The following is a 57,671-nucleotide window of genomic DNA, read 5'->3' as shown; positions in this document are numbered from 1 at the left end:
ACAATACTCTCTGCCACTTGTTTTTCAGACAGTCGATCATTGCCAATTTTGATGCCTTTCCCATTGGGAATATCTGATTGCGTCCAGGTTTTCCCATCAAAGTGTTGCAACACCAAACCGCGCCAGTACAACTCATTCTGACCAGGTCGCTTCCCCTCAAATTTAACGCTAAAGGCAAGATCATCAGATTGACTTAGTTCTGCGATATCGCCAGGAGTCATGCTATCAGAGATGCCTGTTTTAGCATGCCCACTTGTTTGTGGCACTTTCCAGAAGGGTTCGAAGCGAGGTGCAAAAAAGAAAAATAAAAGCATCAACGGCAAACACAGCAATAACATCATCGATGACAATCGAAGATTAGGCAATATGGCATAACTTTTAGATTGTTGAATCGCAATCAATGCCCCCGTGAGCACCGTCATTGAAAGCACACCGTAAAGTGCTATCAGCATCGACTGGTTATACAGAAACAACACACCAATCAGAACGAATCCGGTTAAGATCACCACCATACCATCGCGACGCTGTATCACTTCCAGCGCTTTATAGGCAAAGCCAAGCATTAGCAACGAAGCCATCATATCCAGAGACACTACTTTAATGCCACTGGCTGCGAGCGCCCCTAATCCAAGCAAACCGATGATGATCTTAATAAAATTACCGGGTTGCGCGTTATGCCCTTGCATCACCCTGATTCGCCAAACAGCGGAAAATATGAGTATTGGCAATAACCAGATGGGTAAATAGAAAATCAATGGCAGCATCACCACGATTTGTGCGGCGAGCAACCACAACATCCCTGAATAGGTAATTAGTTTGTCTTGAGGAAAACCTTTCTCAAACATTCCGCTTAACTCCCTATCCCATCAGTGCTTACCTGAGTCTGAGCATCAGAATGATCACCCTCACCAAACAGGGCTAATGCTGTTAAGCAGGTATTTCGATGCGCTTCACCGCTGGCTGGCTGAATTGTTCTACCCGGAATATTTAGGCCATACACCTGCTGTTCCTGATGATATTGCAACACCTTTGCGCACAAGTGAGAAAGTTTAATTTCGGTTCCGGAAATTGATAGAGCATCCCAATCTAGCCAAAGATCGTGGCTCGCATAATCGACAAAGGTCTTGGTCTGTACCTTGCCAGTTTTCGCATAAGCTCCCCAATGGATGTGTCGTGGCGAATCTCCCGCCTGATAATCTCGGATACCAGAGAAGTCCGTCGTTCCGCGAGGAATTTCCATTCCCTGATCAGCCTCTTCATCCAGACTATCGCCCTTGTCTTCACTTTCCTGAAGCAAAGGTGCGGGGTAAACAATGCTATTCATATTGAGCAATGCGTATGACCAGCCTTTTATTAACCCAAGAGGATAGCTGGTAAAAATGCTTAATTTTTCTGGCTTAAAGCGGCCGCGATGCTTTGTGCTATGGGACAGTTTGATATGGATAGTATGGTTATCATGTAAATTAACCGTCGCGACATCCTGATTTTTCCAGCCGATACATATTGCTGATTTTTTTTGTTGTTTAGGACAGGATACTTCTAATTCGAAAACAGCCTTTTCACCAGCAAAACAGGGACTTGCCTGAACAGCCCTAAGCGTTAAACCAGAGAGGTTTCGATAGGTAAAAAAGATCGAAATGATAATGAGCGCCAGCAACCAAAAACTCAGAGCGTAAATTAAGGTACTCTGGAAATTCACGCCCATTAAAAATAATAACCCGATAGCTATTAGTAACGCGCCACTGGTTCCGGTGAGAAAGACAAAAATGCGTTTAAGGTCCAGAGTCATTTGACGTGTTTCAGGAAAGCGTTTTTCCATCCACTGCGGCAACTTCTGATTACTTTCTTCTTCAGACTTTGGCTTAGCTTTTTTCTTAGATCCAAAGTTATTAGATCCAAAGTTCTTAGACACAGAATTCTTAGACTCAGAGCCCTTAGACCCAAGCTTAAATTTGGAAATTTTCAAGTTGCCAAGGGAGCTATTCATTATTATTTATGTCAGTAGAGAAATAGACAGATGCCAATTAAGCGACTGCTGCCACTCCACCACCCACACTATCTACCGAATGCAAGATATGACGCGCCAACTGATCACCCTGGGTTTCAGTTTTACCCACAATGCGATGACCTACGACAGAGACAAATACCGCCTGCACATCCTCGGGTAACACATAATCACGGCCTTGCAATAAAGCCCACGCTTGTGAAGATTTCACTAAAGCAATCGCGCCACGTGGCGATAAGCCCAGATGACATAATTCATCCTGACGTGTTTGCGCTATTAAACGCTGAACGTAATCCAGTAAGGTATCTGATACTTTAATTTCAGGAACGAGCTGCTGAATTTGTAATAAGCTCTCTTTGCTTAAAACCTGTTTTACTTGATCCAGCGAAGCTCTACCTTTCTTACCCGTTAAAATTTCTCTTTCAATCGCAGGATCAGGGTATCCCAATGAGATACGCAATAAAAAACGATCCAGTTGAGATTCAGGCAATGGAAACGTACCCGATTGACTTTGCGGGTTTTGAGTAGCAATCACGAAAAAAGGCTTCGGCAAATCATGCGTTTCCCCATCAACACTCACCTGACCTTCTTCCATCGCCTCTAGCAAGGCACTTTGCGCTTTAGGGGTTGCGCGGTTTAATTCATCTGCCAAAAAGATCGAACTAAAAATTGGACCTCGATGAAAACTAAATGATGAGGTCTGCGCATTAAAAACCGACGCGCCAATAAGGTCAGCAGGCAATAAATCACTGGTAAACTGGACACGGTTATAATCAAGCCCCAAGACTTTATATAGCGCATGCGCCAATGTGGTTTTACCCATACCCGGCAAGTCTTCAACCAGCAAATGGCCATTGGCTAAAATAGAAGTAAAAGCGAGCTGTACTTGCTGCTCTTTTCCCAAGATAACCTTATTTAATTCTGTAAGACTGGAACTGATTTCGTGATGTAGTTGTGTATTCAAAGCGCCCACTTTCCCCAACTTATTGTGATTATTTATAGAGTTTCTGATCAAGTGTACGTTGGATTATCAATAATCGCGAAAAAATACGATGAAGTGTAATGTTTGATTTCATACGATATTCATAATCACCCCCCTACTTTGAGGAGTTTTTTATAAAGTGGCTACAAATGATTACATGTCTAGATTTTTAAGCTTATCGAGACGTTTTAATAATCGGGAAACATGACCGTCTTTAATCATAGAACCCAAGTATCCTTCACTCATAAACTTATCTCCGCGTACACAAAAACTAATCATTTGTTTAATTTGCGGAAGATCGGCACATTGCACGACCACATCACTGGTAATCATTTTGCTGACTACATATTGATTAAAATGGTGATCTCGCCAGCACTCCTTATCAGCCACCTTCAAAAATTCTTTAACCACGGGATCATAAATGGGCCAGCGCATAAAATTGACATTATCTTCGATTTTATCTCCCCCCTTCCATTCAATTATAGGGTCAAAATCTCTACGATTGAGTGTCGGATAGAAAGCAATAATTTCTTCGAAGTCTTCAAGTGTTGGGTTTATCGTCTCCATAAAGTCAGAATATAAGCTATTTGCTAATAAAAAAAGTACTCTGTTGAAAAATGCGTGATTGTGATCTAGCAACACATCCAGATAGTTCTCAAACTGAATCTAAAGGCCCCCCCCCTACTTTGGGTTACATTTTATTTCTTTTTAACAGCACTCTTAATCTAAAAGCACGTTAAAATAGCGCCATGACAAATACAGAAGAACATGACGAACTCCCCAACATACTTATTAGCGCTTGCCTTTTGGGCAACCCCGTTCGATACGATGGCACTGACTTATTTATTGATCACCCTTTAATCAAGAAGTGGTTAGATCAGGATCGTTTAATCGCCGTATGCCCTGAGGTTGAAGGCGGAATGCCTGTGCCACGTGCTCCGGCAGAAATTAAAACCGGCGACGGTAAGCTGGTACTAAGCGGAAAGTCCCGTGTAGTTGATGTAGAAGGCGAAGATGTGACCAATTCATTTATCAGAGGCGCTTTGAAAAGTTTAAAAATGGCACTCGATAATGACTGCGTTGCTGCAATTCTGACCGAGCACAGTCCCTCTTGCGGCAGTAACAGAATTTACGATGGGAGTTTTACCAAAACCAAACGCGATGGTGTCGGCGTGACAACGTCGATGCTTGAGCAGAATCATATCCCTGTTTTCAATCAGGAACAGTTAGAAGACTTGCAGGTATATTTAGAAAGCGGGGATTGGCAAGATTAAGGTCACCCCCCTACTTTGAGGGCTTTTTTTATTCATTACTTTTATTCATCGCTTTTAGGCAGATGTTTTAAACACGAGATTACGCCAGAATACAGCTCATCAAGGCTTCTTCAAGATTATCATTCAAGCGCTCAGAAATAATTTCGATGCGGCTTTCATCACACGCAGGCAGCTCAACTTCGGTCAAAGCATCGGTATCAAGATTGAAGCTATAAAAACCTTTATCGGTAATAAACACAGCCTTTACTCTTTCGGCGGTACAACTCCAGACAAACTCAACTAGCTTGTTGTGATCGAAGATTGTCTCACCTGAGAAACGCCAACCGATACTGTGAAAACCTTCACCTTGATTGACCGCTTTAATAAATCCACACTCAGGAATGGGCGTTTCAGGAAGTAATGGCCTATCGTTATGACCATGATGGTGATGATGATCTTCATCTATTTTCAACTTGCTTAAAGAAGGTCCTGCTAAAGCGGCTAGTTCGATATCACCGTGTTGCGCAAATATCACCTGCGCATGTTCTGTACCCTTCTGTTTGACGTAATCTATCAACTTTTGTTTGTCGCCATTATCGCCACCCTCACCTTCGCTGTATAAATCCGACTTGTTACCAACAACCGTATCGGCTATAGCAATTTGTTGATTGAAGATATCGTGACTTGTATAACGCTGATCCGATAATTTTCTAGCATCAACCAGCGTGATGGTCTTTTGTAATGACAGCACTTGTTGATAGTGTTCGGATGAAAGCACTTCCAGAATTTCTTTCGGGTGTCCCAGCCCAGTGGGCTCTATTAACAAACGATCAGGCGTGGCACTTTTCAATAATTGATTCAAAGCAATTTGCATGGGTACACCCGCAGCACAGCACATACAACCACCTGGCACTTCGCGAATGTATACGCCACTTTCTTGAGGTTGTTGACCTTCAAGTAAACTACCATCTACACCAATCTCACCAAATTCATTGACCAGAATCGCCCAACGTTCGTCAGCGGGCTTATTTTTAAGCAAATGTAAAATCATTGATGTTTTACCGACGCCTAAAAAACCCGTAATTATATTGGTAGGGACAGCCCGTATTTCAGAGTTATTGGTATTTATCGAGGTCATAGTTTGTCTTTTTTAACGTGATCGGTACGTGTAAAAATATTGATTGGGATAAGCACCGTAAGCTTTCAAAGATGAACACCTTCTCAAAATGCTTTACCCAAATAATATCTTAGCTATTTCGATTCAAATGCTCGCCAAAAGCGTTTATCCAGTGCTAGTTGCTGTTGCGGCTCTGCGCCGGGCATACATAACCAATCCAATTCCATACTTTTCAATTGTTCGGCATTGTTCAAGGCTTGCAGACCTAAACCAGATTCATTCATCTGCTCTAACTGGAATTTCATTCGTTCCGATTTATCTTCGACTGGGGTTTCAGCACCCTTGGCAATTTCCAGTTTAATACACATCATTCGACGCTCTGCTGTGACTTCGCTACGATCCGTTAGTGTTGCAGCAGATTTACGACGTGCCTCGATTCGCTTGGTAAAGTCTATATCATCTAAGGTAATCGAATCCCATTGGTCTTCAATGCCCTGTAACTGCTTCTCATCAGGCGTTTTACCCTCAGCAGACGCATACAATGTTTCCAGCTGAGTACAAAGTTCTGCTTTTTGTCGCAGTGCATCCAGTTGCCCTTTTCGAATATTATTGATAATTCGGTCATGGCATTCATCAAATTGCGAACAGGCATTTCGGTAATCACGTTGAATGCCTTCTGTTAATTTTTCAGGTAATTGCTCTGGTAAATCAGGTAATTCAGCATAACTCGCCAGCAACCCAGTAAACTGATGATCAGCCTCGCTTAACTCTGTCGCTGTTTTGGCCAGTGTCTGAATAGATTTGATGATGTCTCTGTAAGCATTCAATTGCTCATCAGTTTCTGCTCTTTGTCCTTGGCGCACTTCCTGAATTTTGCCAAAAACCTGGTCCCCTTGCTTCTTGAATTCTTTCCAGGCTTTTTGATCATCCTTGCGCTTGGTAACACCGATCTGTTTCCATCGATGTTGCAGTGTTTTTAATGCGGTCAGATTTTCTTCTTTAGCATCTTCTTCTGCGAGTGCCGCGGCTTGTTTTATAAGCTCGTGCTTCAGTGCAATATTGGCATCGTATTCAATATTCAAATTGTCATAGACCTGATCCTTAAACGTTGAGAATTGCTCCCATTGTTTTTGACCGGCTTTATGTTCGACATCTTTGATGTTTGTATAGTGACTGCTAATACTGCGCACACTGGCTTCTACAGCCTTATAATCAGGGTTATGTTCTGGCTTGCTTTGTTCGGCTAATTCGCGCATTTCTTCAACATGCTTCTGTCGTTGCGCCAGATTGTTTTTGCGTAACTCTCGACGCTCATTAAAGAACACTTCACACGGTTGATAGACCTTATCTGAAGCCTCTTTAAAACGGGGCCAGTACTGTTCTGAAATGTCAGAATTACCCAGTTCTTTCCATTGCTGTTGAAGCGCTTTCATCTCGTTAAACAGCTTATCCGGATGTGTTTTAGAGCTAATCAATTGCTCCATTTTTTCACACAGCTCGACATACTTGGGTTCGGTGGCAAAGCTCTTCCAATCACCCATATCACCGAGTGTTTCGAAGGCTTCTTCATAGCGCGTTTTCAGTGCTGCGGCATCCTTTCCGGTAAAATTATCGAGTGCTTTTTCAACCCTGACACACATCTGTTTCGCCCTTGTCAGATTACCTATTTTGGCAAAATGAAAAATGGAGCTTATATTTTTGTGCACCAGTGTTAGTTGACGTTCATAGCTTTCGGCGGCATCTTTTTTAGCCGCAGTCCATTCCGCCAATTTTTCCTGTAATTCCGTTTCTAACTGCAACACACCGTATGTAGACGACCAGTTTAATTGGTTTAATGCCGAACTCAACGCGCGCACAGGTTTTTGTAGTTGCGCATGCTTAACTTCAATCTCATCCTTTTCAAAACCTGCATTTTCCTGAGTAGAATCTTGAGAAAATAAAGGAACAACCCGCTCCACCAGATGAATCGCGCTTTTTAAAGCAGCGATCATCTGTTGATAATCATTTAGCAATCCAAAATCAGGTGAAGATATTAGTGCTAAGGAATCCCAGTTAAAACGCATGTCCTCGTGCTTTTCTTTGGTCTCAGCTAATAATTCAATCGATGTTTCAAGGTCTCGATCAGCGACATTCTCGAGCAGGCTTTTAAGTTCATCCACGATTTCTTGTTGTGACTCTTGCGTGACTTTAACCGTCAACCGATCCTTATATTGTGCATCGAGGATATTTCTAGCGGCTTGATAACGCTGTTTCGATTCACTTGAGATTTCAAAATCGAGATTATCCCAACGTTTACAATGCGCGACACACCTTGGCATAAACTCTGGTAACCAGTCATCTCGACTAGTGAGGTATTCCACTTCTTCAATCAGCTGATTAACTGTCTCTAGTTTTTCTGCCTGCTGGCGCTCAAGCTCTCTGCACTCATCAATTTTGGTTTTGATAATGCGCTCTGCATTCTTGTCTTTACCACGAATAACCTTGCGCGCAGATTCAAGCGCCTCAATGCCAGTCAGCATTTTCGCAATTTGCTGGCGTGAATCGGTAAATGCCGTCGCAGAAAGCACCTCAATTAGTTGTTGAGAAGGAAGTCCCTGTATCGCCTGCTCACGCACTGCAGGCGTTTCTGCATGCGCTGCAACACGCACACTCAATTCTGGATAGCGTTTCAGCATATCATCGAATTCTTGTGGGTTTAGACTGGCACTCTCGCCCATTAAATCGTCTAACCTTTTTGCTGCCGCGGAACACACCGTTTGTGTTTTTTTGTCATTGCCATGCTGCAAGGATATTTCATGCAATGCTGGTGCTGACTTTAATTGCTGGATGGCTGCAATGCAGACGTTAACATCCACATCGTTAGTCGCCATTTGCACGAGTTTTTCCTGATGATCTTTATTGTCACTATCAAAAGCAGCAATTGCTTTCAGGCGTTTTTCAACAGATTTACTTTTCCAGGCCGGTCTAAAAAGGTCAGCTAACATAGTTTTCCATGTAATTCAGTTTGATTGAAGATTGTTCTCATAAGATATAAGAGATTTCTCTATAGTGAATGGTGAATTGTAAATCAATTTAACTTTGAATAGGTGAGCTAAGTCATTTACAGGTTTTTTATTTATAAGAGAAGATTTGTAGGTCACCCCCCTACTTTTAAGCACATTTTTTCACTGTCTTGATAGACAACAAATACATCTAAAAGTTACGAGTAGCATGATACAAGCACAATAAAGCCCGACTGATTTCGGGCTTTATTGTGCTGAATGTGTAAGTTATCTACTTTTTTAAAAGATAAGTAGCTTACTCATTCATATCTAAATCGAATGAAACACTTCGCCTGCATGCGGATGAATCGCATCGCCGTCCACAACGCCTGCTTCAACCATCTTATCAAACATCATTTTAGCCGTGTCACTGGCTGCATCCGCTGTTGCTTGATCAGGATATTTTGCTAAAACAACGCCTTTACCATTTCCGTATGAAACAAAATCGATAAAATCTGCGCCCGCGCCTTCTAAGTCACCGCGTAAACCTTCCGCTATCTGGCCTGCTTTATCCATGTCTGACGATGCAAAACGTGTGATTGTGTAAACTGCCATTTTATACTCCAATTGTTGTTAAATCCTGAGGGAGTAGGAGTATAAGTCACCCCCCTACTTTGGGGCACTTTTTTTGTGATTATTACAAAACTATCATAAAAAGCTGAGATTAAGACCTATCTTCAAAATTAGTCGTTAAGTCTATTCAGGCAAGAAACCACCCGCTTGCATATTCCATAATTTTGCATAATGCCCAACACCTTCAGCATCGTTGCCATGGGACTTATCGAGCAACTCCTGATGCGTTCCATCTTCAATGATCTCGCCATTATCAAAGACCAAAATGCGGTCCATATCCGAGATGGTTGAAAGCCTGTGCGCAACCACGATTACGGTTTTCTTCTCCATCAATCGTTCCAGCCCAAGCTGAATTTTTCTTTCGGTAATTGAATCTAATGCAGAAGTCGCCTCATCTAAAATCAAAATAGGCGAATCTTTTAAAATCGCACGCGCAATTGCGATTCGTTGGCGTTGTCCGCCGGAGAGTTTTACACCGCGTTCGCCCACTAATGAATCGTAGCCTTCTTCGGTTTGCAGAATAAATTCATGCGCATTGGCTTTCTTTGCTGCTTCGATGACTTCTTCATCGCAGGCGTCCAGTTTGCCGTAACGAATGTTTTCCATTAAGGAGCGATGGAATAACATCGGGTCTTGTGGAATCAGCGAAATACTTTCGCGCAGGCTGTCTTGTGTCACTTTCTGAATATCTTGGCCATCGATAGAAATCACACCACCGCTGGGCTCGAATAAACGTAACATCAAGTTAACAAAGGTCGATTTACCTGAACCTGAAAAACCCACTAAGCCAACTTTTTGATACGGTTTGATATCCACATCCATCTGCTTGAATACCGCCAAACCTTCTGGATAGGTAAAGTCTACTTTGGAAAATTTAATGTGACCCTTGGTAACCTTAATATCCTTTGCACCGGGCTGATCGACAATGTCGTGCGGTTGAATGAATATCGAAACGCCATCCGAAATATTGCCAATGTATTCAAAGAATTCGAGAAAGCTTCGGCTTAGACCACGAGCGGCTTCGATCAACATAATCGAAATACCTGCCACCATCGAAAACTCACCCACGGTCATGCCACCTTCAGACCAGATTTTTAAGGCATAGCTGACCATCGAAACCATCAACACCATTGCGGAGACAAATTGAAACCAACGCATCTTTTCCATAAACCAGAAGTTGCGTTTAGCCGCGACAATTTCCTCATCAATGAATTCGCCGAGGTAGTCCTCTTCAAATTCACCGCGAGCGAACATTTTGGTGTTCATCATATTAGTCACTGAATCGACCACTTTACCCGTTACCTTGGAGCGCGCTGCAGCAAAGGTTTTAGAATAGGTTTGGCATTTTCTGGCTAATAAAATTGAAATCGACACATACACAATCAACCACACCATCAATACCAAGGCGAGCTTTGGCGTTGTGTTAAATAGAATAATCAGAGCTACGGTTGATTGAATGATTAATGGATAGAACGTAAAGCAAATCGTCCATAAAGAATGCATGCAACTGGTGGCAATTTCAGTAATCCGATTGGCCAGTGAGCCTGCAAAATGCGAGACAAAATAACGGTGCGAATGAAACTGTAAATAACGAAACAAAGAGCGCCTGATAATGGATCGTAGACGTGGCCCATTACTCACCAGAATCGCACCACTGGCTCGACTAAACAGCACAATTCCTAAATTGAGCAGCGCAAAAAACACCAGTGAATCATAAGCCGCATCAAACACATCAGCACCGGTTTCATTCGCCATTGTTACCGCATCGATGATCTGTTTCACCGCATACGGCAGCATGATGGTGCAACTCGCCTGAGCCGCTTCAAAACTGAGGATGGCAACAATCGCCAATGACATTTTGCGATAAAAATACAACGCGAAACGCCACGGTGTACGCGGAAGTTTTGGTGCTTTATCGGCAATGGTGAAGGTAGAATCCATGCAATGAGTGTCCTATAGAAAACACTGTAAACCAAATATTATGGGGGCTATGATTTACGATTAAAAGACGTTAATGGAAAGCATCCTTACTTATAATGATAAACTTGTCACATTTTTAGACTGAATTAATTTTTAAAAGACGCTCAACTTTATCTCAGGAAAAAAACAATGAATCGTTTACGTAACTTTTTACCCGCCAAGTTATCAATCCTCTTATTACTGAGTTTTCTCACAGCCTGTTCTGTCAGTCCTCAGAGAACCACTCACGTTAAACCATCGAGCTTGCCCGCTACTTCTGACCTCGTGGGGAAATACAGTTTATTTGCTGGTTCTGAAGTCAGTTTTGATGTCAGTGAGCAAAACGGTAATTTATTCGTATCAATGTTTGGGGTGCAATCACAGCTGCAAAAAATCAGTCCCGTGCGTTACAAGTTTGAAGACGGCAATGAGCTTAAATTCGATTATTCCCGAGAAGGAATCTATGATCGGTTTGCCACGATTAATGAAGGTAGACCTCGGTGGTTTATAAAAGAAGATTCGCTGCAACGCAGTCGATCTAATGTCACAAATCAGGCGGTTTATACCCAACAGCTATACAAGGACTTGAAGCCAGGCGCTTACGCTTTCTCACGTTTTATAAGCCCTTCTCGCGGGCTAGTTGATTACTCCGTTTACCTTCCCCCGGAATGGAAACGAAATAGTAACAAAACCTATCCTTTGGTATTTTTTCTGCATGGTCAGTTAGGTTGGGAGCATAGCTTCCCCGACAGTGTGCCGGCATCGCAGTTAAATCAATGGATAGCACAAGGCGCTATTCCACCGATGGTGATTGTGTCATTACGTACAGGAAGACTAAAAGGCAGAGTAGAAGAGCAATGGTCATCCGCACGCAATGAAACACTGTTAACGAGCGAAAGTAATTATGAATTGCGCCAATATATTCGCCAACAATTCAGGGCTGGCATGTCTGCAAAAACAACCGCGATTCATGGTCACTCGCGTGGTTCACGGGGTGCAATCCATTACGCATTGAAATACCCCACAAGCTTTTCCTCTGCGGTGGCTAACGCATTTGTCAGTGATTACGCTTTGGATGAAACAAAACGAATTGCCCAGCAAAACCAACAACAGATTCGAAGCCGAGGTATTCCATTACGTATTTCAATTGGTGATAGAGATGAGTTCGCCTTAAATATGGGGCGAAAAGCATCACCTGTGATTCATCAATATTTAAATAACTTGAATATCCTACATGATTACGAAGTTTTTCGAGGCGTTGATCATGGGTTTGTCAATATCTGGAATACCAGACAAAGAACGGGCTTACCAAATGGTCTGGGTGAATTACAACTGCATGCCGAGGCCTGGGCCAAGGGTTAATAGCTATTAGCTAAGCTAGCCCTGACCTGTTGTCGTTTTAAACCTGACAGTTGGGCTATCGTCGTCAACGACGTCATTGTTATCAAAACTAGTGTTATCAGAACCAGTGTTATCAGCAGCATCGTTTCCAGTATTAGTGCTTACCCAACTCATGGCTTTTTCTTTCATTTCACGGAATTTCTTTGAGCCTTGTTCTAGCTTGCCTTCCCATTCTGGGTTGGGTTGTTGATCTTGTGTTACTTTAAAGAACACCTGCATCAAGGCTGTCATTGCAAACGGATCTATTAACGCTGCTTTAATACTTATCGAAGCAACAATCGCAATCATCAGTGGCCACATTCCACCGACTTGTCCAGTTAGTTGTAACAAAAGAGCAATTGGCCCGAAGGTTAATAACATCACCAATGCGGTTAAAATCCAACTAATCACAGTGACAAATACCGCATTTTTTAGAAAGACTTTATAGTTTTGGGCATATAGCACCACAGCCTGTTTAGAGCCTTCCCACGGGTTATCTATTTCATTTTTGATGTTATAGGCGAGGATAATTTCATCAACATAGGTCGTTGAATTTTTAACGATAGCGTTGACGAATTTAACTATCGGCTGGGGAATAAACGGCAGAAAACCTAATATGCCTTCAAACAGGCTGGTAATAAACTTAACCACTTTCTTGATCACTTGATCCACCGCAAACAATACCGATGCTTCTTTAAACCGGTCTTTAACGATGGCCTGCGCATAACTGATTTGGCCTTTGCCTGATGGGATTTCTTCCTTATCCAGATATTTCAGGATAACGGCAATATGACCTGCTTTCACCATGTAGAGCAAGTATTCACGCACATAAAACAATATGCCCGTAACCAGTCCAAAGCCACCGATAATGCCATAGAAGGCGCCCGCTTCAGACTCGCCAGCGACTTTACCGATAACAGAACCTACACCAGCACCCGCACCAGTCGCGATCACATACGCGATAGTAATGCCAAAATAAATCAGAAACCTAAATAACATGAATGATTTAGTTTTCCACAGCGCGGAAAAAACGTCTTTTATTTTGAAGTCCAACATTTCATCACTCCCATAATCTATCAAAGCACGTTACAAAACTCTCGGTTCTGCAACACTTGTTGAGTTAATGATTATTTATATAACAAATGATTTTTGGGAGCTGTGATGTATTTCACATTTATAGAAATCGACAGGAATTAGAAAAGATATAAGTCACCCCCCTACTTTAAGGGCTTTTTTATTTTAGCTTCAATCATCAATGATATGGCAAACGTAACTACAAAAAAGAAGGTAAGATTGATAAGCGATAGCGCCATATAGGCTTCGTAGGGTAAACTAAATGTGAAAGCGGTAATCAATTGACTAATAGCTCTGCCTCTCATAGCAAAATTTGTTTAGGCAGGTTCATAAGATATCACTTTAAAATTTATTAATAATAACAATCACCTATAAATAAGAACTAAATAAAAACAATACGAATAAAGAAGAATAAGAAAATGTAAAAGTGCCATTTAAGCAATTATTTGCTGTACTTTTGAGGAGGATATAGACGAATAAATTAACACTTCGTTAGTTTATGCGTAATCATATTCATTGAGGGTAAACGTATGTCAGGCAACTTATTCGAAGATGCTGTTTGCATTTTATTAGCAGGTGGAAAAGGCTCTCGCCTACAACCTTTAACTACTGATCGATCCAAACCGAGTGTTCCATTTGGCGGTAAATACCGCATCATTGATTTCACCCTGAGCAACTGTTTACACTCGGGTATTCGACGCGTTCTGGTGCTCACTCAATACAAATCTCATTCACTGCAATTACACCTTTGTGATGCCTGGTCGATCTTCAATCCTGGACTTGGAGAATATATAACCGCAGTTCCGCCGCAGATGCGCACTGGAGATTCCTGGTATGAAGGTACGGCTGATGCGATTTATCAAAACATCTGTTTACTCGAAAGCAGTGGCGCTAAAAAAGTAGTGATTCTGTCAGGTGATCACATATATCGCATGGATTATGGCGCTATGCTAGAACACCATAATGAATTTGAGGCTGATCTTTCAGTCGCCTGCATGCAAGTCCCTATAGATGAGGCAAGCGCGTTTGGCATTATGACCATTAATGAACAAAGTCAGGTCATTGAGTTTGAAGAAAAACCCGAGAACCCTGCCTGCATGCCTAATCAAACAGAGTTTGCATTGGCCTCGATGGGGATTTACATTTTCAATATTGATACCCTGGTTGATGCTTTAAGCAAAGATAACCTTAACCCTTTATCTTCACATGATTTTGGCAAAGACATTCTGCCTTTATTAATCAAATCACATAATGTGGTTGGCTATGAATTCGGCGGCAGTGAAGGACGGGTAACACCAGATCGCTACTGGCGTGATGTGGGCACGATAGATTCGTATTTCGATGCCAATATGGATTTACTTTCGCCTCAACCGCCGCTAAATCTGTATCAAAAATCATGGCCGATACGCACCTATCACGGTCAACATCCACCCGCTAGAATAATCACGGCTCACGATAACGAACAGGGTAAAATTAAAAACGCCATTATCGGCAGTGGTTCAATGGTTATTGATGCAACGATAATTAAATCTATCCTGTCCGCGAATGTCCGGGTCAATGAAAACGCCCACATCGAATCCAGTATTATTTTTGATCATGTACAGATAGGTGCTGGTGCTAAATTACGCGACTGTATCGTCGACAAACATGTGCAAATACCAGAAGGAATGATAATCGGCTATGACAAAGAGGAAGATGCCAAACGCTTTACCCTCTCGAAAAATGGAATAGTGGTTGTACCAAAAGGCTTTGGCCAATAATCAGTAAACACCTATCAATTAACACCGCTTATTTTGGTCACCCCCCCACTTTAGAGGCTTTTTTCAGTGGATTAAAAGATGCCCGCTCAATCAACATGGCAGCCAACTACTAACGAACCATATTTTCCGGTGCTAGCACGTCATCTAATTGTTCTTTAGAGAGTAACTGTTGTTCCAGAACTAAATCATAAACACTGCGATGATCATCCAGCGCTTCCTTAGCCAAAGCCGTACAAACTTCATAACCCAGATGTGGATTAAGTGCCGTAACAATCCCGATGGAGTTCTTTACATTATCTGAACAGGTTGCTTCATTCGCTGTTATTCCAGCAATACAACGACTACCCAGAATATCCATACCGCGTTTAAGAATTTCGACGGATTCAAACAGGCTTTCAACCATCACAGGTTCCATCACATTGAGTTCAAGTTGCCCTGCTTCTGCCCCTAAGGTTGTCGTCAAATCATTACCAATTACTTTGAAGGCAATTTGATTAACCACTTCGGGAATAACCGGATTGACTTTACCTGGCATAATCGAAGAACCGGGTTGCATTGGCGGTAAGTTGATTTCGTTGAGTCCGGCGCGTGGTCCAGATGAAAGTAAACGAAGATCATTACAGATTTTAGACAGTTTTACCGCGAGTTGTTTAAGCGCTGATGAGTACATCACCAACGAACCCGTATCATGCGTGGCTTCAATCAAGTCATCAGCCAATACGATATCCCGTCCTGTCACTTTACATAAGTGTTGTACGACTCGCTCTCTATAGCGAGGATCTGCATTCAGCCCAGTACCTATCGCTGTTCCCCCCATATTCACCGTTAGAAAAGAATGACTACAGGTTTTCAGGCGTTTAATCTCATTTCGTAGACTGGTAGCATACGCATTAAAGCTTTGACCTAAGGTCATTGGTACTGCATCTTGCAGTTGGGTACGGCCCATTTTCAGGATATCGGAAAACTCAAAACTCTTATCATCGATAATCGCGATCAGCTTATGCACTTCAACCAGTAACTTATCGTTGGTGTCCATGAGTGCAACTTTCATTGCGGTTGGATAAGCATCGTTGGTTGATTGAGAATAGTTGATATGATTATTTGGGTGACAATATTTATATTCACCGCGCTGATGCCCCAGAATCTCTAAAGAACGATTGGCAATCACTTCGTTAGCATTCATATTGGTCGAGGTTCCTGCTCCGCCCTGCAACATATCTACAATAAAATGGTTATGTAACATGCCCATCCCAATCTCATCGCAGGCCTGACAGATCGCGCCGATAATATTATCCGGAATATGACCTAAATCGTGGTTTGCCATCGCCGCAGCTTTCTTCACTTTGGCGAGTCCTTTAATAAAGTCAGGATAAAAGTTTAAGGTGATGCCACTGATGTCAAAGTTTTCCAACGCTCGAAGCGTTTGAATACCATAGTAAGCCGTTGCTGGTACTTCTTTTTCGCCCAATAAATCATGCTCAACACGTCGACCTCGAGCACGGTAAAGTGCGGATATATTTTTATAACGACTGTTTGCGTGCTCCATCCGGCGAATAATAATTTGCGCAATAGTAGCAGAAATTGTCAACGCCAAATCACCACGTTGACTGAGTAAATGATGTAATGCTTCTCGCTCGAATCGGTACAATGTTCCTTCCGATAACAACCGTGCACAAACCCCTTGTTTATGAGGCGGGGCAATCAGAATGGTTTCGCAGATAAATTCATACGTCGAAAATACAGTAAGACTTCTCTCTCGATCGCCTTGATCATCAAATAACTGAACACTACCCGATGCAACCACATACAGTGCGTCGGTATAGTCATTTGTCCGGAACAGAACATCACCAGTTTTAAATTCCTGAGATTGAGCATGTTCTGCAAAAAGCGCTAAATCCTCATCGCTAATACCCTGAAATAATTCAACTTTATTTAACAGTGAAATTACAGATTGTTCTGTGACGGACTTTTTGCTCATTGTGTGCATTTGCCTTTAAAGGTTACGAATAGGTCATCATATTTTTTAACACTAGGGACTAAAAATACGACTATTCCTTTGATACAAAACACAGCAAACAACATGCCAAAAACAATAAAAGTTAATACGAAGAGTTATAAGGGGTTTCGATATAAACAACTTAAGCGGCGCACCAAAAAGGTGTGCTTTTAATGTCACCCCCCTACTTTAAGGCACTTTTTTATTCGATCCATTATTCAAACGCCCTATCCACACCTTTGACTGATTGTTCCAAATACAAGAACAAACTTTTGCTATTTTCGATATTTATCCTTTTTTCTACAACAGTTAATATTCTCCCATCGGCAGGAAATAACTCCTACCAAACTTAATTAATACAAAGGAATTTAAACATGAACACTAAAGTAATCATCGCAGGCACACTTTTAACAGCACTTTTCGCAGGTCAATCTGCTTTGGCTGGACAAGATACAGACGAGACTGTTTACGCAGAATTAACTGCAAACACTACAGTGACTCAATCAGCATCAACTGACAAAGTTAATTACGATGTACCATCAGTGACTAATGAAGTTTTTGTTAGCGGTCGTAAGTAATCACTAACGATTAACACTGAATCAAAACCAAATTATACAAACATATTAAACAAATAAATTTAAAGGAAATTAATCATGAACACTAAAGCAATTATCGCAGGCACACTTTTAACAGCACTTTTCGCAGGCCAGTCTGCATTCGCTGGACAAGATACAGACGAAACTGTTTTCGCAGAATTAACTGCAAACACTGCAGTGACTCAATCTGCATCAACTGACAAAGTTAATTACGATGCACCAACAGTTGACAGTTCTGAGTCTGTAGTAAGCGGTAAAAAATAATCGCTTACTTGAAAGAAGCATGTACATTAAAGCAAAGAATGTACATGCAACACCCGAAAAAGAAATAGCCTGATCGTTTGATCAGGCTATTTTTTTGCCTAGGAAAAATAGTACTGAATAAAAAAGTAAACACCATTCCCACACAGACACGACAGCAATAGTTCTTAATATGTGAACAATCATTTGCTAAATTCGATATTTATCCTTCTTACGACAACAGTTAATATTCTTTTATCGGCAGGAAATAACTCCTACCAAACCAAACTAAACTAAATTAAATTAAATTAACGTAAAGGAAATAAAACTATGAACACTAAAGCAATCATCGCAGGCACACTTTTAACAGCATTTTTCGCAGGTCAATCTGCATACGCAGGACAAGATAACGATCAAGGTGTTTTTGCAACTAACATAGAAGTAACTCAATCAGTTTCGGCTGACAAAGTTAACTACGACGCACCATCAGTGACTAATGAAGTTATTGTCAGCGGTCGCAAATAATTTTTTATAAATCACTAATAATTCATCATTAACTTAAAAATCAATCACACCATTAAAGACAAGGTAAACCCAATGTTAAAATTTCTAGATAAATACCAACCACAGAGCTACGCACTATTAAGAATCACTGCAGGCTTTATGTTTCTTTCTCATGGCGTTCAAAAGTTCTTCAACTTTCCAGTCGATTTTCCATGGCCTCTATCACCATTGACAACGGCTGCCGGTGCTATCGAACTCGTTGCAGGACTCTTGATTATGATCGGCTTGTTTACAAGACCAGCAGCATTCATTGCTAGTGGTATGTCAGCGGTTGGATATTGGATGTCTCATGGCACTCAATCATTATTTCCTATCGCCAATGGCGGAGAGATCATTGCACTTTACTGTTTCATCTTTTTGTTTATTGCAACAAAAGGCGCGGGCATCTGGAGTGTTGATAAAGAGTCATAAGACAGAAAACTTTAGCATCGCAAAATTTTAATTGGGAAATGAAGAATATGAACCAAACAGCACTCAACAAAAACAAGCCATTCCCTACCTTATTTGTCGGGCATGGCAGTCCAATGATTTCGATACAGGATAATCGCTACACCAAAGCGTGGAAATATATCGGTGATCGTTTGCCTAAACCGAGTGCTATCTTGATGGTATCAGCTCACTGGTACGAACCCGAAACGGCCGTAACAGTGAGTACTTCACCAAAAACAATCCATGATTTTTATGGTTTTCCCGATGAGTTATACCAGATTCAATACCCTGCACCTGGCGATCAAGCACTTGCTGAGCGTGTGAAAGAATTATTATCACCCATTACTGTTAATCAAGACGACAACTGGGGATTAGATCATGGTGCATGGTCGGTACTAAAACACATGTACCCAAATGCTGATATTCCCGTGGTGCAAATTAGTATTAATTCTAATCAACCTGCGCAATTTCACTATGAACTTGGGCGAAAGCTTCAACAGCTTCGACATGAAAATTTGATGATCATCGGAAGCGGTAATATTGTGCATAACCTAAGGCATTATACGGGTGATAACGCCACCAAAACTCAGCATGACTGGGCGATTCGATTTGAGGATAAAGTCAAAGATCTATTAGTGTCAAAAGATCATAAAAGCCTGATTGAATATAAAAACCTGGGACCTGATGCGGCATTATCAATCCCAACACCGGAACACTATTTGCCTCTGCTCTATATACTCGGCGCGAGTCTGCCGGATGAGACAATAAACATTCCTATTGACGGTGTCGAAAGTGGTTCTATCTCGATGTTAGCCATCGAAATCGGTAGTTAAAAACCTCGCGGTTAGCGAATCACGATTAAAGCAAACAAAAATTATTGTCACCCCCCTACTTTAGAGTACTTTTTTGAATAGATAAAAAGTGGACAGGAATCTTACAGATATAAAAAAGCCCAATTTAATTCGGGCTTTTTTATTGATCAAATCTAACCAATCAATCTAATTAAAGACATCCTAAATCAGCGATTGATTCTTTTACTGATGATATTCAGGGTAATCAGTCAGACCTTTTTCCGCACCACCAAACAGTGTTTCAGGCACATGCTCTGCTAATGGGTATCCATGTTTCATTCTATTTGGTAAGTCAGGATTAGAAACGAATGGACGACCAAAGCCGATCATATCTGCTAAACCGTCATTGAGTGCTTTTTCTGCTTTCTCTGCATTGTAACGACCGGCAAAAATAAGCACGCCATGGAAAGCATCGCGCAGTGCTTTTTTGAATGATATCGGTGTATCAGGAGCATCGTCCCAATCAACTTCAGCAATATGTAAATAAACAATATGGTATGTGTCCAATAATGCAGCAGCAGCCGTGTATGTTTCAACCGGTGTCGCATCAACCGTACCATTAAGCGAAGTAAGCGGAGCCAAACGAACACCCACACGATCTGCGCCAACTGCATCAACCAATGCAGCAACGACTTCTCCAAGGAAGCGTAAACGGTTTTCGATTGATCCGCCGTATTCATCGGTACGATTATTCGCTTCTGAATCAATAAATTGATTGATCAGATAACCATTTGCAGCGTGTAATTCGACACCATCAAATCCCGCCTCCATCGCATTCAGCGCCGCTTGACGATACTCTTCCACAACCGCTTTAATATCTGCTTTAGTCATTTCGCGTGGCATAACCACGTCGACAAAACCCGGCTCCTGTTTGCCATCATCAACAAACACTTTTACATTTTCTGCTTTCAATGCAGAAGAAGAAATCGGCTGCACCCCACCGGTATTATCAGGGTGAGAAACACGACCCACATGCCAAAGTTGAGAAAACATCACCCCACCTTTATTGTGCACAGCCGTAGTGACTTTTTTCCAGCCCGCAATTTGCTCAGGTGAATAGATACCCGGTGTCCAGGCATAACCCTGACCCAGCGCAGAAATCTGCGTACCTTCACTAATAATTAGCCCCGCTGATGCACGTTGCGAGTAGTACTCTGCCATCAAATCATTAGGCACATTACCCGGCTGAGTCGCGCGAGAACGCGTCATCGGTGGCATTACGATACGGTTTTTAAGTGCAAGATTGCCCAATTTAATGGGTTGAAAAAGTGCGGATGTCATCCTTTTTACCTTCTGATTTATCTTTATAAGTTATGTTCTAAAAACGAACTTACATACTGGAGTCAGTTTAATACTCTTCAAGTCTCACGAGAAAATTTAAAGGGCTAATTGGCTTAAGTAAACCAAGACACACACGAATTAAGTCACCCCCCTACTTGTGGGCTGTTTTTTCCTCTAAGTATTAGATTTACTCTATTTGTCAAAATACAACCAAATCACCTCAGAAATGTTCGGCCCGCGAGAATCGCTGTAAGACCCTGGCAGGCCACCTATCCAGCCATGAGATAACTGGTCGACAGTGAGAAAATCCACTGACTTATCCGTACCAAACTGACCATAGTGCTGGTATTGCCAGTTAATTCCTCTGGTTTTATCGGCTAGCATCGTGACTTCTGCGGGATTTATCTCCTTAAAGGCTAACCAACTATCGCGCAAATTCAGGCCTGTTTGCAAAGGAACTGTTTCATCCGCTTCTGACTGAATCACCAGTAATGGCGCCAATCGACCGTGACCGTTTAGTGTTATTTGATCACCCATACGCTTCAAAATAAGACCCAAGGAACGATAGTGTACCGATAAAAATGAAACCGTCTTCACCGCTCTAGCCGTTTCGTCGTAAGCCACCCCCGCCACACTCGCACCCGAAGCAAATAAACTACCGTGCGCGACCAATGCCGCTACCGTCATACCTGCGCCCGACGACAATCCGGTGATGTGAATCCGTTTTGGATCAACACTAAATTCTTCCTGCACCTGTTTTATAATACGACCGATATCCTCCACTTCTCCCGATCCGGCCTGTATGTGTTGCTTCATCCACCACGCCCAGCAATTCTTATTGCGCAGGCTCAAATAGCACGTCACGAATGGATAAACCACAATAAATCGTTCGCGTTCAGCAATTGCATCGAAACCACTAATTGCACGAATATCATCATCAGTCTGACGACAACCATGCAACACAACGACTACTGGCAAGGGTTCACCTTCAACATAGTCTGCAGGCGTATAAACCAGATAATCTCGACGACGGGAAAACCAGGAGCCAATCATCGGCAGGCAACTACGCGAATGAGTCTGTCCTGATAAGGGCTCGGCAGAATGTTCTAATGCAGCTACTTCTCGCAATTGCGCATCAAACTTACGCGGCGGTTTAAGCTCAAGAGTATCAACTTTGATTGCTGTATCAACAGCTGGAACAGACAAATCTGGCTGATCCCGCAACTTTTGCCATCGGCTTTTCAGATAACTGCCAGCCCGCTGAAAAGCACCGCGTAACTTGTCACGCATTGAGAGAAACATACAAAATCCTTTTTATTAAGCCCTTTTAGTTATTGGTATACTGAGTCATTGTAAAGAGTTCAAATTATGTCTATTGATTAAAGAAAAACACCATACGTATAAAATATGTGCCCCTCTCTACGATGTAATTTAAAACGCTTTTTTATTTCTAATAAGCTACGACTTGTTAATTTATACAGTGCTCGTGTTTTTTAAAATATTATGAATAGTACGCTCTTCGTGTCTCTGTTCGCATTGTGATTGTTGTTGTTTTCTCGTTTTTGGTTTCTCGTTATTAATTTAAACGATCATCCTAAATTCAATTTGGGTTTAATGAAATCTATAAAGGCAGATACTCTTTTAGCCACGTTTGAAGATCGATAATAGACAGCGTTGATTAATTCTCTATCCGTATCTGGTATGCGATAAGAATCTAACAGCGTCAGCAACTTTCCTGAAGCAATATCTTCATTTACCATAAAACCAGATAAACAAGCGATACCATTCCCAGACAATGCTAATTTGCGCATTGTTTCTCCACTACTCGCTGTAATAGTAGGCGTAATAGTGGGCATACCCTTAATCGGCCATTTGTTAAGCGCTTTGAGAGTTGAAAAGCCAATAATCTCATGATTAGACAGATTTTGGGGGGTCACCACGATCTCATTTTTATCGATATATTCTGGGCTTGCAACAATGTACAAGGGGCTTCTTCCTAAAGCTCTGGCGTGTAAGGTTGAATCTTCTAATTTACCGATTCTAATGGCAACATCGGTGCGTTTTTCTATCAAATCAACAAACTCTTCATTAGAGCTAAGCTCAACCTCAATATCGGGAAAAGTCTCTGTAAACTCTCGCATGTGAGGTATTAGCTGATGATAAATAAAGGGGCTTGCGGCATCTATTCGTAGCTTACCTACAGGTAAATTAGTACGTGTGGTGATATTAATTTCAGCATTATGAATTTGCTCTAAACCAAGACTTATCGCATTTACAAATTGTCTGCCTTCATCAGTTAACGTCACTCTTCGGGTCGTCCGCGTGAAAATCGTTGTACCCAGTGCATTTTCTACCTTCGCTACAGCGCGAGAAATACGTGCAACTTGAATATTTAATGCTTCAGCAGCTACAGAGAATCCACCATATTCATTTACCGCGAGTAAAAGTTCCAAATCATCTGATCGTGTTTTTAAATTCACATTAATACCATTTTCTACAAAAGTAATTTGTTAATAGTGCCATTTATTGAAAAAGTCTAACAGATAATAATAGGTACCTCTCAGCTTTTCACAAGATTGTTAGTGTTGTTTAAGAGCTGACAATAAATATTTTTAACTTTACATATTTTTTACAACAAATCAGGAGATTAAAATGCCGTTAGCATTACTCGCATTAGCATTGAGTGCTTTTGCCATAGGAACAACAGAATTTGTTATTGTCGGTTTGCTACCAACAATGGCAATAGATCTTAATGTTTCAATTCCATCGGCGGGGTTACTCGTCAGCTTATATGCAATGGGTGTCGCAGTAGGTGCGCCAATTTTGACTGCACTAACCAGTCGCTGGAATAGAAAACATGTTTTATTATCAGTCATGGCGCTATTCGTGATCGGTAATTTGGTTGCGTGGCAAGCACCAAATTACGAGTCTTTGATCATTGCTCGTGTCTTAACCGGGTTAGCGCATGGTGTGTTTTTCTCAATCGGTTCTACCATCGCTGCAGGTTTAGTCCCAAAAGAAAAAGGCGCCAGCGCCATAGCAATTATGTTTACGGGTTTAACTGTAGCATTAGTCACAGGCGTTCCTTTAGGGACTTATATCGGTCAAATATATGGATGGGAAGCCACTTTTTTAACTGTTTCGGCGTTAGGTTTACTTGCGATGATTGGGAGCGCGATTTTAGTACCGAATAATTTGAAACAATCCAAACCCGCAAAAGTTTCTGCACAATTTAAAGTACTCACGCATCCCAGATTATTATTGGTGTACGCGATTACCGCCATTGGCTACGGTGGAACTTTCATCGCCTTTACTTACTTGGCGCCAATTCTTAGTCAAGTAAGCAATATTCAGGATAACGTGATTAGTTTAATACTACTGGTATACGGATTATCCGTTGCTGTCGGTAATATTCTGGGTGGTAAAATGGCTGATAAATTGGGGCCAATTAAAGCGCTAACCATCATTTTTGGTGGGCTAGCAGCTATCCTGTTAATGTTTAACTTTACTGCACCAAATCCAATAGCTGCTGTTGCCACAATATTAATCTGGGGGGCATTTGCCTTCGGTAACGTTCCCGGTTTACAAATATACGTTGTAAAATTAGCCGAACGATATACACCCGATGCCGTCGATGTAGCATCTGGTTTAAATATAGCTGCATTCAATGTTGGAATAGCATTAGGCGCATGGAGTGGTGGCTTAATCGTTGAAGCATCAGGATTAATGAATACCCCTTGGGTGGGAGCAATCGTAGTATTGGTTGCGCTTGGACTTACCCGATTCAGCGGATCTTTGGATAATAAAATAATGCGAACATCAACCATTTAAGTAATATAAAAAAGCCCGATATGAATCGGGCTTTTTTTACATTCAGATAAGAATGAGGAACTAAAACCAAAACAGTTATCGTGATTTACCGGATTTCCCATAGCCAGATCAACTTATAAATTACAATTAATAATTTATACATGAGTTGAAATTAGTTCTTCAACAACTGCATTAACAGCAATCAGCGGATCTGTTTCGCTGGTTTTTACCAAACGAATATTACGCTCTGCCATCTTACGTTCAAATCCACTTCCACACCCTGCTGTAATTAATACATCAAGTTCATCAATAGGGTGGCTTGCCGATCCGGTTTCATGCAGTGACATTTCTTTGGGTAAATCAATTCGCTCCAGCTCTTTAAGTTGTTGATTTTCGTCTAACTGATAGACAAAAAAGCGTCGAGCTTTTCCTGCGTGTCCCGTAATGGTGCGAAAATTCTGTGAAGTAACGCCGATTTTCATTTTAGACTCCAAAATTTAAGGGTTAAGAAAGCCTGATACGATTAGAAAGGGCTTGTCTCACCAAGATGTAAAGTATCTTGAAGTAATATGATATTAATAGGTCTTGAATATATCCTTGAGAATTCTCAACTGAGTGAAAATAAGCTACTGATATCTAGTACATATGTACTAATACAAATTGACTATATTAAATACACATAGATCAAACTAACATTGCCAGATTATTTGCGTAAAAGATAAAAATAAGTATCAAATAGTAAACCTTAGATTGGAGAAGAGTGCAAAGCACAACCAAAGATAGGGAGTTATTACAATGATTGAATATGAAAAGAATTCAGCAGGTAGTGATCGTGAGATTCGAATTGCGACCACGGGAGATGAATCACTAGGGCCGTTGCAACTATTACCAGGTAAGTGGGCAAATATTAGGCCCGAACACCGAATCGACGATAGTTTATTTAAAGGTGATGGCACTCTAACAGGCGCTGGAGAAAGCCCTTTCGATGGGCGTGGCTGGAATTTGATTGCGCTACCATTCAAAGAAACGGATCAGCGCAGAAATTATCGTATATTGATGAATCAGTACAACGAGGTTCTATCTTTTAACACGATCGATGACAAAATTCCCAATCGGGGTTTAACCCTAACTACGCCTGCAGAACAGGCTGATCAGAGAATCGCCGCACTTGATTATGAACAAATGATTGCCCAAATCTCCGCAAAAGATATTGAAAACAGTGAAGTGGCAGGAAACCCGGAACTTCCAATTCACCATGAACCCGGTTTCTTTTTACATATGCGTGACCAAACAACAGAAGGTATAGACATTGGCCGATTGGCTACTATCCCTCATGGTAATGCAGTTACTGCGCTGGGTAAATCTGAGGTATTAGATGGCCCACCAACTATACCGGATCTTTCGGGTTTTCCAGAAGGTGTAAACAACAATATAGTAACTGCTGTAGACAATGCGACTAATGCAAACAGTTATCTATTTCCCTATAACCAGTTCACCTTAAATCCTTTTCAAGGAGTGCTTAGTGGCACCCCCTTCCCAGGATTTAGCCCCGCAAATGCGAACGCTTTATTGCAATTAGGGCTTCCTGCTAATGTTGTCAAAACAACAGTATTGGAGCTAAATACTAATGTGTTTGAAGCGGGAATCGTAAACATTCCTTTTGTCGTTCGTCAGGCAGATGCAGCTGAAATGCGGTCAACATTCTGGATTATGGAGTTAGATGAAACAGATCAAGCAGGAAGGCCAAAGCTCGTCATGGCGTATTCCCAATTCATTTTTCTTGATTTCTTTAATCGCTTTGATGGCAGGCCCGGGCTTATTCGCTGGCCACATATCTCTATAAATATGTTGGAAAAAATTGAGTGGCCTGAAGATAATTATCCTGCTGAAGCAGAACGCATGATAATGAAATCACACTAAAAAACTACTCACAAAATGTATATATACAACGGGTGATTTAACATTATCAGTTGTATATATTATTTATGTCTCTTGCAACTTGCACATAACTCAACAAGAAACTCAACAAAGGGCTTAACATAGTACTCAATAAATGGTACTCAACAAACAGTATTTAACCAATATGATATCGCCCCGGTTTATGCCCAAAAGCGACCACAATGTTCATGGAAACTGCACCAACAATGGACAGCAATAACAAATCTAAAGGCACGATGAAGAAGCCTAAGGCCACGATACAAACATCGACCGACATCTGAAACTTGCCTGCACTGATGCCAAAACGGTCCTGCATGTATTTAGACAGAACCCCTAGACCGCCAAGACTGGAAACGTGCCTAAACATAATTAAAATTCCCATACCAATCAGCAAGCCGCCAGCAACAGCCGCAAAGTAACGGTTAATGGATTCTAATGAAAAAACGTAATGCAGATTATCGGTACAAAACGAAACGATGGTGACCGAGGTAAAAGTATTAAACGTGAAGCGCTTGCCCATGCGCGTCCATGCAAGGTAGTAAAACGGTAAGTTCACAACAAAGAAAAGCTGGCCAAATGATAACGGCATAATCTGTTGCAACATCAGAGCAATGCCAGCTGTTCCACCAGTAAGGAAGCCGCAGTACTTGAAAAAGTAAATCCCCATGGAGACAAACAAAGATGCCATCGTCAATGCTAACAGGTCTTCCCTGATGGAATGATACGACTTTGGCTGGATCTCATTTTGCTTTGACATATTTTACCTATTTGCCATGACTACAAAAAAGCCGCCATTCTAATGATCGGCCATATAAAGTAAACATGCACAACACATGCCAAAGTTAATTTAATGTTCTTGTTGATTTGTTTGTTTTTTAGTAATTGCCACCCCCCTACTTCGGGGCGTTTTTTTAACCGAGATTACGCTGCTTAATATTCCTTTCTTTTTCTTTTAGTCCCAACGCAAAAGAGACAAAACCCACGATCGTAATGGTGATACAAATAATCAATAGTTTTGAATATTTATGTTCATAGCCAAATAGATCAAACATCCAGGTGGTGTAATTTGAGCTTTCGGTGATATAAGTAATACCACCAAACACGGTCACCGCAAACGTGACTACCACGGGCCATAAAGCAACGTCGCGATTACCCCATATACAAAACACAATAATCGGTAATAAGAACATGGATATCGTCCCGCTTACTGCTACTGCTGCGTAAAGGTCTTTACTATCCCAGAGTAAGAATAATCCACCTACTATCAAAAAGGCGACCATCACAATACGTCCCGACATCATGGTTTCGGGGAGTAATTTCATGTCTTTAACGACAAGTTTTGAGGCGCTAGAAAAAGTAGAATCAAGCGTCGACAAGGCAGAGATAATTAACGCAACGCTAAATACAGCCATGATAGGTTGGCCGAATAAACGCGTAAGTGCGTCCATCATCTCTTCGCTTTCTAGATTATTTAAACCGGCAAACACTCCTAAAAGTGCAAACATTAAAATGCACACTATCGAAATCCATGCGGCATGCAGGAATGATTTTTTTGTCGTTTCCTGATCGGCTAAAAAACCTCTATCCATCATCACTGGGTCATGTAATGGATAGCTCCAAACCTGCAAACCTGCGACGACTAACAACACCCAACCAGGCGATTTAATATCAGGTGATGAGTTAAATACGGCACCCAAATCAAAAGCGGGATTAAATATCATCGCGATAAATAATATGGCGACAAGCGCGATAACCAATACCGACTGTAATACATCCGTGCGTAAAGAGGCGCGTAAGCCACCCATAGATGAATAGCCAACGGTGATCACACCAATTGCCAGCATCGCAGAGAAATATTCGAGGCTGCCTTTTAAGCCAAAGATCTCGCCTACGACAATTAGATTGGCAAACACTTCGCTGAGTAATCGTAAGATCACTACAAAGTTATACATGCCTGCACCTGTTGCGCCGAATTTAGCGCTTAAGAATCCTTGTACATTGTCATAGCCGTGTTTAAAACGCAGGTGGTTAATAATGGCACCACCAGTGACAAAGCTAAAATAATACGCGGCATAGGCTAGTGCGCCTGCAATACCATAATAAAAACCGAGAATGGCTGCCGTCATCAATGAACGGGCGAATATCCAGGTGGTGACTTGAGAGAGGACTAAGGTCCAGAGTGATGGCGCGATGCCTGTTTCTGAGTAACCTCGGTAGAAGCCTTCAATCGTGCGAATACGTGGAGAAATAACGATGCTTGCCATCAAGACAAGGGCAGTTATGCCAATTAAGTAAGGTGTCATTTAAAGGTTAATCCCCATGTCATAAATTGTTGTGGTTGTTATACGTATGAATGAACTGCTTGGATGATGTTAAATAGAAGTTTTATTAAAAAAACTCGAAAGATTACAAAGCTTTGTATTTCTTGTGATTCATATAGTTCACACGTTAATACTTTATACTGAAGTAGAAGTACTCCTGAATGAACCACAAGTGTGTTCAATACTTCATAATAGAGAGCAGTAAAAATAGCTGCGAGCGAATTTCTTTGTATTTTTTTGAATTAACTTCTCAAAAAAACATCTAAAATAAATGTTTCTCCGTAAGAGTACTCTATGTTATTTACGTTGAGGCCTACCTGGTTTAAGACCGAGTTTAAGAATAGTAAAAATGAATAAATTTGAAAATCATCTCACCACAGCAAACAATGAATCACGCGCTTATGTCGATTTAAACAAACTAGATACGCTTTGGTTAAACACCGGTACGCTTTGTAATATTACCTGTGAAAATTGTTATATCGAATCATCACCCAAAAATGATGCCCTGGTTTATATGACCTATCAGGAAGTAAAAACGTATCTGGATGAAATTCGTGATGAAGAAATGGCAACAACGGAGATAGGAATCACCGGTGGCGAGCCATTTATGAATCCCGACATCATGCCAATCATCGAAGAATGTTTAAGCCGTGGGTTTAAGTTAGTTGTTTTAACCAACGCAATGCGCCCGATGATGCGACATAAAGATGCTTTAATTAAAATCAATGAGCAATACAAAGACCAGCTTCTCTTACGAGTATCAATAGATCATTTTAAGCGAAAAATGCATGATGAAGAACGCGGCTTTGGTACATGGGAAATCGCCTTAAACGGGCTAAAATGGCTTTCTGATAATGGCTTTAACATCAATATTGCCGGCAGAACACGTTGGGGAGAAGAGATTGAAGAATTACGGCTCGGCTATGCGGGGCTTTTTGAAACTCAGAATATCAAGATTAATGCTGCTGATCCTGTGGAGTTAGTACTATTCCCTGAAATGGACGAAGCAGCATCTGTTCCAGAAATCACCACAGAGTGCTGGGATATTTTAAACGTAAAACCCGATGAGATTATGTGTTCAAATTCTCGCATGGTGGTTAAACGAAAAGGCGCAGAGAAACCAGCCGTTATCGCCTGTACCTTATTACCCTATTCTGAAGAGTTTGAATTTGACTCGACCTTAAAAGAAAGCTCAAAACGCGTGTACTTAAACCATCAATACTGTTCTAAATTTTGTGTATTGGGTGGTGGTTCTTGTAGCGCAACCGCTGACTAAAGACGCTGAATTCGTCTAAATATTACTTCTACGAGCCTAGAAACAATCAGATACTAGGCTCGTTTTAATCACAGCTCCCCTATCCACTCTTTCAGTTTTATCTGATTCTCATTTAAACTCTGTGGCATTTCAGAAAGCATAATCTTGAGATCAGATTCAGTATCCACATCGGTCAGTGCGTCCAGCTCGTAAGGTTTTGAATCTAATTGAGCCACTAAGATTTCTTTGGTTTTAACATCGCTCCAGGGTGTTGTTGCCCAAACCTGATCAGGAATACTTCTCTTCCCCGCTAATAAATAGTAACCACCATCAGTTGCAGGTCCAATCACGTAATCGTGAGATTTTAACGAATCAATCGCCTCATCTATTTTTTCCACCGATAACTGCGGAGCATCTGCACCAATCAAGATTACCCCATCGTAAGTGTTTAATAGTTCATGGTAAACATGACTTTGACGATCACCTAAATCCCCTTCTCCGGTATGCAATCTATTAAAGTCACTCCACAGTGGATTATCCAGACACTCTTTTTCAGCCACTGCCCAATAAGGGTTAGTCTCTGTTTGCTTAAGTGTACTAACAATACTATTAAGGCTTAATTTATAAAAATGTAATGACTTCTTTTTTCCTAAAGACGCCGCTAAACGCGTTTTTAAAGGAGAGACATTCGGGGTTTTAACAAAGATTGCGATAGCTATTTTCATAATTTTTTAAGCAAAAGTTTAAACATGATATACCAGTGGGTAATAGAGGTTTTCACCCAACCTTGTGAATTGTATTTACGTGCACTGCTAATAAGAAAAGAAGGCACTTCGACTAATTTAACCTGACATTTTTTCGCTAAACGAACGAATAGTAAATCTTCCCCATAGGGCGTGTCTTCAGGGTAATTTCCAATCAAATAAAACTGTTTTTTATCTATACAAAATGCTTGATCGCCATAAGGCAAATCAAACCATGATGATCTTAGATTCGCTCCACCCGCATTTATCGCACTAAGCCCACCTTCGGCAAATTGCAATTTAAAATAATGCAAGGCATCCGGAAATTTTTGCAAAGAACTGATCAGACTTTGAATATTCTCTTTCGTAATTTGGCTATCAGCATGCACAAACCAGAGTATTTTTCGAGTTGCTTTTTTAGCCCCAGCATTCAGGCTTTTAGCACGCGACCCTTCGGATGAGACGATAATCTCCGCACCCGTATCTTCCAGTTTAACTAACAATTCATTTAAGGCAGTTTCCTGATTCCAGCTAGGGATAATAATACTGAAATCTTTCAGAATTTCGTTGTCAGATTTATCTAGCTGGTTTTCCGGTTTATGCGAAGAATAATCAGGCACGTAAAATATTCAACCAATGCATTTGTTCATCACTAATGGCTTCGTCTGGCGTTAAAATAGACGCTGCCAAACTCGTACGAATACTGTCAGGCGTATCTGTCAAAGGTGATTTAAGCAATTCGGCGAGTAAATCCTGCGCTTTATTGAGCGCGCCACCATACACTTCAAAAAACTTTTCGACACTTACATGCTGTGACTCATCTTCCATCCAGCAATCGTAATCCGTTACCAAACACACCGTCGCATAAGCCATTTGAGCTTCACGCGCCAAAAACACTTCAGGCACGTTTGTCATACCCACTAAATCGCATTTCGCCTGATCGCGTAAGAAGAAACTCTCACTCTGTGTACCAAGCCTTGGCCCTTCGACGCAGCCATAACTTTTACCCGTGTGGATATCGAGTTTCAGTCGTTTTGCAGCAGATTCAATATCGCCACTTAACGCAGGACAGACAGGATGAGCTGTCGAAACATGACCCGCGATGCCATTACCAAAAAAAGTATAATCTCGTTTACCACGGGTATGATCAAAATATTGCGACGCCATAGCAATATCACCCGGTTTAATTTCTTCGCGCAAACTACCCGCAGCAGAAACACCAAATACCTTGGTCGCGCCTAATTTTTTTAACGCAAAAATATTGGCGCGATAATTAACCTCATGCGGTAAAAACTGATGTCCTTTTCCATGGCGGGATAAAAACAGAATTTTTTGATCAGAGAATACACCTTCAAGAATCGGCGCAGACGATGAACCAAAGGGTGTTTTAACCTTATGTTCATTGATTATTTCTAGCCCTTTTAAATCGTATAAACCCGACCCACCAATAACACCTAACATAAACCCTATCCTTTAATTTTTATATGACCGTACTATGCAATAAATTTGAATACGAAATCAAAAAAATTACAGTTGTTATTCTCTTTCGATAGATTCAATACGGATTTAATCCGCTGTTAGATCATATTTCGTCCAACTATTCGAACAAAAGGGAATGAGGTGATATGAGATGTAGATTTGAGTGGGCTGTCGAGATTTAGAAAGGGAATTCACACCTACTTATGGGCTGTTTTTAGGTCACCTTTCTACTTTGAACAATATTGCGTTTTTGAGTTTAAAAACGTAAATGTAATTTATGCAGAGCTAAGGCACTTTTTTATTCATCAAAATGTAATTGGTGTTTATTCTTGTGCAATTAGTGTTAGAACCTAGCTAATCAATCTACTTTTATAACTCATATTTTTCTGTTGGATATTCTTATTTTGAATGATCGCTCAATAATTATTGTAGTATTGCTTTTTTAAGTCTAGTATCACCTCACAATCACCTAAACATAACTAATGAGGATATCAATATGACTGTAAATGCATTAATGCCACGCGAAGCTGTACCTGCTTTAAATGTTGCTTTAACCACTGGTGGAGAGTTTGATCTTACGAAATCTGATGCTGAAAACTTTACGCTTGTTGTTTTCTACAGAGGACTTCATTGCCCGATTTGTGCTATGTATCTTGCAGAGCTTGAACGTTTAGCAGCAGATTATGCAGAACGCGGCGTTAACATTATTGCTGTAAGCAGCGATGAAGAAGATCGCGCAAACGATATGGCAGAAAAGATTAAAGCGAATGACGTAAAGGTTGGTTACGGACTCAGTTTGAAAAATGCACGCGAATGGGGTCTTTACATCAGCACATCACGCGGTATGACTTCAATCGGTATTGAAGAGCCTGCGTTATTCAGCGAGCCAGGTGTTTTCTTGGTAAAGCCAGACGGTACTTTGTTCTACGGTTCTACACAAACGATGCCTTTTGCACGTCCTCCGTTTAAAGACCTACTTGGCGCAATCGATTTTTCACTAGCGAATGATTACCCTGCACGTGGCGAATATGCTGGCGAAGTATAAGAACTAGAAAAAAGTCACCCCCCTACCTTGGGGCACTTTTTTCCTAAAAAAATGCAGACCGTTGTCTGCATTTTTTATTTCTGCGTAATTCAGACTTGTTTAAATTCAAATAACAACAATATTAGAAGTAAATTAATACTAAGTAATTTATTAAACAGGTTTAAATCATGAACACAGAAACAAAAACTAATCTACAAAGTAAAAGTACCTGGGTTCGAGTGCTGTATATGCTGTTATTTGTTCTAGCGTATAGTGCAGCTGAATTCGTACTAGGAATCACGGTCGTGATACAAGTAATCATCAAACTGGTAACCGGTGAGTTGAACGAGCGTTTAAAAACATTTGGTAATCAAATATCACTGTATATCTTCGATGTATTGAAGTTTCTAACCTTCAATTCCGAAAATAAGCCATTCCCATTTGATGAATGGCCAACAGGCGAAAAATAGTCGATTTTGCACTATATATCCTTATAGAAAATGCAGGCCTAGGTCTGCATTTTCACCGTAGTTGACTAATTTTATAAGGTAAACTGTTCTTATTGAGTTTTAGGTCACCCCCCCACTTTGGAGGATATTTTCTCATTTTGCTTAGACAAGCATAACTACAGAAACATTAACCTTTCCGATGGAACATAAAACGCCCCTTAGCTATCACTTTAAAGATAAACATATATGGCTTGATATGGCCTTGCTGGCTTTGCTGTATGTCGTTGCAGCCTATTTTCCCATACTGAAAATCGTGCCATTGGTAGCCAGCCTTGAATTATTCAGTTTTTTTAGTTTTCACTTACTGGCGAAACGAAGTCGTTTCCAAGTTCAGGGTTTTCTGGGTGGGTTTATTTCCAGTACCGCAGTATTTGTACAAATGCTTTTCGAGAATAAGTTTGCTTCGATCAGTGAGCGTGACATGTTACTCACACTATTTTTTGCTTTGTGTGCGATGTTACTGGAATGCCTGTTTATTATATTTTTTCTCTCTGAAAACTTAGCTTTCATTTATTATCTGCCGTTTATTACGCAGTTAATTATTATTCTCGCAGCAATTACCTATTTAAATGTAAGTTCCAGTTCGCGCATTAGCAGTAAAGGTACGACTGATTCCACAGTTGAGATTGAGTTACTGAATGATCACCCGATAATCTGGAAAAATGTTGCCAAATTATCCAGTCTAATTTTCATATTTGTTTATGCCATGCACTTTGTTGGCAGTGAGTTTGGTCTTTCACGTGGCATCAGCACATTATTAATTTCACTGTTTGAAGCGCACGCCATTCTTGCATCGGTGATGACAGAATGGAATTTACAATCACAAAGTTTTGACCTGATGAAGTTGTTCTTTTTAATTATACTTGGCAACACAATCAGTAAATCATACCTTGCCATTAAAGGCTCAAACCTTACTCAAAAATGGTTTTTTGTAGCAGTGATGTCAGGTAGTTTAATAGCGAGTATGGGTGTTACGTATATCTGGTCTCAGACATTCCCCTACCATTAAGATTCTTCTTTATCACTCCAATGTCATTAGAAATTTGCACTACCTCTACTGGGTTTTCCGTTTCTAATAAAAGGGAAAATTGGAGCTAATCTGGATTCTCAGTTTGGTTTATTTTTAAACAATAGTGTTTAATTTGCCTTTACCTTATAGGCAAGTATCAATGGAGGTCTATCGTAGGTACCTACTTGTCCTGCGTTTGAGAGTGACATGTAAAGCGTACTTGTCGCATCATCATAGCTTGCACCGAGTATATTGTGCTTTCCCGCTTTATCGTATGGATGACTCCATTTGCCATAACTGATCGGTTGAACTAACCAAGGGTCTTCAGCGGTCAGCATATCGTTCACATCGAATAGCCAAAAATAATTATAATTATCGTCGGCTTCGTAAGTACAGGGTCCACCACACAAATTCCCGTTATCCTGAGTTATTTTATAGCCAATACCACTATGTATGCCGCCGTGAGAACCAACTGCCATGAATAGCGATGTTCCAGGGATTATAAATCCATATTTAGCTTTCGAAACTGGGCCCCAAATGGGAGATATATCTAATTTGTAGCTGTTTGAGTCAGCTACAATTTGCTTACCATCTTCGAAAGGAAACACCATTTTAGCTTCGACGGCTACGGTGTTATCGACAGTAATATCGGCATCAACGGCATCTTGTGGGTTAAATAAATTCAGGCTTGGGCCTTGGGAATATCTGGAAGTTATTGAGTGATTAGATGCCCAGCCAACCAGATATTCACTGCCTAATGTTGATACTAGATTAGCAGGAATTTTTGACATATAGCCAGCCGATCTAGCGCCGCCCTGGATTTGCAACATACCTTTAAAAGAGGATGAAGCTAAGTCATTCGGATTTGAAAAAACCTGTAAATTATCTTTATTTGTACCAGCAGCGTCGTACCAGATTTCTGACGTTACCAGTAAGTTTTGTTTATAAAATAAAATTCCATCTATTCTATTTGTTTGCTGCCCAATATCCCTCTTATCCAGAATACTCACGAATTCTTGCAAGACGTCAGCTTTAAGGATGTCTGATGCTTCTTCTGCTAAAGAAAACTCATCAGGAATAGCGAATTCCGCTATCGAATTATGATGGCTATGGCCCACCATAAAAAGACTATTATTGTCTGGGTTATGCCCAAGAATACCTACAGCATAGTCAGATGAAGAATCACCGCCTGCTAATGCCCTAAACGCACCCAAATACTCGATATCTAATGTTGCTTGCAACCCGAGCGGTAAATTGATTTCAGTAGGAGTCGATTGAGCAATATCTTGCGCGATATCTTGTTCAAATAAAATTTGGCCTGCTACCGTTGGCGCTGTGGGTTCAACTGGATCCATTACAGTGTCTTCAACTACCGGAGTAATTGGCTCAACTTCAGCTAAATCTTCAGCTAAATCTTCAGTACTATCACTAGACCCACAAGCCATCAGGAAACCACTAAAACCTAATACAAAGACTAATTTTAATAGTTTGATAAACATACTCATAATCTCAAGTCCTGATTTTATACGTTAAAAATACGTCGATTGGATAATAAACAAGGAACTCATAAAATGGGGTATTGCCTAGATATAGTGGTCTTTTGAAAAATTTAAACCGATTTATAGTAAACGTTACAAGTCATAGTAGATGAGTGTAGTTGAAAAGATAAATTCATCTGTTTAACTATTTAAAAGCTTTTAGGTCGTTTTGGCAATTTTCGCTTGATAAATCCGACCTATGGTTTTTTTCCTTTATTTATTTCTTTCTTAGTCTCTTCCTCTCTTTTCAATAACTAATCATTAGGCTAAAAACCACCAATATAGGCATAACCATCATTCTGCAGCTTGATAAGGCGCGTGTAACCATCGTGAACGATCATTACATCGGGAAGAATATCTTCTTCTTTCCATCCTTTGCTTTTCATTGCGCTGTTACATATCTCTACACTAACGCCTTTGCTGATTAAATCAGCAACAATTTCTGCATTGGGATTAACAGCAAAAGGATCATCACTGGCCATCTGAAAAGTATCATCAATCAACAGTGATTTAGCCGCGCTACTATGCAAAACAAGGTGAATATCAAGCTGTTCCGGCTTAACACCTTGTTTGCGGAAGGCTTCAAGTAACCCTCTAATATAATAAAGACCATGATTAATACCAGCCGATACTTCATTTGACCGGATATCGTAGACTACGCGATATTTCCCATCTGCTGGCACCTTTATTAACTCACGAGCGCCAGCTTGTTGTTCCGCCTGAGCGGTAAACGTTAATCCAAAACAAATAATAAAAAGAGCTAAAAAATGAATTTTCTTAAAATATTTATACATAATTTATCCTTTGGAAAAAGTTATTTACCTTAATGATTATAGATCACTATCCTATTTATAAATCTATTTTCAGTTGTAAAAACCCAAGTGTGAAGTGTCTTGCCAAATGGTTTGAACCATTACAGTTTCATGCGGAGTCTTGGGTAAGGTTATAACTACATTAGAAATAGATTAATTTAGGTCACCCCCATACTTTTAGAGGGTTTTTGCTCATTCTTGGTTAGGAAAAATGAATTTGAAAATTCTGGACAGAAAAAAGCCTCATTTAAATATGAGGCTTTTACTTGAGAAATAATGGGTTTCCTACATCATTTAATTTTACTTTAACCCCATTTATTCTTAAAAGGCTGCCGCCCTCTTTCTCTTGTACACTTAAATTAGCATTCAGCTTATTTATTCTTTTGCTCATCTACTAACTTTTGTTGTTCTGCATTAAATCATCTTACAGTTTCACTGCCTTTTCCACCCGACAATGAATCTCATTCTGGTGGTATTGATGAGTCTATAATTTTGCCATCATCTGTAATTTTCATATTACTAATGAGTGCTTCAGCCCCTTCTTCGTCCAAGTTATAGCGTTGCTGAACCTTGCCAAGTAACTTTTCGTGATCTGCTTCAATCTCTAGCATGTCATCGTCGGTGAAGTTTGCAAAATATTCTTTGATAGAGCCTTTAATCTCGTGCCATTTACCAGCGAGTTCGTTCATATGCATGCTTGTTCTCCTGTAGTAAAATTAACGTAAGAACGGCTTAAATAGTAGATTCTGCTCTTTTTAGAAACCTTTATCTAAGCATTCGTTAGAGTCACTAAAACATATAAATAATGCACTTTGCAATGAAATGACTCTGTTTTTAAACTGCATTAAACAGATTAGTTTTGATTATTACGTCGGCTTAACCGTTTTGAATCACTACTTTCAGATTTATCAGTATTTGTTTGGAGTCACATTTACAGAATGATAAAAAATGGATGATTAAAAAATCATTCCCCTTCTTTTGGGCTTGGATTAACCGAGCCCAACCCTTTTAGTTTTCTCCACAAAGTCTAATGACACGATATAGCCTACCCCAAATTTCTTAACAACAAAGCAGGCTTTACACTCATCCGCCGATGCAAATATTGCGCCCCCACGACCAGTGTAGAGACACTCACAACCAATGCCGTCAACAAGCCCACCCAGATCAAATCCGTTGAAGGTAGTTTCATCCTCCATTCCAGTAGCGGTATGGCAATCGCAGAACCCAGTAACACCGCAAATAACGCAGTCACCAGCGCGATCAGTAGGAATTCCAAATATAAGCTTTTACGAATCTCCGATAGGCGCACACCCAGCGCATTTAACACTGAGGCTTCATAAACCTGACGCACGCGACTGGCCGCAATCACGCTGAATAGCACCAGCAGGCTGGCAAGGAAGCTAATTACCGCAACCACCAACAAACCACTTGTGGCCTGGCCGAGTAAGTCACGCGCACTGGCCAAAATACGAGCGGTTCGAACGGTCACTACATTTGGTGCAACATCGGCAATGCTTTTTTGTACTAATAAGGCTTGGCCATCATCCATCCATGCCGCGCCGACATAACGCTCCGGTGTGTCGCCAAATACACCATCTGCTACGATGCCTTCAAACCAAAAGCGCGTCTGTAACCCTTTCTGTCGGTGAATTGCAGCAATATTAAATTCCAGAGTTTTGCCTGCGACTGCATAGCTAATACGGTCACCCACATTAATGCCAATGCGACGTGCTTCGCGGTCTTCTAATGACATGTTAGGAATTGGAACCGTCTGGTCTTGGTCATCACTCCACCAGCTACCTTCAACCAGCTCAATGCCATCGATATTGCCGCCGCGATAACTCAATTTGTGATCATCGTTTAAGGCATCGCGTAAGTCATCTTCCCGTTCAGAGCCTGCCACTGCATCCGCTAACAAACTGGCAACCGTTTCCCCATTGACCGAGACGATACGCCCTTGGACTAACGGAGTGAGTTCTGCTTTTGCTTGGGGAGAGGTTATTTGTATGGCATTTTTGACGTCTTCGACCTGATCAGGACTAATGTCATATAGCACCAAGGCAGGAGCTTCTTCAGGAATGGTTGCCTGAATCGTGCGTTGCAACGACACTACCACCAAGGTACAAATTACCAGCAACGTGAGCGCTGACCCCAATGATAATAAAGAGCTACGAAGTGGTGCAGTGGGTCGATGCAGATTAGCCAACGCTAAACGAAATGCTATACCTGTTCGTAAACCTGGCGTGTTTTCAAGCCGCTGTGCGCCACGTCTGATGAGTCGCAGTGTGATTTCTAAAAGCCCCAACATCAGCGCAACCACCAGAATAAAACCAGCACCAAACAGCAACGAAGGCACGCTGATAAGTACCAAGGTGATAATCCCAATCGCACAAACAGCCGTTGCTAGCGCCCAATTGCGAGGAACGCGTAAAGCACTGTTTCCAGTGTCACGAAACAGACTCGCTGGTGATACTGATAAAGCCGTCCCAATCGCGGGTAATGCAAAACAAAATGCAGTTAACAAACCAAAGATAATGGCGCTAATAAATGGCCCGGGTAAAGCAGCAAAGGTGGTACTGATCGGTAGCTCAGCGGCAACCGCAGCGCTGCCCAGTAACGCGAGTGACACGCCTAGTAATCCACCTAACAAGCTCGCACCGCCACCCATGATCCCAACTTGTAACAAGTAAACGGTTGCAATACGTCTATTGCGCAACCCCAGGGAACGAAAGGTAGCAATAGTTTTTAGCTTACTCTGCAAATAAGATTGAATACTACTGAATACCCCCAAACCGCCAATAAACAACGTGCTAAAACCAATAATCAACAGGCCAGAAGCTATCTGCCCGATTCGCTCAGAAATACGCTGGCTGCGGTCTTCAAAAGTACGTACTTCCCAACCGCGATCAGGAAATTTCTCATAGAATTGTGTTTTCCAGGTGGCTGTAGGTATGTCGGTCGCCACGCGGTAATCGTACTCGACACGTGAGCCGGGTCTGAGTAACTTTGCATCGCTGATCGCTTGCGGAGAAATCAATACGGGTGAGCCACGCCAATCAGCGGTGAGATTGCGGTCGGGCTGCTTCATAATCAACGCACGTACATCCATTTGCAAACTGCCGATGTTGACGGTATCACCGACCTTTAAGTCATAACGTACTGCCAATGAGTGATCAATGGCTAGGCCCCAGCGCTCATTCTGTTTGCTGATAAGCTCGCTCAAAGGCTTCTCAGGATCGAGTTGTAGACTGCCGTATAACGGATAGAAATCATCAACGCTCTGCAATTCGACGAGGACAAATTCATCCTGTGGCGTTCCGAGCATGGTGCGCAATTCGATCAACTGCGAGACTTTGCCACGTTCTGATATCCACGCTACAGCTTCATCGGGTAACGGCTGTGGACGGTTAGAACTCACTTGCAGATCACCCCCCAGTAATTGGCGAGTGTCAGCTAACAAACCATCACCGACTAGACGATACATGCTGCCACTGGCTGAAACTAAGGTGACTCCCAGTACCAGACAGGCACAGAAAATCCATAGTGAGCGACCACTGGCGCGTAGGTCACGCCACGCCAGACTAAGAAGAAACCGCATGCGGCGCGTCCTCCACTAATTTACCTTGTTGCAAGCGGAATACACGCTGACACTGTGCAGCGATGGATTCATCATGCGTTACCAAGATCATGGTCGAACCACTTTCGCGGTTTAAACCGAACAGTATTTCGATAATGCGCTCACCTGTTTTAGCATCCAGGTTACCCGTTGGCTCATCCGCTAATAACAAGCGTGGCGTGTGAACTAAAGCACGAGCAATGGCAACTCGCTGTTGTTCACCACCGGATAATTGTGTCGGGTAATGTCCCCCACGCTCTGCCAAGCCCACTCGTTCCAGCATGGTCGTCGCGACTTCGCGGGCATTCTTTCCTTCGACATTATCTTTCTCAGCAATTTCCAGTGGTAACATCACATTCCCTAACGCCGTTAAGCTTGGCACTAAGTGGAATGACTGAAACACGATACCCAAACTATCGCGACGAAGATCAGCCAAAGCGTCTGCGTCAAGTTTCGCTAAGTCTTTATCATCAATCAGAATAGCACCGCTAGTGGGTTGTTCCAGACCAGCAAGCAATAATAACAAAGAGGTTTTGCCTGAACCTGACGGACCTAAAATGGCAACGGTTTCACCCTGATTAAGTGTTAGATCAACATCAACCAGCACATCCAGCTTAGCCTCTTGCAAGTCATAGGAAAAACTTAACTGCCTTAAATCTACAACCGTCTTTGAAGTTGCGTCGTGTGGGTTTTTTGCAGGTTTTGAAGTCATCGTTTTTATGTCTCTGGCAGTAGTCAGGGCTGTGTTCATTGCATAGCTTGATTGCTTTTTTTGGAATGTTACATCAAAGGCCAGAGGCAACAATAAAAGCCTTTAGTTGTAAGGGAAACAATCATTACAATACTTTACATCGAATAGAATTCTTATAAGGCAATCGAAGCTCCCTGTACGGATGACGTTAAATTAGGATATTTATATTTACTAGATAAATTGAAAAGTCAGAAGCATACGCTGGGTCATGCTTAAGCATGCCGCAGTGCTGGTTGAAACAGGGAAATATCTCAATATTAGTCACCCCCCTACTTTTAAGTGACTTTTATGCGGCTTGGCCTTCCCTACGGGTAAGCATCAAACAGCAATGCTTTTGTCTCGATAAATCTCGGCTCATTTTGTTGCTTAAAATGACCAAAGGAACTTATGCTTTGCGGAATGATATTTATGCAGCTACGCCTTTCCTTCGAGTAAGCATTAAAAAGCAATGCTTTTGTCTCGCTGAAGCTGGGCTCGTTTTTGTTGTTTAAAAATGTAAATAGAATTTATGCTTTGCTATGAGGTTTTTTGAGTCACCCCTATACTTGTTAAAGTTTTTACAATGCACCAGATTTAGATCTTAATGTTTTCGAATTCAATCACCTTATCTAAGGCATTTTCAATCATGTGGCGTGCCTTCGATGTAGTATTACTTAAATACGCATGCAACTCAGAATCCTCAACATTTAAACTCTCACATTCACTGCTATATTTTTCAAAAGCAGTCAAAGAAAACAGTAATTCAGCAAGATGATGAGGACATTCACATTTCACTGCTGGAGACATTTCGGCGATTTTAACCAGGGTTTCATCATCATAGCGTCGTGCTGGGACTATACCGGTATCACTTTCGTCATTAATATCGAAAAACGATTTGGTAGCAGTATTACTAGTGTAAAAGGATTTGCAATGGTCAATGATCGTGTTCACATCAACTGGCTCACGCAAAGCGCTACATTTGGATTTTGGCAATCTGTTTAGAGTATCTTGTGCAGCAAATCGGTAAATTATGACTGTATGGCTGGCATTAAAACGATGCGTTAAATCCAGGATTTGTTGAAGATTATCTTCCTGTAATGCTGGCCTTTCAAATATCAATATATCCACTTTGGGGATATTAATTTCACTACCTAACGAAGCAATATTATTATAAGAAGCCACAACTTCAATATCATCTTTACTTTCATTGACTGATGAGAACTTTGTAGATAGCGATTCACCAATGACCGCAATACATAAAGACTCATCCGAAAAACTATGCATGCCAACCTGAGTTTCTTCTGCAACACGGGACTGTAATTCTTCTAGGTCAAGGGTTGCAACATGGCTGATTGTATCGCCACCATCGATGAGTTTTTTTATTAATTTCAGACGTAAAATATCATCATATGCATACAGCCTGCCACCCGCATCAGAGCGAACTGGAGTAACTGCCGCATAGCGGCGTTCCCAGACTCTTAATTTGTCTGTAGAAATTCCGGTCATTTTTGCTGCTTTACCTATTTTATAGCCGGCGGCAGATGTGGTCATAGTTTCTCCTAAATGAATTTCATAACTGTACTATATAAAACGTACTATACAAATAATAGACAAGTAACAATAGTATGACTAAGTATTGGACAAAAACTAAATATTATAAAATAAAAACGCCAAATGAATGACAAAAAGATAACTGACTTAAAATTTAGCTAGACCAAGATGCCAGCTATAAAAATATGAAACCCCGCTTCAAGCGGGGTCATATTTGAAATTTTTTAAAGTAGTTATCGCTTGATCTGATTACCAACCAAATCACGATATGCATGCCAGCTTGCGAAAGAGATGAGTGGCATAAGTACTATCAAACCGATGAAATTAGTTGCGATTCCCACACCGATAATTACAGCAATAGTGATTGCCCAGACGGCCATAACTGAAGGGTTTTTCTTAACAACTCTAATGCTAGTGCTGACGGCTGTAACTATATCTACCTTATTGTTCATTAGCATTGGCAAGGTGACCACACCTGTTATAAATGCAATTGTTGCGAATATTAATCCAACACCAAATAATCCCAGAATCAGCGGAAAACCTTGATCCATGGTCAATAGACTCTTAAATAAAGCAATATTTCCAGCTCCTGTAAGTGTTACATCATTAACCGATAGGCTAGCAACCAGGGTTGAAATGCGTACCCATACAGACATTACGAATCCCAGAGTAATAGCATAAATTCCTATACATCTCATATTTTCACTAATTGCACCTAAAGACCGACTTAATGATACCTGCTCGCCTTTATCAATTTTACTACTCACAAAGTAAAGACCTAGTGCTAGAAATGGTCCAGCCAATAAAAACCCTGTAGTTGTTGATCCCACAAAAACAGGATTTGCATCTGCAATCATGCTTAGCACAAAGCCAAGCACAGCAAATGCCAAACCATATGTAGCACTGATCAATGGGTTAGTTTTTAAATCTGTATATCCTTTTGATAACCATCTCTTGATCTCGGACATTTCTACTTTATTCACTTCATAACTTTGAAATAAATCCCTGATAGCAGGAACAGAATCTTGTTCTACATGTTTTGCAACGAATGCGTTCATTTATAATTACTCCTTCTTATACTTTTATATCAATATCAGTTTCGTTTGTTATCAATTAAGCCTTTGGGGCCCAAACAGAACACCAACCTTTCGCATTTACCTGCTTACCGGCAAATATTGTACATTTACCCCATTCAGCGTCCTTTTCTCCTGTATAGAGAGCACAATTTTCACATAATTGCTTCGCACCCTCCTCACCAGCACGTTTAGGGTATTTGACTATATCTATTTGAGTAGCATCGTTTTTATAACCAACTCCAATAGCCATCGGATCATCTTCTACAAGCTTGGGTAATCCATCCTCTGCAAATACTTGCTTAGGACTAACAATTGCAGCAGCTGCAACAGCGCTCAACCCAAAAAGACTTTGTTTAAGAATGTTTCTACGTTTTAAGTCAATAATTTGTGTTTTCATTAAATGCTTCCTTATTCTGCTGAATTAAAGTTTTCGAATTAACGGATTAGAGGAAGTAGCAATTCACTCAACGAGTATCAAACGAATTTAGCTCTCAATCCTTAAAGTTAAAGACAGCTGAAAAATCCCTACCTGTCTTTTTTCTTCCTGTCTGTTTTTGTCCATTATTTGTCCAATAATTGACTTCAATTCAATTTTCACGAAACAATTGATAGAGAAGTAACTATTGAGAAAACAATCACAAGAGGCGTGAACATTACACCAAGAAGAACTTTCCTAGCCGCAGTCTCCTGTTGTTCATTATAAAATTTTGAGTTAATTGATTTCATTTTAGAGCTCCTTTGTGTTTATTTGACCTAAATTAACCAGGTCTTGTCCTATACAATAGTTATACTTTTAATTATTGTCAAGCTTTTGTATAATACAAATATTATTTTCATATAATCAGAATAGCTATGATTTGATCCTATTTGTTGGGATGAATTTGAACAATTGAATGAAATGAAACTGCCGAGCAGCTGTGAAATACAAGGGTGTACTTCATAGATAAGGTTAGAACACAATGACACGACCCGAAGAGTGAGGCGATAGCCGAATATTTAAGCCAAAGCTAAGGACTAGCTCATCTGCAAGACGACACTAGACCTTAGAGTGTATTTGGAGAATATTTGATTTACCCTTCTGGTAAGTCCAGAAGGGTACGCAGGGTCATGCGAAAGCATGGCGCTGTGGAGGTTGAAACAGGAGAATATTTCAGTATTAGTCACCCCCCTACTTCAGGGCACTTTTTTGGGTTAAATACCGATAGATACTTTTAGCCCGGCTTGGCACTTTCTCTTATCAATGACTGTAGAATCCGTTTAGTTTTTCCCATCTGATGAAGAACGACCTAGTAGATGCACTCCCCACGCAGTAGAGATAACCACCAGCGCGCCGACTGCCTGATGCAGTACCGCAAACACTATATTTACGCTAGTCATAATAGTCGCAATGCCAAGCAAGATCTGAATACCGTAAGCACTGTGAATGGCTATCGATGCTTTTCTACACTGTGAGCGTATTCTCATAGCTAACACAATCAGAAAACCCACCGTAACCCAGGCCCAGGAGCGATGGATAAAGTGGATAACAATAGGATCATTATTGAGCGTATGCCAAAGATTGCTTGTCCAATCTATCCCTAAAGGTATTAAAGAACCATTCATTAACGGCCAGGTTTTAGACACATATCCTGCATTCAGTCCCGCTGTATATGCACCAAACAACAATTGCAAAAATAATACAATCAACACCAAAAGGCCAAAACCGGTCAGTTTTGACTTACTGCTATTACCACGAGCCAACTGCCGAAGATCCAGCGCTGTCCAAACCAATGCTCCTATGATAAATAAAGCCATCAACAAATGGACTGCCAGACGAAAATGGCTAACATCGGTACGCTCAGATAAACCAGAAGTAACCATCCACCAGCCGATCACTCCCTGCATTCCACCTAATACCAACAGCACAGAAAGACGAACACCATAACCTTTTGGTATAGCGCGTTTGATCAAGAACCAGAAAAATGGTAAAGCAAAAACAAGTCCGATCAGTCGACCCCAAAAGCGATGGATCCATTCCCAAAAATAGATCGACTTGAAATCTTCCAAAGCCATTCCCGCTGGGCCATTTATCTCAATATATTCAGGGATTAGTTTATATTTTTCAAACTCAGCTAACCAAGCTGCTTCATTCAACGGCGGCAATGTGCCAGTTATTAGCTTCCATTCGGTGATTGAAAGACCAGATTCGGTCAGACGCGTAATGCCACCAATAACGACCATAATAAATACGGTAAACGCAACGAAAAAAAGCCAATTGGCAATGGCAATTGGTTGCTTTAAGTGGTGCATATCATGGTCTATTTTGTAAGTCATTGTAGATCTGCTAGTTCTATAAATGGCGGAGTATAACAAGTTAATCTGCGGGTAAAAATAACACTGGAATAATTTAAGGAGAGACTGATCAAGAAGTCGCTTGAATAATGGTTTGGGTAAGTTACCCTTTTTGGCTAAGCAAAAGCCAGAAGAGCAGGCCATGGGTAAGCATGGCGCAGTGTAGGTTGAAATAGGGGTATATCTCAATATTGGTCACCCCCTACTTTTCAGTGATTATTCATTTTTATTTTTTTAAAATGACTATAAGAACTTATGCAGAGCTAGGCACTTTTTTTAAGTTTCAGCCATAAAAAAGTAGACCAAACGGACTAAATATTAGATGTCCAATTTATTTCTATTTAACATTCCTCTAACCCCAGTTATTTTGTATTTTGAATCTTATTAATTAGCTCAAGTATACGTGCTGTATATGCTTTATCCCAATCCTTAGGGAATTCTTCTAGGGTTTTATTAAGAGCTGGTATCGCAGCCTTGCCTATCTTTACGATTCCTCGTTGAGCTGCTTGTACGATTTCTGGGTCTTCAGCTCCTTGCAATGCTTCTATCAATGTATCTATTGATTTGACAGATGCGATTCTGGCTAGGCCTTCAATAACAGCAAGCCGCACAGGAGTTATATATGCCTTGCTCGTTAGAAACGCTATTTCTTTTTCATCGCCAATTTCTGCTAAGGCTTCAATAGCCATGTGATCCATACCCGCTAAATGTTCTTCTCTTTGGTTGGCAGTACGTATTAAAAGAGGAACTGCTTTTCTGTCTTTTAGCTCAGCAAGTGCGGGGATCACGCACGCCCACAAACCACGATGCTGGTGCAACTCACTTTCCAGAATATCTAGAAGTATAGGGAGGCTTTTTTGATTAGCCATGCTTCCTAAAGAGCAAATAGCCTGCATTCGAACCTCCCCTGCTTCTTTAGAATCTAGTGCAATAATTTCCAATGATTTTCGCGTGCTTTCTGATACTTTCTTTTCAATAGAAAGTATCAGATCGACACGACTTTCAGGATCTTTTGTACGACGTAGTTTCTGCAAAAAATCTGAATCAGCAACTGTATTGTTTTCTGGAGGGTCATAGCTTGCAGAAACAGTTGGCATTGCTAATACAATGAAAAAAGCGACCAATATATTTGCATACATGACTAATGCTTCTCTTGGTATTTATTGAGAGCAAGGGCTTTTATATTGAATGGTAGCACTATTATCCTTTTTACCATTGATGTAAAAGTAATCTGATGATTTGTAACGTATACTCTTGCCTCCTTTCATACAAAATGCAGTATAAGACTGAATTCCGTGTTGTTTCCCATTTCGATAATTCCTTAGAGTCTGACGTAGATGTTCTCCATTTGTAATAACCTCATCATAAGTTATAAACTTTCCATGTTTTTTTCCATTTAAATAGGAAGATTGATACTTTAAGGCGCCGTCCTTAAAATAGAAGCAAGAGATATATGTGTTGTCTTTAGGATTATTGTTAGTATCTAATTTATAAGTAGGTTTACTTCCTGGATTCCTTTTAGGGCACTCTGAAAATATTTGATTTTCTATATTGTTACCGTAATTCTCTTGTTGCTTATTATCTAATCTATAAACATCCACGCGCAAACCTCCAGAGTTATCTCTGTAGTCTGTATCAAATATCGAAAATCTTAGTGGTCCATTAGGAATAAAGGGTTTTGATCTATATTGATGTTGGGGATTGTAACCAGAATTACAGACATTCACGTTCTGATTGCTTTTAAAAATACCCAACGGATTTGGCCAAGGCGAGGCATTGAACTCATAGCACGCATCATTAATCAATCGCCCACCCTGTCGATTATATCTACTAAAGTTTACGGAATTACTGACTACAAGATAATAGTTTGTATTAATTTTTCTCACTGCACGTGCTTCTGTGGGCCGTCCATTCGATGGAACATAAACTGTAAATTCAAGAATGCCTTTTTCTGTAATTGGTGATCCGACACCGCTATCTGTTATCGGTCGTGTATCAGCGCTAATCGAGAAAACTGATACAAGGAAAATCAGTGATGTAATAGTTTGTGTGATTGCTCTCATTGTCTTGACCTTTATTAATAAATTATAAATAACTTCAAACCATCCTACTTCCATGCATAGCTATATCTTAGCCACATAAATTTTAAGATTTACTGGTGGATAAAAAATGACAATAGTTAATTTTCATAGAAATACTTATGATTTTTTTAGTGCATTCTATTTGTATGATGATTTATTTTATGGATAGTATTTGAGTTGCCGTTCTAGGCTAAGAAAAGCCAGAAGGGTTAGCATGGCACAGTTTTGGTTTAAACAGAGGAATAACTCAATATTAGTCACCCCCCCCCCCCCACTTACCATGCGATTACCATTTCGTTTTTTGAAATGGATAACGCAGCCGAGGCATAGCCGACAAATTCATCTGGAATGAATTTGAACAGTTGAGTGAAACGAAACTGCCGCGTAGCGGTGAAATACATGGACGTACTTCATAGACAACGTTGGAACGCAGTGACGACGACCCAACGGGTGAGGCGCTAGCCGAATATTTATGCCAGAGCTTAGGACTAGCTCGTCTGCAAGACGACACTAGACCTTAGCGTATATTTGGAAGGCTTTTGCTCATCCCTAATCTAATTAAGCTTCAATTTAACAGGCTATTTACCTGCTCCCTGACTTATCAAAAAGTCCCTTATTTTTAGCTTCTTTTTGCGTTTTGTATAATCTAAAGGAGTCTTACCTGATTTGGTTTTGGCGTTAACATCTGCACCCAGTTTTACCAATATAACAACGGCTTTTAGATCGGTTTTATCCACGGCATAGTGAAGCGCTGTAACACCATTTTTATCCGGTGTATTGATATTTTCACCTAAACTGATTAGATGCTGGAGGATTTTAATATGTCCTCTTTCACCGGCATAGTGAATCAGCTTTTTCCCTGCATTTTCATAGGTTGTATTCTTGTCAGCGCCTTTACTCAATAGAAACTTAAATAGGTCTGTATTTCCACTTATGGTAGCGAGGTACAAAAGACTCAGTCCCCTCTCATTCTTGTGATTAATATCCGCACCCTGCGCTAATAAATACTCAACAACATCTTGTCTCTTTTCTTGTACAGCATTAAATATTGGCGTACTTCCAAAAGAATCTGTTTGATGAATATCCGCTCCCTTTTCAACCATCTGTTTAATTTTTTTAAGAGTCCTACGTTGCGTTGCGAATGACAAAGTGACCTTGTGTGGCTTTAAGCCAAAATCAGCCATGGTAGCCAGCAAATTATCCTCACTCGCAAAGATTTTACATTCAGGAGAAAACCTCTTAATGTATTTACTCTTATTACGCGCGTTATTACACAGGCTCAATGCAGATTCTTTAGGATTTACATCACTATAAGCAGCATTACACTGATCATAATATCCACGTGGATCAACCGTATAAGCAAATGCCTTGGGCAATGGTATGACTAGATACGCACGAAACTTATTACGACATTCAGCACTACCCAGTATATCCATCGCTCTATCATAATTGGCAAACGATTCACTATCAGACAGTTTTGCCTTTGCATTTACAGTTACAAAACTCAGACTGAGCCAAACACACAACGTTAATAATATTTTCATATAAGACCTTTCATTGCAGAGCAATAAATGTAGAGCGATAAATGTAGAGCGATAATTTCAAAAATACCAAAGAATAGCTGTTTTCCAAAGATTAGAATAAAACAAGCGTGTTTGTATGAAAATAAAATCGGGCAGCTTTTACAAACCTTTTACAATATCAACAATCACCGGATCTTTGAGTTGCCCTTCCAGGCTTAGCAAAAGCCAGAAGGGTACGCAGGGCCATGCTTAAACATGGCGCAGTGCTGTTTGAAACAGCGGAATATCTTAATATGAGTCACCCCCCTACTTTTAGGCATATTTTCAGAAAAAGTGCCAAAAAGTAGGGGGTGTCCATTAGTTAATTCGTGTCTTCACAAAGCTGCCGGGTGCCGGCTCCAGTATCGGATAGTCTTTATTACCGACTGCTTTGGGTGCGGCAACCTGCTTGCCGGCACGCTTTTTAACCCAGGGAGCCCAATGGTTCCACCAGGTGCCCTGGACGTTTTTGGCGGTTTCCAGCCAGTGATCGGTGCCTTTGCCTGTTTCTCCTTTAATCCAGTGATTGCGGCGATTCTTGGAGGCTGGGTTAATGACGCCGGCCACATGGCCGCTGCCGCCCAACACGAATTCGACATTGGGGATAATTTCGGTGGCGGCGAAGGTGCTTTTCCACGGTGCGATGTGGTCGTCAATGGTGGATAGAAAGTAGCAGGGAGCTGTAATTTTTCCAAGATTAATTTTTTCACCGCAGATGGTAAGGCAGTCGGGCTTGATCAGGTTATTCTGCTGGTACATATTGGTTAGGTAATATGTGTACATGTCCGCCGGCAAGCTGGTGGGATCACTGTTCCAGTACAGGATATCGAAGGGTGCAGGGGATTTTCCCTTTAGGTAGCTATTGACCACATTAGACCAGATCAGGTCATTGGAGCGCAGCATGTTGAAGACAGTGGCGAGGTTTTTACCGTCCAGTACGCCGGCGGCCTCGACGTCACCCAGGACTGTATCCGGGTCGTCCAGGAATACCTCAATTTCGCCAGGATCTTCAAAGTCAGTGAGCGTAGTAAGAAAAGTAGCGGAGCTGACTGTATTGTCTTTGCGCGCGGCCAAAACTGCCAAGGCACTAGCGGTGATGGTGCCGCCCACGCACCAGGACACGCAGTTGACGCGCTTGCTGCTGCTAACCGCTTTGACAACTTCCAGGGCCTTCAATACACCGCTTTCCACGTAGTTATCCCAGGACAGGTGGCGCTGCTCTGGGGTGGCGTTAACCCAGGATATCAGGAATACCGTGTTACCCTGGTCGACGGCGTATTTGACGAAGGAGTTATGGGGCTGCAGATCGAGAATATAAAACTTGTTGATGCACGGCGGAATAATCAGTATCGGCCGTTCGGCGACGGTGTCCGTAGCCGGGCTGTACTGGATCAATTGCATCAGTTCGTTCTGGAAGATCACAGAGCCTTCGGTGGTGGCTATGTTTTCGCCGAGAGTGAAAGCCGTTTCATCGGTCATGCTGATGCGGCCCTTATCCATATCTTTCTTTAGGTTCTGCATCCCGTCCATCAGGCTCTGACCCTTGGTGTCGATAGCATTCTGGATTGCTTCTGGGTTAGTGGCGAAGAAGTTACTGGGGGAAAGGGCATCAATGTACTGCTGGGTGTAAAACTCCAGCTTCTTCTGCTTCTGCGGATCCAGATTGGCGTTCTGGGCGGTTTTCTGAATCATCTGCGAGGTCATCAAATAGGACTCTTTGATGTAGTTGAAAACTGGATTTTTACTCCACTCCTCGGATTGAAAACGGCGGTCTCCTCGGGCGGGCTTGGTGTCTTCCTCAGTGGAAATACCCATTAATCCCGACCAGAATTCTAACTGGTTTTTCTGGTAGTCGCTGATGGTCTTCATCACTTCATCTGGGGTCTGCGGGAGTTTAAACATCTGGGCCCAGGTCTCGTTGAGTTTACCCCAGTCATCGTCACCGGAGCTGACCTTGCCACCGAACATCTCCATTAATTTTTGGGTTTCTGTGGTCATGGCAGTCAGAAAATTCTGGGTTACTTTGTCAAGGTTGTTATTGTCCATGCGCTGATCTCAATTTTTGTATGAAAGAGCCGACCGGCCAGTACCTGCGCCAGATGTACAATATAATATAGCAGATAATTATCACAGTCGTGAAAGGGAACAAAAGTTGCCCTTCCAGGCTTACCAAAAGCCGGAAGGGTACGCAGGGCAATGCGTAAGCATGGCACAGTGCTGGTTGAAACAGGGGAATACCTCAATATTACTTACTGAGTCACCCCCCCACTTTTGGAGGGTTTTTGCTCATTTTTGGTTAGGCAAAAATGAGCATTGATCTCTCAGGTAGAAAAATATGAGTATCCAATATTATGCGGGATAAATGGTTTGTTTTTACGGACTAAAAGTTGGATGTCCTAATTATTCTTATTTCGCTGTCGTCTCAAACCAACAAATCCGAGTAGTCCAGTAAGTAAAAACAAGCCCCAGAAGGAAAGTGTAGGGATAGAAGCTGACGAAACAGACTCGAAGTATGTCAAGCAAATACTTCCGTCACCAGTATTTATTGCTGGGGTATTTGTCTGATTGGTGCCAATATTGAACGACCCACCACCACCACCACCAGCACGAGAGGCTGCGCCACAATTAAGTAAGTGAGATCCACCAGCACCACCAGAATATCCCCCACCACCACCTCCACCAACGGTATTACATGTCGCACTACCCCCTCCACCGAAACCACCTGCAGGGTCTGCAACACAGGCATTATCCAAACGTCCACCTAATACAATTGTTCCTCCATTTATAAAGGCTATTCCGCCGAAACCACCATTTGTTATTCCATTGGTTGCGTTAGTACCATTAGTGTTAAAACCACCACCACCACCACCATTGTTCTCACCTGTACCACAAACATTAGCACCATTACCTGAAGTTCCACCGGGTATGATGCCTAAACTGTCAGCTGTGCCAGCTTCTGTTATAACGCCGCCGACACCATCTTGATCCGATGAAGCACCGCCGCCGCCACCTGCAACTATAAGAGGGCTATCACCACTGGTAGAAATAAAACTTCCACCACCACCACCTCCTACAGCAAGACTTTCCCCCTGACCACCGACTAGTATTTTCAAGTCTGTACCTGGAGTAACTGAAATATCCCCCACTACATAGGCACCCAGGCCACCATTTCGTAGTAAGCCCCAAGTACTGTTACCTCCTTGAGCACCATATGCTTCTGCAGTAATCGTGTTCACACCCGGGGGGACAGTCCAGTTTTCTATAGCACCAGTGTTAACAAAGCAAGTCTGAGCGGCGTAAGTAGTTGATGAGAGACCTGCCAAACAGACAATAATACCCAAACCCAACCATCTTCTCAGATACTGCCCAATGTATTTCTTACTCGAATCATGCTCAGAAAGCCCGGCAACTTTGCTATCTCGACGTGACACGCTTTCCGTAGAAGGATGAACCGTGGTGGTTAATTCTTCATTACTCAGCAGAAGCCTTGTGCTAAATCCTAAAAAACCAAAGCCGTTTTTAACATTGCCTAGCTTTTTATTGCTGATCGTTTTATCGGGGTGAACTTCAACATGTAGCGATTTCATAATAGTAAATTCCTTTTAATGGTTGTGCATAGATTTTGACAGAAAGCGAAACATAAAATCGTAATTATCTATAAAGATTTGATATGAAAGGTATTATTAGAAAACACAATAAATGTAACGACTGCTTAAACGAACTCGTTAGATTTATGAGGCTAAAATGATTGTTTCCCCAATTTGTAGCTCCCTTTTCACGCTTCATAGTGCTCTCCAACACTGTTATATGGATGAATAACCAGATATATCTGAAGGAAAAATTTGGGGTGTGTTAAATGTTGTTGATACACATTCTTGTAATAAAAATGGCAAAAATCTCTCGATAGACGCAGTGAGCATAGCTTAATTCTACATTAGTTTAAAAAATTAAAAGACATCCACAAAAAATGCAGACCAAAGTCTGCATTTTCACCTCTTTAAAGATTTAGTTTTTTACTCGTTTATTCTCTTCAATAAAACCTCCTTTCTTCCTTCTATAAACCGCAAATACTACAAACGGCAATAACATCAATGGATTAAAAGCTCCTCCTCCACCGCCACCATGAGATGAACGATTTGATGTAAACGCTGGCTGCGAAGTATCTGCTCGACGCGATTGCACTGGCGCTTGTGCGCGTTGTGTTTTCGCTTTCTGCTCTTTTGCTACACGTGCTTTGTTTTTACGTTCGATGCCGTGTGCTTCGAATTGCTCGTCACGCATTACAATCATTGAGGTGTAATCGGTGACTAAACTGTTTTCAACTGCGATATCAATCACAGCGCTTTTGAAGTCTGCATCTGATCCCAGGTAATCGATCTGCTTCTTTAGGCCCTGGATTTTGGCGTAGGCCCAAAGACGTTCGATCTCTGGATTGCTGGTTTCGTTTTCTGGGAAAGCGAATCGTGTTTTGTACGATTTATTTTCACCGGATACTTTGGCTTTTAGCTCGACATTTGCATCGCCAGAACCCCAGTAGTGACCGAATACGACTAACTGTTGACCTCGGTATAGACTGGTGATTTTCTCAGGAGTCATGTCGGCTGTTTTGATTCCACTAATGTCTAACTCAACATCGTGCATTGCCTGATGCGTTACTTTGCTGGTGAACTCTCTGATCTTACCTGAGATATCATCGCTATTCGATACGCTTACAGCGAAGCCGTTTGAGACTTCTGTCATTGCGTTTAGTAGTGGACGATTCGCACCGTTACCCATGACTGCGGTAAATAAACGTACATCGTGACCTGCCATTAGCTTGAGGAATTCCTTCTTTTCGGTAACGCCGACATTTGCTTCACCATCGGTTACCAGTACGATTGCACCGGTGCGATCAGCATCGAGATTGTTCAGTGCTTTACTTAAACCTGCATAAATATTGGTGCCACCACGCGGGCCTGTTGCGGCGAGTGCGTTGCTCCAATGAATCACGTTTTCTGGCGTTGCGTTTATCCATGTTGATTGCGTTAAGTCTTCGACCGCATTATCAAACAGGATGATCTGAAAACGATCTTGTGCGTTTAAACCACCGATTGCACGCTGCACACCATCGACCATGGTTTGGTATTTGCCACTCATTGAGCCTGACATATCGAGTACAAATGCCCAGTCACGACCTTCTTCGATTTTCGCAAGGTCATCACCTGGTGTCAGTGTCATCATAAATGTACCGCGCTTTGCACCTTGTTCACGATGTGTGACCAGATCAATCGAACCCGGTAGGTTCGGTGCTAAACGCCAGTACATAACGATGTCTTTATCAAGTGTCGCGGCAGCTGTGCTTGTTGGATTATTTGCTGAAGTCGTTTCACCACTTTCTAGCGCGGCGATTTCATTGTTGCTGATTGGCTTATTCTTTATTGCCTTGATGAGATCTTCAGCTAATGTGCCTGTTGATTCCTGGGTAGGCGTAGCCACTTCTTCAACGTGTGTCTGTTTTAATGTATCTACAGTGTTGTTACTACCTAAGCTAACTGACCATTCTTGGGGATTAGATTGTGTCACGACCGCTTGCGCATGCTGTGGTAAACGCACGCCATTCACTGGGTAGCCAGAACGTAAATTCACATTGAATGAAAAATCTTCTTTAACCACTGGGTCATAAGACCAAAACGCATTGGCTTGATCGTCAGTCTCGCCCTCTTCTAGCGGATACACATAACGGCCCATGCTGTTATCAATATCAGCGGCCTGCATATACACCAAACGAATTCGTGCATCCTGTTGCGCACGCACTGGACTTACTTTTACCTCAAAGCGGTAATGCTTAACCTTGGCGGTTAAACCTGCATCGCGACCTGCGGCTTTTTCTTCTTCATAAAGCTGTTGGGCTTTTTGTTTTTCCAACACTTCACCAATCACTGGCTTGCCGTCAATCCAGATGGTGAATTCTGATACCACTCCTTTTTCAGGGACGGGGAAACTATAAGTAGCTTCCAGATCCTGTTGATGTGGATTGCTAAAGGTTTGATCAACCTCGGTAACCGCGTAGCCATCTTCTATCGTGACATTCACGTGATGCGATTTGATCGATAATGCGGGTTTGCTGGAATCGACAGGTGTCATTAAACCTGCCGCCATAACGGATGTGGTTGCGCCGAGTAGCACGATTGCAGCCATCACTAATCCCGCTAAGGGTTTAGCTATTTTATTAGCTGTATTTGTAAATAAGTTTTTTATAAACGCTTTCATTTTATTTCTCCTGAAAGTCAAAGTAGATCGCCGCTGTGTAAATGCTTGCGATGTGCAGGAGATTAACGGAGAGAGCGTTTTTAACAACTTTAATGAGAATAGTTGGTTTTATTCAGACTTTGAGTATTATTTATTAATACTTTAATAGATGAAAAGTCACCCCCCACCTTTTAAGTGATTTTTCATTTCGTCGTTTGAAATGACTAAAAGAACTTATGCTTTGCGAGACCACTTTTTTTATTAATCATCGTTAGCCATCGTTGTTAGCGATCGTTAACTATCTGGTGTACCAATAAAGTTTATAAGAACTTAATTTCAGTTAGTATGTCGATAAATAATCTACCAAGAAAAATAAGGTCTATTTATGCGATTTTTACTGCTGTTATTTGTAAGCTCTTTAATGACAGCTTGCGGCGGTGGAGGTAGCTCCGTTAATGATAGTGGAAGTGCTAATCCGCCAGATCCCACAGATACAACCGAAATTAATACGCCAAGTGATTCGACAAATTCAGATTCGACTGACTCAACAGAAAATACGGATAATACCGATAATACCGATAATACCGATTCGTCTGATCCCACAGACACGACGAATACAAACGATGATCCTGATTATTCCGCTTCAGCAATTACTGTCACTGCTGAAAAAGCAGCCAAGTTTTTGACTCAAGCGACTTTTGGTCCTTCGGAAGCCGCTATTGATAGCCTCGTTTCACAAAACAATCTGGAAGCCTGGATTGATCAGCAAATTGCCTTACCTATGTCGCGCACGCTTCCGTATGTTGAAGAAAACTCAAATGGAAGCCTGCGTTCTACGCGTCATGATAACTGGTGGAAGAATGCGATAGAGGGTGATGATCAGCTCAGGCAACGCATGGCATTTGCCTTGAGTGAGATTTTTGTTATTTCTGATCTTGATTATGCCTTGGGTAATGC

General features: G+C 41.3%; 49 protein-coding genes and 1 pseudogene (2 of these 50 cut by a window edge). 15 read left to right on the top strand and 35 right to left on the bottom strand.

Annotated elements, in window-relative coordinates; translation table 11 throughout:
• From Q1A31_RS09330 to Q1A31_RS09315, 4 genes are all read right to left on the bottom strand, one after another.
• On the bottom strand, positions 1–845 hold the 5' end (the start) of the coding sequence (locus tag Q1A31_RS09330) for a DUF3488 and transglutaminase-like domain-containing protein (protein WP_299875648.1). Its footprint begins 1,180 nt before the window's first position; the window shows 845 of its 2,025 coding nt (coding positions 1–845); its start codon is at positions 843–845; its stop codon lies beyond the left edge, outside the window.
• 5 nt (positions 846–850) lie between these two features.
• Positions 851–1,912, bottom strand: a complete 1,062-nt coding sequence (locus tag Q1A31_RS09325) for a DUF58 domain-containing protein (RefSeq protein ID WP_299875645.1) — start codon at positions 1,910–1,912, stop codon at positions 851–853.
• A 112-nt stretch (positions 1,913–2,024) separates the two neighbouring features.
• The gene (locus Q1A31_RS09320; RefSeq protein WP_299875642.1) at positions 2,025–2,969 is read right to left on the bottom strand and encodes a MoxR family ATPase; all 945 of its coding nucleotides are present in this window, start codon (positions 2,967–2,969) and stop codon (positions 2,025–2,027) included.
• Between the two features lie 171 nt (positions 2,970–3,140).
• Positions 3,141–3,554, bottom strand: a complete 414-nt coding sequence (locus tag Q1A31_RS09315; RefSeq protein WP_299875639.1) for a DUF6508 domain-containing protein — start codon at positions 3,552–3,554, stop codon at positions 3,141–3,143.
• A 182-nt stretch (positions 3,555–3,736) separates the two neighbouring features.
• On the opposite strand from Q1A31_RS09315, the gene Q1A31_RS09310 reads away from it, so the two are divergent.
• The gene (locus Q1A31_RS09310; protein WP_299875636.1) at positions 3,737–4,261 is read left to right on the top strand and encodes a DUF523 domain-containing protein; all 525 of its coding nucleotides are present in this window, start codon (positions 3,737–3,739) and stop codon (positions 4,259–4,261) included.
• Between the two features lie 79 nt (positions 4,262–4,340).
• Here Q1A31_RS09310 and Q1A31_RS09305 read toward each other — a convergent pair whose 3' ends face one another.
• The 4 genes from Q1A31_RS09305 to Q1A31_RS09290 all read right to left on the bottom strand — a co-directional run bounded on the left by Q1A31_RS09305 (position 4,341) and on the right by Q1A31_RS09290 (position 10,912).
• The gene (locus Q1A31_RS09305) at positions 4,341–5,378 is read right to left on the bottom strand and encodes a GTP-binding protein (protein ID WP_299875633.1); all 1,038 of its coding nucleotides are present in this window, start codon (positions 5,376–5,378) and stop codon (positions 4,341–4,343) included.
• Positions 5,379–5,491: 113 nt separating this feature from the next.
• Positions 5,492–8,341, bottom strand: a complete 2,850-nt coding sequence (locus tag Q1A31_RS09300; RefSeq protein ID WP_299875630.1) for a DUF349 domain-containing protein — start codon at positions 8,339–8,341, stop codon at positions 5,492–5,494.
• 327 nt (positions 8,342–8,668) lie between these two features.
• A complete protein-coding gene (locus Q1A31_RS09295; RefSeq protein WP_131907197.1) occupies positions 8,669–8,953 on the bottom strand; it encodes a hypothetical protein in 285 nt (94 codons plus the stop codon).
• 141 nt (positions 8,954–9,094) lie between these two features.
• The gene (locus Q1A31_RS09290) at positions 9,095–10,912 is read right to left on the bottom strand and encodes an ABC transporter ATP-binding protein (protein WP_299875625.1); all 1,818 of its coding nucleotides are present in this window, start codon (positions 10,910–10,912) and stop codon (positions 9,095–9,097) included.
• A 168-nt stretch (positions 10,913–11,080) separates the two neighbouring features.
• On the opposite strand from Q1A31_RS09290, the gene Q1A31_RS09285 reads away from it, so the two are divergent.
• A complete protein-coding gene (locus Q1A31_RS09285) occupies positions 11,081–12,292 on the top strand; it encodes an esterase family protein (protein ID WP_299875622.1) in 1,212 nt (403 codons plus the stop codon).
• A gap of 15 nt (positions 12,293–12,307) precedes the next feature.
• Here Q1A31_RS09285 and Q1A31_RS09280 read toward each other — a convergent pair whose 3' ends face one another.
• Complete coding sequence (locus Q1A31_RS09280; protein ID WP_299875619.1) at positions 12,308–13,366, bottom strand: hypothetical protein; 1,059 nt, start codon at positions 13,364–13,366, stop codon at positions 12,308–12,310.
• A 548-nt stretch (positions 13,367–13,914) separates the two neighbouring features.
• Here Q1A31_RS09280 and glgC point away from each other — a divergent pair.
• The gene (glgC, locus tag Q1A31_RS09275) at positions 13,915–15,144 is read left to right on the top strand and encodes a glucose-1-phosphate adenylyltransferase (protein WP_299875616.1); all 1,230 of its coding nucleotides are present in this window, start codon (positions 13,915–13,917) and stop codon (positions 15,142–15,144) included.
• Between the two features lie 109 nt (positions 15,145–15,253).
• Here glgC and aspA read toward each other — a convergent pair whose 3' ends face one another.
• Complete coding sequence (gene aspA / locus Q1A31_RS09270) at positions 15,254–16,690, bottom strand: aspartate ammonia-lyase (protein WP_243651733.1); 1,437 nt, start codon at positions 16,688–16,690, stop codon at positions 15,254–15,256.
• 69 nt (positions 16,691–16,759) lie between these two features.
• A pseudogene (locus Q1A31_RS09265) lies at positions 16,760–17,122 on the bottom strand (Crp/Fnr family transcriptional regulator); the annotation flags it as partial.
• A gap of 392 nt (positions 17,123–17,514) precedes the next feature.
• Here Q1A31_RS09265 and Q1A31_RS09260 point away from each other — a divergent pair.
• From Q1A31_RS09260 to ygiD, 5 genes are all read left to right on the top strand, one after another.
• A complete protein-coding gene (locus Q1A31_RS09260; protein ID WP_299875613.1) occupies positions 17,515–17,718 on the top strand; it encodes a hypothetical protein in 204 nt (67 codons plus the stop codon).
• A gap of 75 nt (positions 17,719–17,793) precedes the next feature.
• Entirely contained in the window at positions 17,794–18,000 is a 207-nt protein-coding gene (locus Q1A31_RS09255; protein WP_299875610.1) for a hypothetical protein, read from the top strand.
• A 306-nt stretch (positions 18,001–18,306) separates the two neighbouring features.
• Positions 18,307–18,501: a hypothetical protein gene (locus Q1A31_RS09250; RefSeq protein ID WP_299875607.1), complete on the top strand. Its 195-nt coding sequence runs from the start codon at positions 18,307–18,309 to the stop codon at positions 18,499–18,501.
• 72 nt (positions 18,502–18,573) lie between these two features.
• A complete protein-coding gene (locus Q1A31_RS09245; RefSeq protein ID WP_299875604.1) occupies positions 18,574–18,951 on the top strand; it encodes a DoxX family protein in 378 nt (125 codons plus the stop codon).
• 47 nt (positions 18,952–18,998) lie between these two features.
• Positions 18,999–19,802, top strand: a complete 804-nt coding sequence (gene ygiD / locus Q1A31_RS09240; RefSeq protein WP_299875601.1) for a 4,5-DOPA dioxygenase extradiol — start codon at positions 18,999–19,001, stop codon at positions 19,800–19,802.
• Positions 19,803–20,003: 201 nt separating this feature from the next.
• Here ygiD and Q1A31_RS09235 read toward each other — a convergent pair whose 3' ends face one another.
• The 3 genes from Q1A31_RS09235 to Q1A31_RS09225 form a co-directional block, all read right to left on the bottom strand.
• Positions 20,004–21,101, bottom strand: a complete 1,098-nt coding sequence (locus tag Q1A31_RS09235; protein WP_299875598.1) for an alkene reductase — start codon at positions 21,099–21,101, stop codon at positions 20,004–20,006.
• A 192-nt stretch (positions 21,102–21,293) separates the two neighbouring features.
• Positions 21,294–22,403 (bottom strand): PHB depolymerase family esterase, encoded by a 1,110-nt coding sequence (locus Q1A31_RS09230; protein ID WP_299875595.1) that lies wholly within the window; start codon positions 22,401–22,403, stop codon positions 21,294–21,296.
• Positions 22,404–22,690: 287 nt separating this feature from the next.
• Positions 22,691–23,581, bottom strand: a complete 891-nt coding sequence (locus tag Q1A31_RS09225) for a LysR family transcriptional regulator (protein ID WP_299875592.1) — start codon at positions 23,579–23,581, stop codon at positions 22,691–22,693.
• Positions 23,582–23,753: 172 nt separating this feature from the next.
• Between Q1A31_RS09225 and Q1A31_RS09220 the strand changes: the two genes are divergently transcribed.
• Positions 23,754–24,932, top strand: a complete 1,179-nt coding sequence (locus Q1A31_RS09220) for an MFS transporter (RefSeq protein WP_299875587.1) — start codon at positions 23,754–23,756, stop codon at positions 24,930–24,932.
• A 134-nt stretch (positions 24,933–25,066) separates the two neighbouring features.
• On the opposite strand, the gene Q1A31_RS09215 is transcribed toward Q1A31_RS09220, so the two are convergent.
• Positions 25,067–25,393 carry a NifB/NifX family molybdenum-iron cluster-binding protein gene (locus Q1A31_RS09215; RefSeq protein WP_299875584.1) on the bottom strand — a complete coding sequence of 109 codons (327 nt, stop codon included), beginning with the start codon at positions 25,391–25,393 and terminating at the stop codon, positions 25,067–25,069.
• Between the two features lie 313 nt (positions 25,394–25,706).
• On the opposite strand from Q1A31_RS09215, the gene Q1A31_RS09210 reads away from it, so the two are divergent.
• Complete coding sequence (locus tag Q1A31_RS09210) at positions 25,707–26,831, top strand: heme-binding protein (protein ID WP_299875581.1); 1,125 nt, start codon at positions 25,707–25,709, stop codon at positions 26,829–26,831.
• Positions 26,832–26,985: 154 nt separating this feature from the next.
• On the opposite strand, the gene Q1A31_RS09205 is transcribed toward Q1A31_RS09210, so the two are convergent.
• Complete coding sequence (locus Q1A31_RS09205; protein WP_131907216.1) at positions 26,986–27,606, bottom strand: YitT family protein; 621 nt, start codon at positions 27,604–27,606, stop codon at positions 26,986–26,988.
• Positions 27,607–27,760: 154 nt separating this feature from the next.
• The gene (locus Q1A31_RS09200) at positions 27,761–29,152 is read right to left on the bottom strand and encodes a hypothetical protein (RefSeq protein ID WP_299875576.1); all 1,392 of its coding nucleotides are present in this window, start codon (positions 29,150–29,152) and stop codon (positions 27,761–27,763) included.
• Between the two features lie 367 nt (positions 29,153–29,519).
• Here Q1A31_RS09200 and Q1A31_RS09195 point away from each other — a divergent pair, with 367 nt between their 5' ends.
• The gene (locus tag Q1A31_RS09195; protein WP_299875573.1) at positions 29,520–30,446 is read left to right on the top strand and encodes a radical SAM protein; all 927 of its coding nucleotides are present in this window, start codon (positions 29,520–29,522) and stop codon (positions 30,444–30,446) included.
• Between the two features lie 68 nt (positions 30,447–30,514).
• Here Q1A31_RS09195 and Q1A31_RS09190 read toward each other — a convergent pair whose 3' ends face one another.
• The 3 genes from Q1A31_RS09190 to Q1A31_RS09180 are packed head-to-tail and all read right to left on the bottom strand — an operon-like array spanning position 30,515 to position 32,629.
• Complete coding sequence (locus Q1A31_RS09190; protein WP_299875570.1) at positions 30,515–31,150, bottom strand: TIGR04282 family arsenosugar biosynthesis glycosyltransferase; 636 nt, start codon at positions 31,148–31,150, stop codon at positions 30,515–30,517.
• The gene (locus Q1A31_RS09185; protein ID WP_299875567.1) at positions 31,147–31,788 is read right to left on the bottom strand and encodes a glycosyltransferase; all 642 of its coding nucleotides are present in this window, start codon (positions 31,786–31,788) and stop codon (positions 31,147–31,149) included. Before Q1A31_RS09185 ends, Q1A31_RS09190 begins: the two co-directional genes overlap by 4 nt.
• Complete coding sequence (locus Q1A31_RS09180; protein ID WP_299875564.1) at positions 31,781–32,629, bottom strand: MTAP family purine nucleoside phosphorylase; 849 nt, start codon at positions 32,627–32,629, stop codon at positions 31,781–31,783. Before Q1A31_RS09180 ends, Q1A31_RS09185 begins: the two co-directional genes overlap by 8 nt.
• Positions 32,630–33,143: 514 nt before the next feature.
• On the opposite strand from Q1A31_RS09180, the gene Q1A31_RS09175 reads away from it, so the two are divergent.
• The 3 genes from Q1A31_RS09175 (at position 33,144) to Q1A31_RS09165 (ending at position 35,189) form a co-directional block, all read left to right on the top strand.
• A complete protein-coding gene (locus tag Q1A31_RS09175) occupies positions 33,144–33,692 on the top strand; it encodes a peroxiredoxin-like family protein (RefSeq protein WP_299875562.1) in 549 nt (182 codons plus the stop codon).
• Between the two features lie 167 nt (positions 33,693–33,859).
• Positions 33,860–34,141, top strand: coding sequence for a DUF4389 domain-containing protein (locus Q1A31_RS09170; RefSeq protein WP_299875559.1), 282 nt, complete (start codon positions 33,860–33,862; stop codon positions 34,139–34,141).
• 178 nt (positions 34,142–34,319) lie between these two features.
• A complete protein-coding gene (locus tag Q1A31_RS09165; protein WP_299875556.1) occupies positions 34,320–35,189 on the top strand; it encodes a DUF4010 domain-containing protein in 870 nt (289 codons plus the stop codon).
• Positions 35,190–35,317: 128 nt separating this feature from the next.
• Here the strand turns inward: Q1A31_RS09165 and Q1A31_RS09160 are convergent, their stop codons facing one another.
• From Q1A31_RS09160 to Q1A31_RS09090, 15 genes are all read right to left on the bottom strand, one after another.
• Complete coding sequence (locus Q1A31_RS09160) at positions 35,318–36,694, bottom strand: hypothetical protein (protein WP_299875553.1); 1,377 nt, start codon at positions 36,692–36,694, stop codon at positions 35,318–35,320.
• A gap of 299 nt (positions 36,695–36,993) precedes the next feature.
• Positions 36,994–37,521 (bottom strand): DsrE family protein, encoded by a 528-nt coding sequence (locus tag Q1A31_RS09155; protein ID WP_299875551.1) that lies wholly within the window; start codon positions 37,519–37,521, stop codon positions 36,994–36,996.
• A gap of 479 nt (positions 37,522–38,000) precedes the next feature.
• Positions 38,001–38,234: a CsbD family protein gene (locus Q1A31_RS09150; RefSeq protein ID WP_299875548.1), complete on the bottom strand. Its 234-nt coding sequence runs from the start codon at positions 38,232–38,234 to the stop codon at positions 38,001–38,003.
• A 350-nt stretch (positions 38,235–38,584) separates the two neighbouring features.
• The gene (locus tag Q1A31_RS09145; protein ID WP_299875545.1) at positions 38,585–41,137 is read right to left on the bottom strand and encodes an ABC transporter permease; all 2,553 of its coding nucleotides are present in this window, start codon (positions 41,135–41,137) and stop codon (positions 38,585–38,587) included.
• Positions 41,121–41,906 carry an ABC transporter ATP-binding protein gene (locus Q1A31_RS09140; protein ID WP_299875542.1) on the bottom strand — a complete coding sequence of 262 codons (786 nt, stop codon included), beginning with the start codon at positions 41,904–41,906 and terminating at the stop codon, positions 41,121–41,123. The genes Q1A31_RS09145 and Q1A31_RS09140 overlap by 17 nt, the downstream gene beginning before the upstream one ends.
• Positions 41,907–42,479: 573 nt before the next feature.
• Positions 42,480–43,436, bottom strand: a complete 957-nt coding sequence (locus Q1A31_RS09135) for a MerR family transcriptional regulator (RefSeq protein ID WP_299875540.1) — start codon at positions 43,434–43,436, stop codon at positions 42,480–42,482.
• A 233-nt stretch (positions 43,437–43,669) separates the two neighbouring features.
• Positions 43,670–44,494, bottom strand: a complete 825-nt coding sequence (locus Q1A31_RS09130) for a DUF2189 domain-containing protein (RefSeq protein ID WP_299875538.1) — start codon at positions 44,492–44,494, stop codon at positions 43,670–43,672.
• Between the two features lie 55 nt (positions 44,495–44,549).
• Entirely contained in the window at positions 44,550–44,909 is a 360-nt protein-coding gene (locus tag Q1A31_RS09125; protein WP_299875535.1) for a high-potential iron-sulfur protein, read from the bottom strand.
• A gap of 860 nt (positions 44,910–45,769) precedes the next feature.
• Positions 45,770–46,825, bottom strand: coding sequence for a COX15/CtaA family protein (locus tag Q1A31_RS09120; RefSeq protein ID WP_299875534.1), 1,056 nt, complete (start codon positions 46,823–46,825; stop codon positions 45,770–45,772).
• A gap of 380 nt (positions 46,826–47,205) precedes the next feature.
• Positions 47,206–47,982, bottom strand: a complete 777-nt coding sequence (locus Q1A31_RS09115; RefSeq protein WP_299875531.1) for a HEAT repeat domain-containing protein — start codon at positions 47,980–47,982, stop codon at positions 47,206–47,208.
• A 21-nt stretch (positions 47,983–48,003) separates the two neighbouring features.
• Positions 48,004–48,960, bottom strand: a complete 957-nt coding sequence (locus Q1A31_RS09110) for a toxin-antitoxin system YwqK family antitoxin (RefSeq protein WP_299875529.1) — start codon at positions 48,958–48,960, stop codon at positions 48,004–48,006.
• 542 nt (positions 48,961–49,502) lie between these two features.
• A complete protein-coding gene (locus tag Q1A31_RS09105; RefSeq protein WP_299875525.1) occupies positions 49,503–50,468 on the bottom strand; it encodes an ankyrin repeat domain-containing protein in 966 nt (321 codons plus the stop codon).
• Between the two features lie 336 nt (positions 50,469–50,804).
• A complete protein-coding gene (locus Q1A31_RS09100) occupies positions 50,805–52,532 on the bottom strand; it encodes an alpha/beta hydrolase (RefSeq protein ID WP_299875522.1) in 1,728 nt (575 codons plus the stop codon).
• Positions 52,533–52,882: 350 nt separating this feature from the next.
• Positions 52,883–54,073 carry a glycine rich domain-containing protein gene (locus tag Q1A31_RS09095; RefSeq protein WP_299875519.1) on the bottom strand — a complete coding sequence of 397 codons (1,191 nt, stop codon included), beginning with the start codon at positions 54,071–54,073 and terminating at the stop codon, positions 52,883–52,885.
• 418 nt (positions 54,074–54,491) lie between these two features.
• Positions 54,492–56,735: a VIT and VWA domain-containing protein gene (locus Q1A31_RS09090; protein ID WP_299875518.1), complete on the bottom strand. Its 2,244-nt coding sequence runs from the start codon at positions 56,733–56,735 to the stop codon at positions 54,492–54,494.
• A gap of 364 nt (positions 56,736–57,099) precedes the next feature.
• On the opposite strand from Q1A31_RS09090, the gene Q1A31_RS09085 reads away from it, so the two are divergent.
• Positions 57,100–57,671, top strand: partial view of a DUF1800 family protein gene (locus Q1A31_RS09085; protein ID WP_299875515.1) — the 5' end (the start) only. 1,261 nt of this gene lie beyond the right edge of the window; only the first 572 of its 1,833 coding nucleotides appear in the window; the start codon lies at positions 57,100–57,102; its stop codon lies beyond the right edge, outside the window.

This window comes from uncultured Cocleimonas sp. (assembly GCF_947495625.1).
Taxonomy (GTDB): domain Bacteria; phylum Pseudomonadota; class Gammaproteobacteria; order Thiotrichales; family Thiotrichaceae; genus Cocleimonas.
Note: the sequence above shows the minus strand (reverse complement) of the source record. Positions and strands in the feature narration are given on the sequence as shown.

Excerpts from the sequence above, each read along its gene's own strand:
- Q1A31_RS09155 (WP_299875551.1), bottom strand. The coding sequence starts at position 37,521 with ATGTATAAATATTTTAAGAAAATTCATTTTTTAGCTCTTTTTATTATT.
- Q1A31_RS09220 (WP_299875587.1), top strand. The coding sequence starts at position 23,754 with ATGCCGTTAGCATTACTCGCATTAGCATTGAGTGCTTTTGCCATAGGA.
- Q1A31_RS09255 (WP_299875610.1), top strand. The coding sequence starts at position 17,794 with ATGAACACTAAAGCAATTATCGCAGGCACACTTTTAACAGCACTTTTC.
- Q1A31_RS09250 (WP_299875607.1), top strand. The coding sequence starts at position 18,307 with ATGAACACTAAAGCAATCATCGCAGGCACACTTTTAACAGCATTTTTC.
- Q1A31_RS09140 (WP_299875542.1), bottom strand. The coding sequence starts at position 41,906 with ATGAACACAGCCCTGACTACTGCCAGAGACATAAAAACGATGACTTCA.
- Q1A31_RS09145 (WP_299875545.1), bottom strand. The coding sequence starts at position 41,137 with ATGCGGTTTCTTCTTAGTCTGGCGTGGCGTGACCTACGCGCCAGTGGT.
- Q1A31_RS09205 (WP_131907216.1), bottom strand. The coding sequence starts at position 27,606 with ATGTCAAAGCAAAATGAGATCCAGCCAAAGTCGTATCATTCCATCAGG.
- Q1A31_RS09110 (WP_299875529.1), bottom strand. The coding sequence starts at position 48,960 with ATGGAAGTAGGATGGTTTGAAGTTATTTATAATTTATTAATAAAGGTC.
- aspA (WP_243651733.1), bottom strand. The coding sequence starts at position 16,690 with ATGGAGCACGCAAACAGTCGTTATAAAAATATATCCGCACTTTACCGT.
- Q1A31_RS09280 (WP_299875619.1), bottom strand. The coding sequence starts at position 13,366 with ATGTTGGACTTCAAAATAAAAGACGTTTTTTCCGCGCTGTGGAAAACT.
- Q1A31_RS09190 (WP_299875570.1), bottom strand. The coding sequence starts at position 31,150 with ATGAAAATAGCTATCGCAATCTTTGTTAAAACCCCGAATGTCTCTCCT.
- Q1A31_RS09235 (WP_299875598.1), bottom strand. The coding sequence starts at position 21,101 with ATGACATCCGCACTTTTTCAACCCATTAAATTGGGCAATCTTGCACTT.
- Q1A31_RS09125 (WP_299875535.1), bottom strand. The coding sequence starts at position 44,909 with ATGAAAACACAAATTATTGACTTAAAACGTAGAAACATTCTTAAACAA.
- Q1A31_RS09120 (WP_299875534.1), bottom strand. The coding sequence starts at position 46,825 with ATGACTTACAAAATAGACCATGATATGCACCACTTAAAGCAACCAATT.
- Q1A31_RS09295 (WP_131907197.1), bottom strand. The coding sequence starts at position 8,953 with ATGGCAGTTTACACAATCACACGTTTTGCATCGTCAGACATGGATAAA.
- Q1A31_RS09305 (WP_299875633.1), bottom strand. The coding sequence starts at position 5,378 with ATGACCTCGATAAATACCAATAACTCTGAAATACGGGCTGTCCCTACC.
- Q1A31_RS09245 (WP_299875604.1), top strand. The coding sequence starts at position 18,574 with ATGTTAAAATTTCTAGATAAATACCAACCACAGAGCTACGCACTATTA.
- Q1A31_RS09165 (WP_299875556.1), top strand. The coding sequence starts at position 34,320 with ATGGAACATAAAACGCCCCTTAGCTATCACTTTAAAGATAAACATATA.
- Q1A31_RS09215 (WP_299875584.1), bottom strand. The coding sequence starts at position 25,393 with ATGAAAATCGGCGTTACTTCACAGAATTTTCGCACCATTACGGGACAC.
- Q1A31_RS09310 (WP_299875636.1), top strand. The coding sequence starts at position 3,737 with ATGACAAATACAGAAGAACATGACGAACTCCCCAACATACTTATTAGC.
- Q1A31_RS09210 (WP_299875581.1), top strand. The coding sequence starts at position 25,707 with ATGATTGAATATGAAAAGAATTCAGCAGGTAGTGATCGTGAGATTCGA.
- Q1A31_RS09285 (WP_299875622.1), top strand. The coding sequence starts at position 11,081 with ATGAATCGTTTACGTAACTTTTTACCCGCCAAGTTATCAATCCTCTTA.
- Q1A31_RS09100 (WP_299875522.1), bottom strand. The coding sequence starts at position 52,532 with ATGGACAATAACAACCTTGACAAAGTAACCCAGAATTTTCTGACTGCC.
- Q1A31_RS09300 (WP_299875630.1), bottom strand. The coding sequence starts at position 8,341 with ATGTTAGCTGACCTTTTTAGACCGGCCTGGAAAAGTAAATCTGTTGAA.
- Q1A31_RS09315 (WP_299875639.1), bottom strand. The coding sequence starts at position 3,554 with ATGGAGACGATAAACCCAACACTTGAAGACTTCGAAGAAATTATTGCT.
- Q1A31_RS09230 (WP_299875595.1), bottom strand. The coding sequence starts at position 22,403 with ATGTTTCTCTCAATGCGTGACAAGTTACGCGGTGCTTTTCAGCGGGCT.
- Q1A31_RS09130 (WP_299875538.1), bottom strand. The coding sequence starts at position 44,494 with ATGAACGCATTCGTTGCAAAACATGTAGAACAAGATTCTGTTCCTGCT.
- ygiD (WP_299875601.1), top strand. The coding sequence starts at position 18,999 with ATGAACCAAACAGCACTCAACAAAAACAAGCCATTCCCTACCTTATTT.
- Q1A31_RS09115 (WP_299875531.1), bottom strand. The coding sequence starts at position 47,982 with ATGTATGCAAATATATTGGTCGCTTTTTTCATTGTATTAGCAATGCCA.
- Q1A31_RS09105 (WP_299875525.1), bottom strand. The coding sequence starts at position 50,468 with ATGAAAATATTATTAACGTTGTGTGTTTGGCTCAGTCTGAGTTTTGTA.
- glgC (WP_299875616.1), top strand. The coding sequence starts at position 13,915 with ATGTCAGGCAACTTATTCGAAGATGCTGTTTGCATTTTATTAGCAGGT.
- Q1A31_RS09290 (WP_299875625.1), bottom strand. The coding sequence starts at position 10,912 with ATGGATTCTACCTTCACCATTGCCGATAAAGCACCAAAACTTCCGCGT.
- Q1A31_RS09175 (WP_299875562.1), top strand. The coding sequence starts at position 33,144 with ATGACTGTAAATGCATTAATGCCACGCGAAGCTGTACCTGCTTTAAAT.
- Q1A31_RS09170 (WP_299875559.1), top strand. The coding sequence starts at position 33,860 with ATGAACACAGAAACAAAAACTAATCTACAAAGTAAAAGTACCTGGGTT.
- Q1A31_RS09160 (WP_299875553.1), bottom strand. The coding sequence starts at position 36,694 with ATGAGTATGTTTATCAAACTATTAAAATTAGTCTTTGTATTAGGTTTT.
- Q1A31_RS09200 (WP_299875576.1), bottom strand. The coding sequence starts at position 29,152 with ATGACACCTTACTTAATTGGCATAACTGCCCTTGTCTTGATGGCAAGC.
- Q1A31_RS09260 (WP_299875613.1), top strand. The coding sequence starts at position 17,515 with ATGAACACTAAAGTAATCATCGCAGGCACACTTTTAACAGCACTTTTC.
- Q1A31_RS09150 (WP_299875548.1), bottom strand. The coding sequence starts at position 38,234 with ATGCATATGAACGAACTCGCTGGTAAATGGCACGAGATTAAAGGCTCT.
- Q1A31_RS09090 (WP_299875518.1), bottom strand. The coding sequence starts at position 56,735 with ATGAAAGCGTTTATAAAAAACTTATTTACAAATACAGCTAATAAAATA.
- Q1A31_RS09195 (WP_299875573.1), top strand. The coding sequence starts at position 29,520 with ATGAATAAATTTGAAAATCATCTCACCACAGCAAACAATGAATCACGC.
- Q1A31_RS09095 (WP_299875519.1), bottom strand. The coding sequence starts at position 54,073 with ATGAAATCGCTACATGTTGAAGTTCACCCCGATAAAACGATCAGCAAT.
- Q1A31_RS09180 (WP_299875564.1), bottom strand. The coding sequence starts at position 32,629 with ATGTTAGGTGTTATTGGTGGGTCGGGTTTATACGATTTAAAAGGGCTA.
- Q1A31_RS09135 (WP_299875540.1), bottom strand. The coding sequence starts at position 43,436 with ATGACCACATCTGCCGCCGGCTATAAAATAGGTAAAGCAGCAAAAATG.